The 57671-nt window shown below is 55.6% G+C and carries 37 protein-coding genes (1 of these 37 only partly in view); 26 read left to right on the plus strand and 11 right to left on the minus strand.

Translation table 11 applies throughout. The annotated features are described in order from the left end of the window. On the plus strand, positions 1-175 hold the 3' portion of the coding sequence (locus tag VNX88_22625) for a type II toxin-antitoxin system PemK/MazF family toxin (protein HWY71480.1). Its footprint begins 149 nt before the window's first position; only the last 175 of its 324 coding nucleotides appear in the window; its start codon lies off the left edge, out of view; the stop codon is at positions 173-175. Between the two features lie 374 nt (positions 176-549). Here the strand turns inward: VNX88_22625 and VNX88_22630 are convergent, their stop codons facing one another. Genes VNX88_22630 through VNX88_22640 form a run of 3 tightly spaced genes read right to left on the minus strand, consistent with a single transcriptional unit; the run spans position 550 to position 3512 of the window. Further along, the gene (locus tag VNX88_22630) at positions 550-792 is read right to left on the minus strand and encodes a ribbon-helix-helix protein, CopG family (GenBank protein ID HWY71481.1); all 243 of its coding nucleotides are present in this window, start codon (positions 790-792) and stop codon (positions 550-552) included. A gap of 48 nt (positions 793-840) precedes the next feature. Then, complete coding sequence (locus VNX88_22635; protein HWY71482.1) at positions 841-1587, minus strand: GvpL/GvpF family gas vesicle protein; 747 nt, start codon at positions 1585-1587, stop codon at positions 841-843. Beyond that, entirely contained in the window at positions 1572-3512 is a 1941-nt protein-coding gene (locus tag VNX88_22640) for an ArsA family ATPase (protein HWY71483.1), read from the minus strand. Before VNX88_22640 ends, VNX88_22635 begins: the two co-directional genes overlap by 16 nt. Positions 3513-3901: 389 nt before the next feature. Between VNX88_22640 and nadA the strand changes: the two genes are divergently transcribed. The 6 genes from nadA to VNX88_22670 all read left to right on the plus strand — a co-directional run bounded on the left by nadA (position 3902) and on the right by VNX88_22670 (position 12886). Next, the gene (gene nadA / locus VNX88_22645; GenBank protein ID HWY71484.1) at positions 3902-5023 is read left to right on the plus strand and encodes a quinolinate synthase NadA; all 1122 of its coding nucleotides are present in this window, start codon (positions 3902-3904) and stop codon (positions 5021-5023) included. 155 nt (positions 5024-5178) lie between these two features. After that, positions 5179-5616: a DUF2203 domain-containing protein gene (locus VNX88_22650; protein ID HWY71485.1), complete on the plus strand. Its 438-nt coding sequence runs from the start codon at positions 5179-5181 to the stop codon at positions 5614-5616. 214 nt (positions 5617-5830) lie between these two features. Continuing rightward, positions 5831-7018, plus strand: coding sequence for a hypothetical protein (locus tag VNX88_22655; protein ID HWY71486.1), 1188 nt, complete (start codon positions 5831-5833; stop codon positions 7016-7018). Positions 7019-7123: 105 nt separating this feature from the next. Continuing rightward, on the plus strand, positions 7124-7357 hold the full coding sequence (locus VNX88_22660) for a hypothetical protein (GenBank protein HWY71487.1): 234 nt from the start codon (positions 7124-7126) through the stop codon (positions 7355-7357). Between the two features lie 177 nt (positions 7358-7534). Continuing rightward, entirely contained in the window at positions 7535-9193 is a 1659-nt protein-coding gene (locus tag VNX88_22665; GenBank protein ID HWY71488.1) for a hypothetical protein, read from the plus strand. Positions 9194-9577: 384 nt separating this feature from the next. Next, entirely contained in the window at positions 9578-12886 is a 3309-nt protein-coding gene (locus VNX88_22670) for a carboxypeptidase regulatory-like domain-containing protein (protein HWY71489.1), read from the plus strand. Positions 12887-13095: 209 nt separating this feature from the next. On the opposite strand, the gene VNX88_22675 is transcribed toward VNX88_22670, so the two are convergent. Beyond that, the gene (locus VNX88_22675; protein ID HWY71490.1) at positions 13096-14274 is read right to left on the minus strand and encodes a DegT/DnrJ/EryC1/StrS family aminotransferase; all 1179 of its coding nucleotides are present in this window, start codon (positions 14272-14274) and stop codon (positions 13096-13098) included. A 364-nt stretch (positions 14275-14638) separates the two neighbouring features. Between VNX88_22675 and VNX88_22680 the strand changes: the two genes are divergently transcribed. Together VNX88_22680 and VNX88_22685 are read left to right on the plus strand one after the other, a co-directional pair. After that, the gene (locus tag VNX88_22680; protein HWY71491.1) at positions 14639-18061 is read left to right on the plus strand and encodes a carboxypeptidase-like regulatory domain-containing protein; all 3423 of its coding nucleotides are present in this window, start codon (positions 14639-14641) and stop codon (positions 18059-18061) included. A gap of 410 nt (positions 18062-18471) precedes the next feature. After that, entirely contained in the window at positions 18472-21999 is a 3528-nt protein-coding gene (locus tag VNX88_22685) for a TonB-dependent receptor (protein ID HWY71492.1), read from the plus strand. Between the two features lie 70 nt (positions 22000-22069). On the opposite strand, the gene VNX88_22690 is transcribed toward VNX88_22685, so the two are convergent. Both VNX88_22690 and VNX88_22695 read right to left on the minus strand, forming a co-directional pair. Continuing rightward, the gene (locus VNX88_22690) at positions 22070-22795 is read right to left on the minus strand and encodes a urate hydroxylase PuuD (GenBank protein HWY71493.1); all 726 of its coding nucleotides are present in this window, start codon (positions 22793-22795) and stop codon (positions 22070-22072) included. A gap of 9 nt (positions 22796-22804) precedes the next feature. Next, a complete protein-coding gene (locus VNX88_22695) occupies positions 22805-22939 on the minus strand; it encodes a hypothetical protein (protein HWY71494.1) in 135 nt (44 codons plus the stop codon). Between the two features lie 73 nt (positions 22940-23012). Between VNX88_22695 and VNX88_22700 the strand changes: the two genes are divergently transcribed. Beyond that, the gene (locus VNX88_22700; protein HWY71495.1) at positions 23013-23948 is read left to right on the plus strand and encodes a polysaccharide deacetylase family protein; all 936 of its coding nucleotides are present in this window, start codon (positions 23013-23015) and stop codon (positions 23946-23948) included. A 244-nt stretch (positions 23949-24192) separates the two neighbouring features. Further along, on the plus strand, positions 24193-26493 hold the full coding sequence (locus VNX88_22705) for a transferrin receptor-like dimerization domain-containing protein (protein HWY71496.1): 2301 nt from the start codon (positions 24193-24195) through the stop codon (positions 26491-26493). A 73-nt stretch (positions 26494-26566) separates the two neighbouring features. On the opposite strand, the gene VNX88_22710 is transcribed toward VNX88_22705, so the two are convergent. Continuing rightward, positions 26567-28879, minus strand: coding sequence for a glycoside hydrolase family 2 TIM barrel-domain containing protein (locus VNX88_22710; protein ID HWY71497.1), 2313 nt, complete (start codon positions 28877-28879; stop codon positions 26567-26569). 78 nt (positions 28880-28957) lie between these two features. Between VNX88_22710 and VNX88_22715 the strand changes: the two genes are divergently transcribed. From VNX88_22715 to VNX88_22725, 3 genes are all read left to right on the plus strand, one after another. Continuing rightward, on the plus strand, positions 28958-31135 hold the full coding sequence (locus VNX88_22715; GenBank protein HWY71498.1) for a glucan 1,4-alpha-glucosidase: 2178 nt from the start codon (positions 28958-28960) through the stop codon (positions 31133-31135). Between the two features lie 130 nt (positions 31136-31265). Then, a complete protein-coding gene (locus VNX88_22720; GenBank protein ID HWY71499.1) occupies positions 31266-31868 on the plus strand; it encodes a hypothetical protein in 603 nt (200 codons plus the stop codon). A gap of 279 nt (positions 31869-32147) precedes the next feature. Next, positions 32148-33107, plus strand: a complete 960-nt coding sequence (locus tag VNX88_22725; protein HWY71500.1) for a hypothetical protein — start codon at positions 32148-32150, stop codon at positions 33105-33107. Between the two features lie 14 nt (positions 33108-33121). Here the strand turns inward: VNX88_22725 and VNX88_22730 are convergent, their stop codons facing one another. After that, on the minus strand, positions 33122-34447 hold the full coding sequence (locus tag VNX88_22730) for an APC family permease (GenBank protein HWY71501.1): 1326 nt from the start codon (positions 34445-34447) through the stop codon (positions 33122-33124). A 224-nt stretch (positions 34448-34671) separates the two neighbouring features. On the opposite strand from VNX88_22730, the gene dnaK reads away from it, so the two are divergent. From dnaK to VNX88_22755, 5 genes are all read left to right on the plus strand, one after another. Then, on the plus strand, positions 34672-36600 hold the full coding sequence (gene dnaK / locus VNX88_22735; GenBank protein HWY71502.1) for a molecular chaperone DnaK: 1929 nt from the start codon (positions 34672-34674) through the stop codon (positions 36598-36600). A 150-nt stretch (positions 36601-36750) separates the two neighbouring features. After that, the gene (locus VNX88_22740; protein ID HWY71503.1) at positions 36751-36918 is read left to right on the plus strand and encodes a hypothetical protein; all 168 of its coding nucleotides are present in this window, start codon (positions 36751-36753) and stop codon (positions 36916-36918) included. Positions 36919-36934: 16 nt separating this feature from the next. Next, a complete protein-coding gene (locus tag VNX88_22745; GenBank protein HWY71504.1) occupies positions 36935-37453 on the plus strand; it encodes a nuclear transport factor 2 family protein in 519 nt (172 codons plus the stop codon). A 35-nt stretch (positions 37454-37488) separates the two neighbouring features. Further along, positions 37489-38718, plus strand: a complete 1230-nt coding sequence (locus VNX88_22750) for a J domain-containing protein (GenBank protein ID HWY71505.1) — start codon at positions 37489-37491, stop codon at positions 38716-38718. A gap of 63 nt (positions 38719-38781) precedes the next feature. Next, the gene (locus VNX88_22755) at positions 38782-39183 is read left to right on the plus strand and encodes a helix-turn-helix transcriptional regulator (protein HWY71506.1); all 402 of its coding nucleotides are present in this window, start codon (positions 38782-38784) and stop codon (positions 39181-39183) included. Between the two features lie 31 nt (positions 39184-39214). Here VNX88_22755 and VNX88_22760 read toward each other — a convergent pair whose 3' ends face one another. Beyond that, positions 39215-40231 carry a tetratricopeptide repeat protein gene (locus tag VNX88_22760; protein ID HWY71507.1) on the minus strand — a complete coding sequence of 339 codons (1017 nt, stop codon included), beginning with the start codon at positions 40229-40231 and terminating at the stop codon, positions 39215-39217. Between the two features lie 112 nt (positions 40232-40343). Then, positions 40344-41540, minus strand: a complete 1197-nt coding sequence (locus VNX88_22765; GenBank protein ID HWY71508.1) for a histidine kinase — start codon at positions 41538-41540, stop codon at positions 40344-40346. Between the two features lie 454 nt (positions 41541-41994). Here VNX88_22765 and VNX88_22770 point away from each other — a divergent pair, with 454 nt between their 5' ends. The 6 genes from VNX88_22770 to VNX88_22795 all read left to right on the plus strand — a co-directional run bounded on the left by VNX88_22770 (position 41995) and on the right by VNX88_22795 (position 55466). Beyond that, positions 41995-45504: a TonB-dependent receptor gene (locus VNX88_22770; protein ID HWY71509.1), complete on the plus strand. Its 3510-nt coding sequence runs from the start codon at positions 41995-41997 to the stop codon at positions 45502-45504. A 322-nt stretch (positions 45505-45826) separates the two neighbouring features. Further along, positions 45827-49312, plus strand: coding sequence for a TonB-dependent receptor (locus tag VNX88_22775; GenBank protein HWY71510.1), 3486 nt, complete (start codon positions 45827-45829; stop codon positions 49310-49312). A gap of 124 nt (positions 49313-49436) precedes the next feature. After that, the gene (locus tag VNX88_22780; GenBank protein ID HWY71511.1) at positions 49437-50684 is read left to right on the plus strand and encodes a heparan-alpha-glucosaminide N-acetyltransferase domain-containing protein; all 1248 of its coding nucleotides are present in this window, start codon (positions 49437-49439) and stop codon (positions 50682-50684) included. 370 nt (positions 50685-51054) lie between these two features. Next, on the plus strand, positions 51055-51861 hold the full coding sequence (locus VNX88_22785) for a LytTR family DNA-binding domain-containing protein (protein HWY71512.1): 807 nt from the start codon (positions 51055-51057) through the stop codon (positions 51859-51861). A gap of 664 nt (positions 51862-52525) precedes the next feature. Next, entirely contained in the window at positions 52526-53827 is a 1302-nt protein-coding gene (locus tag VNX88_22790) for a sorbosone dehydrogenase family protein (protein ID HWY71513.1), read from the plus strand. A gap of 133 nt (positions 53828-53960) precedes the next feature. Beyond that, on the plus strand, positions 53961-55466 hold the full coding sequence (locus tag VNX88_22795) for a sialidase family protein (GenBank protein HWY71514.1): 1506 nt from the start codon (positions 53961-53963) through the stop codon (positions 55464-55466). Between the two features lie 145 nt (positions 55467-55611). Here the strand turns inward: VNX88_22795 and VNX88_22800 are convergent, their stop codons facing one another. After that, positions 55612-56016, minus strand: coding sequence for a VOC family protein (locus tag VNX88_22800; protein HWY71515.1), 405 nt, complete (start codon positions 56014-56016; stop codon positions 55612-55614). A gap of 238 nt (positions 56017-56254) precedes the next feature. Between VNX88_22800 and VNX88_22805 the strand changes: the two genes are divergently transcribed. After that, complete coding sequence (locus VNX88_22805) at positions 56255-57424, plus strand: amidohydrolase family protein (GenBank protein ID HWY71516.1); 1170 nt, start codon at positions 56255-56257, stop codon at positions 57422-57424. The last annotated feature ends 247 nt before the right edge of the window (positions 57425-57671 follow it).

A 57671-nucleotide genomic window follows, 5' to 3' on the forward strand; every position in this document is an offset into this window, starting at 1 on the left:
GGCGACGCAGGTGAGTGTTGGTCCAGACGAAGGGCTGAAGCATCAGAGCTGGATCATGTGCGACAACCTGGTGAGCCTTCGCAAAGCAGACCTGACACAATACTTGGGATCGCTCTCAGCGACGAAGTCTTCCGAGCTCAATCGAGCCCTTAAGGTGGCACTGGATTTGGACTGAGGATTTCAGGCTTGTCTGAACGAACGGATACCAATGCATCTCCAATCGGTGCGGCTAAAGCGGGCAGCGTTCACGAAATCGGCAAGCGCGTCAAAAATTCTCGGGCCACTTCCGTGCGCCGTGAAGGACCGCCAGAATCTGAACCTTGTTGTGCTGAAGCCGGTAGGCAATCAGGAAAGGAGTGCGAAGGATGACTATCTCTCGGGTTCCAGGAATACGGCCGTGACGTCCTGCGTCAGGATATCTTTCCAATACTTCAACAGCTGAGAAAATGCGTTCCAGCATCCTGTTGCCGGCTTGAGGAGAGTGTTCTGTCGACCAATAGTCGTATGCAGCGTGCAGTTGCTGGGCAGCTCTGGACGTCCAGACTACTTTCACTTCCGGCGGCGCCACTTGGCAGCCATGGCTCGAACCTTCGCGTGTTCTACCAGCTTGCCGGCATCGGCTTCCGCAATGCCTGTTTTGATTTGTTCGAGCTGCCACCGCTGGACTTCGAGGTAGGCAGTCACTGCCTCATTGAGAAGGTAGGTGCGATCCCTGTCAGTGGCATCCGCCAGAGCATCGAGCTCCCCCAGTTTTTCGGAATCCAGGCGAAAGCTTATAGTTCCTTTGCCCATAAGCCCAAATCATACGGCGCGCTAGGATGTATTGCAATGCATGACAACTTACACAAACGAATACGGCGGCCAAGGTCCGGTACATTGAATTTCGCGGCGGTCGGCCCAGCGAGTGGCATAACGCTTCAGCATGTTGTCCCACTTTGGGCGATCCTTCTTTCGGACGAGGAAGGATGCTTGCCACTCCAGGTTGCTTTGCCCTGAGCTGACCTTGCCGGCAGGGGCTGAATCGGCGGCGATGGCCTGAAGCTCACGGGCAAACTCAACGACATCAGGATCGAGTTCCGTGCGCTTTTTTACCTGGACCATGGCCTTGGCTCGCAGGTAGTCGCGCCCTGAAGCGGTTTCGATCGGCGAAGCTGGAGGTGAGGGATTCAGGAAAAGCTTCACGCCCCACTCCTCAGTGCCTTCAATGCGGGTGAGTGTGGCCGAGAGTTTGTCTTTCTCAGCGCGCATATGTTGCAGCAAGGATTCTTCACTCTTGAATACTGTTCCAAAACGGGCTGGCAGTAGCGTAACCGTTTCGGAGATCTGGGAGACTGCGCGTTGATGACGCACGCTTGCGCCTGTGAGCCATTCCAGATTCTCCATGTTGGAGGCTAGCTTTTCGCCGAACTCGGTTTCGGGAACACGGCTGAACCAGGCTGTCAGCCCCGCATCTTCCAGACATTCGACGGCCGTGGTTCCGTGGATGGAGCTGCTGATTTTCACCCCCGGATTCTTTGCGCTGATGCCGTAGAGGTAAAGCAGGCCATTGGCGTTCGCTCGCGGCTTGGATTTCACTGTATTTGCCACAATTGTTTCGTTAGGCGTCTCAATCCGGCGGCGCCAGAGATTTGTCCGGCGAAATCGGGAACTGCATAGTGCGTCAGTTTGTCTGCGCACAAACGTGACAAAGTCGCAAGCTGCCAACTCCGCGCCAGGCCGCAGCGCGCGCAATTTCGCGATTCTTTCTCAGTAAGAATCCGGTTCACAAATACTGCTTGTGGCGCAAGCTTTAGGTGGCGCAAACTCTCGAGCAGGCGTCCAGTCTGCCGGTCCGGCAGCGGCTCGGGCAGCATCACCACAAATAGACTAGCGCTCTTGTTGTCCTTCAGCAGCGCAGCAAGTTCTCTCGCGCGCTGCGAAATGGACGCGACTTCGACCGCCAAGTCCTGCGCCAGCGGCAGTGTACGGTGCTCAGCGAGGCTTTTCAACAGCAGGCGCGTCCAAACCACCAGACGGTCAGGTGTGCGCAGCAATTCGAGCGCGTGGCCGGTGGGTGCCATGTCGATTACCAGCGCCAGCCTGCGTGACTCGATAAAGTCGAGCAGCTTGAAGACCGCGAAAATTTCGTCGACACCCGGAGGCACAATGTCGAGCAGTGCGGAGATCATTTCGTACTCGAACGACAACTCCACGTGCAGGCCACCTCGTTCCATGGCGAGAGACTGCGACATGATCCGCTTCACCTTGCGGCTCCATGCCAGGAATTCCGCCGTAGAATCGACTTCCACCGCAGCGAAGTGCTTGTCATTGAGGACCGGTTTTGGCGTCGGACCAACTTTCTGCCCAAACAAATCGTCCAGCGAAGGTGCAGGATCGGTGGAACAGATCAGCAGATTTTCGCGCGAATGTCGCTCACGGCGCGCATAGGCCAAGCCTCCGGAGATGGTGGTCTTTCCCACGCCTCCCTTTCCCACCGTGAGGGTGAGCTGCGTGTTCGTAACCGGCCATTCCGCTGCCTCAAACTCCACGGGTGCTGTGCGCTTTGGTCGAGGCAGTTTAAGACGGAGCGGCTTGTTATCGAAGACATGCTCGCCAAACCGCTGCAAATTTTCAGCGCCAATGATCGGTGCACCCGGGTCTTCTCCCGTCAGAATGTCCGCCTTTGGGAATCTGCGCTCCACAAACTTCAAGGCTTCCGCGTATTCGCGTGCCCGTTTCTGACAGCGTTTGCAACTTCCTCCGCGAATTACGACACGGTTCAGAACTACTTCTGCGATCTGCCCATCCGCTTCTTCCTTCAGCATGCGCGCGGTTCGTGACGCCTCTGCCAGCGAAAACTTCTCGGAGCTGGTGACCATCACGAGTTTCGACTGCCTTGACGACAGCGCAGCGCGAAGCGACGCCAGCACGGCATCCCATTGATCGAGGACGCGAGGACGCTTAACTGCCCTTCCACCAAAATGTTGAGCGAGGACCTCATCGCGTCTGCCTGAAAGCTCCAGGAATTCCAGGAAGCGCGCGAGCTGTGTTGGGATGCGAAAGAGCTGAAGCGTGTGTCCAATGGGTGCAGTATCGACCACGATCTCATGGAACTGGCCACTCTCCAAGAGGTCAGAGATCGTGAGAAGCGCGCTCACTTCTGCAAGTCCCGGCAGAGTGGTCTCGAGAAACGAATCGATTTCAGATTTCGAGAGAAACGTTCCTTGCTCCACGAGGTTGGTAATGGCGTCGCGATATTCGTCGAGGAACTCCCGAAATCTCGCTCCGGCATCTACTTGCCAGACCGAAAGCTTAGCTCGGCTTACACCATGCAGCATTTGCATTCCCGATTTGAGCTTCACATCGAGTACATCGGCGAGAGAATGTGCCGGATCAGTAGAGATTAAGACGACTTTGCTGCCGCGTTTTGCGCTCGCATGCAGCGCGTAGGCGGTGCTGACGGTTGTCTTGCCGACGCCTCCTTTGCCTAGGAAAAAGGTCAGCTTGGGCGAGTTTGAGGTTTTCTTTGGCACTCAGACGAGGGACGAGGCGAACACGAAGGTCACGAAGGCAAACGAAAAGATCACGGAGCTGCTAAAACCAGTGATTTTAGTGCCTCAACGCGTGCTTCGTGACCTCCTCAGTTCCCTTCATGACCTTCGTGTTCGCCTCTCCGGTGTTGCAAACCGCGCCCGAAAGTGCGAAACTCATTGTGCCTCAGCTACTTAGCTAGTCACATTTCTTGTGACTATTGAGCGGCTGAGACATCTTATAAATGTCGGCTTCAACAACCCCGTAGGTGGGGCGTGAAACTGCGCAGCGCACCTACTGGAGCCGGCGGATTGCTTTCAACATCCCCGTTTCGAGCAACGCCAAGGCAATTAGCCATGCAGTTGTGTCGAGACTGAAGGCGGAAAATTGAATGAGCGTAGCTGCCGAACGAGCCTTGTGCTCGCTGGATAATTATCTCGTCCTCCCCGATGACACGATGGATGACCGCATCGCCGAAGCTCGTCGCGAACTCGGACGCGATTGCGTGATCCTCGGACACCACTATCAGCGCGACGAAGTAATTCGTTTCGCCGATTACACCGGAGACTCCTACAAGCTTTCGAAGATATCTGCCGAGGCAGATGGACGTTACATCGTCTTTTGCGGCGTGCATTTCATGGCAGAAAGCGCCGACATTCTCGCGCGACGCGAGCAGCAGGTAATCCTGCCGGACCTGAATGCCGGATGTTCGATGGCCGACATGGCCGAGATCGGCCAGGTGGAAGACTGTTGGGAGCAGCTTGAGCGACTCGGAATTGTTGGGGAAGACGGCAGTGGCATCACTCCGCTCACCTATATGAACTCCACTGCGGCGATTAAAGCCTTTGTCGGCGAGCGCGGTGGTCTGGTTTGCACCTCCTCAAACGCAGGTGCAGCGTTTCGTTGGGCGTATGCAAAGTCTCCCAAAGTCTTGTTCCTTCCCGACCAGCATCTCGGACGAAATACAGCTTACAAGCTGGGAATTCCGCTTTCGGAGATGGTGGTGTGGGATCCGTACATGCTGAATGGTGGACTCACGCCAGATCGTCTGCGAGCTGCCAAAGTCATTTTGTGGAAAGGACACTGCTCAGTGCATCAGCGCTTTCTACCGGAGCACGTGGACAACGTGCGCGCGAAATATCCCGGGATTCAGGTGATCGTGCATCCTGAGTGCCGCTGGGAGGTTTGCCAGAAGGCTGATCAACTCGGCTCAACCGAGCGTTTGATAAAGATTATCGAGGATGCACCTGCGGGCACCATGTTCGCAGTTGGCACAGAAATTCATCTCGTGAACCGCATGGGCAAGCGCTTCGCCGAGCAGGGAAAGAAGGTTATTACCCTCGACGATTCTGGATGTCTGTGCACAACGATGTTCCGCATTTCGCCGCAACATCTTGCATGGGCGCTCGAAAATCTTGTGGACGGCAACGTGGTGAACCGCATTCGCGTCGCTGAGGACGTTAAGTATTGGTCCAGAGTGGCCCTGGATCGGATGTTGGAGATTGGGGCGTAAAGCGAGCACTCAGCATTCAGCACTCGGCATTCAGCCACGAAACATCTTGGGCGGAAAGAACTGAGCTCGGCGAACCATTAGGCAGTACGGCTGACTGCTGGTTACCGAATGCTGAGTGCTCAATCCCGCCATCGACTAAAATAGAACTATCCCATATGGCACAACGCACTTTTACTCTGCAGGAAGCGCAAGTCCTGCTGCCTGTCCTGAAGTCTCTGCTAAAGCAGGCGATCGACGGGAAGAAACTGATTGAGACTATCGACGCGGAGTTCCAGGCGCTCGGACAACGGATATTCCTGTCCGGAGGACTGCTGGTGGAAATCGGGAAGGCCGCTACGCGTCGAGCAGAGCGCGACAAGACCGTTCAGCGCATCAAAGACGTCGTGGCTGAGATCGACGCAACTGGCGTTCAGGTGAAAGACATCGACATGGGCCTGCTCGATTTTCCCTGCGTGGTCGGCGGCAACACGATTCTGCTTTGCTGGAAGATGGGCGAAGACAAGATTACCCATTGGCACGGAGTCGAGGAAGGCTATGCGGGACGCAAGCCAATTGACGAAACCATCACGAAGCTCAAGAAGAAACCAAACTAACCACGGAGACACGGAGGCACGGAGAAGTGCATAACGAGGTCTGGGTTGTTTCCGACTCCGGACCGTTCGAGTTCCGCATTACATCTCTCCCACGTTGCGTGTGAAATCCCCAGCTTCTCGACAATTCTCTCTTTCGATTCTCTCCTCGCTTTCAAGTCTGCGTGCCTCATTGTGTTCTCGCAGTTGTACTGCGTCTGGATTCTTCAAGCAGAGCGTGTCCGTTGGCATTTTTGGTCTCCTAATCGGGCTTTCCGCATGCGGAGTGGGCGGTGCGGGGAAGCAGGAAGATGTCCTATACGTGACCGCGACGCAGGCCTTCCTACGCGACCGGGTAGCTCCCGTGTATTCAAAGACCGGGACCGTACATAACGGCGATCGTGTTGTTGTCCTCGAGCGCGGCAAGCGTTGGGAGCGCGTGCGCAACGCAGCCGGCGAGGAAGGCTGGCTGCAGGATCGTTATCTCGTGGGCGAGAACGTATTCGCCGAGTTTCAGAAGATGTATCGCGAGTATCAGGACGACCCAGCCCAGGCTCACGGTGTGCTGCGCAGCGACTTCCGCTTGCACCTCTCGGCTGGGCGCAATACGGAGCGCCTCTTTCTGCTCAAAGAAGGCGACAAAGTCGCTCTGTTGCAGAGGATAACCGTAGCCAAGGCCGCCAGTTCCGCTCCACCGCCGCCTCAGCTCCAATCTGGATCGTCTCAAGAAAAACAGGATGCAAGCGATGCTGTTAAGGACGATGCGGCCAAGGAAGAGGAGAAGGAATACAAGGGTACGGAGAAGCCTGCAACGCCTCCGGTTTCGGCAAGGAAGGCGGCGCGTCAAGAGAAGCTCACCGTGAAAGAGAGGGCCAAGCACGACCAGATGGTCCCCGGTGCTTCTGCTGCGCTGATGGAAGACTGGTGGCTCGTGCGCAGCGCGCAGGGTCATTCGGGATGGATTCTCGCGCGCATGATCGACGTCGATGTGCCCCTGGAGATTGCGCAGTACGCCGAGGGTCAACGCATTGTTGCCTTCTTCCCCCTGACCACAGTTCACGACTCGGCACTCAAGAAGGACGTTCCTTACTACCTGGTGCTGATGACTGAATCGAAAGATGGTATGCCTTTCGACTACAACCAAATCCGGGTTTTCAGTTGGAACGATCGCAAGCACCGGTACGAAACGGCTTATCGGCAGCGCAATGTCTTCGGGCTCCTACCGGTATCAGTAGGCAAGGAAGCTTTTGAGAATCTGGGTGAGCAGCCTACGTTCACTATTCGCGTCAAGGACGAGAACGGTAGTCCCGCCGAGCAGAAATACCGGCTCGAAGGTGTGATCGTGAAACGTGTTCTCGCTCCCGGTGAGACTCCGGTAAAGACTGCGAAAGCTGCAAGTGGCAACAAGAAATCGGCTGCCCGCTGATTCCAGCTAGTCTGCAATTAGCGTCAAGGTGCGCGCGAATCGACAGGGGCATTCTTGCTCATCGGTAGGCATCAGGCCGTGACGTTCCCGAATCCAAGCAACCCTATGGCAGAAAAGGTGAAGAAGCTTGGGCTGAAGCGCGACTATACGAAATACCTGTATTTCCTGGACAAAGACGGCAACGCTTGCCACAAGCCCAAATCAGGCGAAGGCAAGACGGAAATCCTTGTAGACAAGGCTGTCGAGCGCGACAATCAGTACCTGTATTTCATCGACAAAGAGGGCGACGTGTCCCGGTCTCCCCGAGTATCGCGCGGTAGCAAGAAAGAAGCTGCTTAGCGGTGATTTCATGAAGTTCAACGCTTGTTTGGGGAAGGGCATCGGCTTTAGCCGTGCCGCTTAACGAGCATCAAGACTCTTCCGGCTTTAGCCACTGAGGTTTTCATCACGCCCCGGTCACCTCGGCAGCTAAAGCCGGATTGATTTGCGGCCCATTAACCGGCACGGCTGAAGCCGATGCCCCTCCCTACCGCTTGGAACCTTTTAGTCTTCCGTGATGGTCGACGTGTGCTTGATGGGCGCGATCTTCTGCGAACGCTCCAGCGAAAACTCGACGGCCTCTTGCAGATCTCCGATTTCCGTCTGCAATCGTCCCGCGAAGAGTTGATAGAAGCCCTCCTTCGCTCAGGAGAGCTGGAGTGCGCTTTAGCGGATTGCGATGCATGCGATGCGAGCACCGAAGCTTTGGTGCGGCTAACCGATCAGCTCGCATTCGCGCTGGCCGGGCAATCGGGTCCCAAGCTCTTCCCAGGGATGCTTGAGAGTATCGCTGCTGCCGAAGTTCCTGAACGGATCACAGCCTCAACCCCGGAAGGTTTTTGCTACTACGCGCTGCATCCGCTCGACTACGCAGATCTGCTAGACGAAAACGCAATCCATGCTCCTGCCGTGGCAGTCGTTGGAATTCGTTCGATCGGTACGACGCTCAGCGCAGTGGTACGAGCCTGGTTCGAGCTGCACGGCATTCCGGCAGAGCGGATCACGGTACGGCCGACCGGGCATCCGTTCGATCGTGTGCTTTCCCTAGGCCAAAAACATCGACAGTGGATTGCGAGGGGAATGCAGCGCGAAGCGTCATTTCTGGTCGTCGACGAAGGCCCAGGGCTGAGTGGATCGTCATTCCTTGCAGTGGCTGAAGCCCTGGCCAAGGCGGGTGTTTCCCAGAATCGAATCATTCTTCTGCCCAGTTCAAGCCCGAACCCTTCGTCACTATTTGCTCCCGATGCCGTCAATCGGTGGAGCTGCTTCCGGACAATTTCGCTCAAACCGACTCGCCGGATTCCTGCACAGGCAGCAGAGGATATCGGCTGGGGCGAGTGGCGGAAAGCCGTCTTCGCGAGTGAGCACGATTGGCCTGGTGTTTGGGCCTGGACCGAAAGGCGAAAATTTCTTTCCGCGGATAAGCGCAGCATGTTTCGCTTTGATGGACATGGACACTATGGCAGGGCGGTGCGTAGTCGGTCGCAACTGCTCGCCGAACATGGCTGGGGACCGGAGATCTCAGCTGCCGGAGAGGGATTCAGTGAGTGCCCATGGATCGAAGGAGTCAGGCCGAAGTGCGCTGATGGCGATACCGTACTGCGGTTAGCCCGATATTGCGCTTTTCGCGCAGCCCATTTTGAACATCCTTTCCCCTTGAGCGATGCGCTAGAGCAGATGACACAGGTGAACCTCGAACGCGCGCTTGGAGTTTCTCAGTCCGTTGTTCTGCCCATCGAGCGGCCCGTACTGGCGGACGCGCGCATGATGCCGCACGAGTGGATTGCGACGTCTGGCGGCCGTCTAATCAAAGTCGACGCGGCATCGCATGGCGACGATCACTTCTATCCTGGTCCCACCGATATAGCGTGGGATCTAGCTGGTGCAATTGCGGAATGGAAGCTCGATCACGAAGCCAGCGATCGGCTCGTTCGCGAATACCAGCGCATTTCCGGCGACGCAATTGAAGCCCGCTTGCCCGGCTATCTGATCGCCTATTGCGCCTTTCGCCTGGGATTTACCCTGAGCGCCGCCGGATCGGTTAGCGAAGCCAGCGAGAGTGGCCGACTGAAGCGCGAGGGGGGAACATACCGGCAAAGATTGGCGACCCTGTTGCCACGCGCTACCGCGGCGTGAAGTCAGTCAAACTTAGAGCCTAACGCTTCCACGTTGGGACGAATAACAGTGCTATCAACAGCGAAAATGCAGAGATTAACAGGGTTTTAGCACTGCTAAAGTGGCGGGTTTCGGTGAGTAGTGATTCCAAAAAATGTAAACAATCGCTGCACCTTCTATAAAAGCATATGAATGCTCCCGGGATGAATCGGACGGGTTCCCGGTAAGTACCTGATTTACATAACTTCACACAACTTCACAGCTTGGCCGCTGACCTGCTTAGGAATAGGTAGTCGTCTTCAGCCGGGGCTAAGCACGTATCCTCCTTTTCGTTTCCCCCAAGTCTGTTTAGAAGTTCCCAACGCGAGCGCCCAGCGAAGACCAACTCTTTCCGAGGAGAGAACGATGCGTCAACACTTCCTTCACAAGGCAATAGCAGGGCTGGGATTTGTATTGATGGCCCTGGCTGGAGTTATGGCCCAGGTTACGAGTAGGGGCACAGTAAGCGGCACAGTTACTGATCCAAGTGGCGCTCTGGTCGCCAACGCTGCCGTGGTTCTTACTGAACCTGCAACTGATGTGAGCCGGCGTTCGACGACTAACAGTGCCGGCATTTATCGTTTCGACGCGGTTGACCTCGGGACGTATGTCGTGGAAGTGCAAGCGCCCGGGTTCAGGACCGTTCGCAAAAGTGGTCTCGAGGTGCAGGCGGCGCGTCAACTCGAAGTCGATTTCACCTTGAACGTCGGCGGAGGCAGCGAGATTATCAACGTAGAGGCTTCCGCGGCGGAGGTTTCCCTCCAGACCTCCGAACAGGTGCGCAGCGAACACATCTCCTCACGCGCTGTCACCAATTTGCCGCTCATTGGTCTTGACTCTCTAACGCTTGCTATGACAGCGCCTGGTGTCGTAGTGTCGCCCAACGGCAACATCAACCAGAACGGGACGCTCGTCTTTACAGTGAACGGCCAGAGGCCGCGCGGCAACAACTTTTTGATAGATGGCGTCGAGAATAACGACATCTCTGTGACCGGCCCGGCGTACACGATCACGAATCCGGATGCTGTCGAAGAAGTCAACGTGCAAACCTCGAACTTCACCGCCGAGTTTGGACGCGCCGGAGGCGGGATCATCAATCAAATTACCAAATCGGGAACTAATTCCCTGCATGGAACTGCGGCGTACGCTTATACCGGCAACGTCTTCAAAGCACTGAATTACAACCAGAAAATTGGTGGTATCACGCGGCCCCCGCGAGACGTCCACAATATTCCGTGGTTCAGTATTGGTGGCCCGGTTGTGTTTCCCCATTTGTACAACGGAAAGAGCAAGACGTTTTTCTTCGCCGCCGCTCAATGGGACCGCGAGTTCGGCAAGGCCACAACCAACATCCGCATCCCCACCGATAACGGCGTTGCTGCGCTTACTCCTCTTGCCGCCACGTGCCCGAATGTAGCGCTTTATCTAAAAGCCCTGGGTTCGGTGCGCGGCGCTACATCGCTTTCCAACATCCTCATTCAGTCTCCCAGCGCCACCGGTTCCTGCAATGGCTCGGCTCGCACGGGCCAGTCAGTCGAAACTGGCCTGTTCGTTCGCGTGGCTTCCGCTGCCATTCCGGACAACAACCATCAGATTCGAGTCGACCACATAGCCTCAGACAGACAGTCGCTGAGCTTCCGCTGGCTCTACGACAGCAACACGAATGATCCTGGATTCAACACGAACGGTGTAGTCGGCGTGCTGCCAGGCTTTGACAACAGCTTCACCGGCAAGACGCTCGGCGGAACCTTCAGCGACACTTACACGTTTAGTCCGACCGTGACGAACGAATTTCGTTTCAACTACGGTCGCATAGGGTTCAATTTTCCTCCGGCCTCGACAGACGCTTTTCACAACACTCTGCAAAGCTATGCCATTAGCGGCATTGCCGGCTTCGGCCTCGCCACTAATATCCCGCAGTTCCGTTTCGCCAATAACTGGCAGTATGCCGACGCGGTAACCATGGTTCGCGGGAAGCACAGCTTCAAGGTTGGTGGCGACTTCCTCCGACAGCTCGCCCGCCAGCATCCACCGTTCAACGAACGCGGCTCGCTCACTTTCGGATCCAGCACCGGAGCCACGGCCTTCGCCAATTACATCGACGATTTCGGAGGCAGCAGCGGCAGCCTGAATCGGCTCTTTGGCAATTCCGTCTATTATCCCAACCTGTTTCGGCAGTCGTATTTCTTCCAGGACTCGTGGAAAGTAACCCAAGACCTGACTCTAAACCTGGGGCTGCGCTACGAGAACTACGGAACTCCGGCGAACATCTTCACGATCGCGGCGTTTACGAATTATGATCCGGTGAATTTTGCGACTCCTCACAAGGTGGATCCGGACAACAACAACTTTGCTCCGACCGTCGGTTTCGCCTGGAGCCCGAGTAACCGGTTGTTTGGAGAGCACAAAACCGTAATTCGTGGCGGCTTCCAGACGACTTACGATTCGCAGTTCAACAACCTGCTGTCAAACATCGCGGGATCAACGCCGAATGCGATTGGAGGAACGATCACTTCATCGACCACCGGTCGAGGAACTCCTAACTTCAGCGGTCTGTTCTCTGGCATTCAGCCAACACCGCTGACGAAAGCTACGGCTCAGTCCAATCTGTTCCCCCAAAAACTGGTGAACCCATATACCGATCGCTGGTCACTGGGCGTGCAGCGCGAGCTGCCGGCGGGCCTGATCCTGGACGTTTCCTACGTAGGATCGATCTCCAAAAAGCAGTACCGGACGATCGATGTGAACCCTGTAGTGAATACGGCCACGGGCGACCGCTTGCATCCGGAGTTGCAGATTACAGCTCCCACATCCGCAGCCAATATTGCTATCCGCCGAGGCGAAGGCATACGTACCATACGAGCCTCGTCGGCGAACGGCAATTACAACGGACTGCAGACCCAGGTGCGTCGTAACTTTTCTTCGACTCCGCTTGGCAACTTCCTGCTGAGTGCAAACTACACTTACGGTCATTCGCTCGACGAGATCAGCGACGTCTTCAATCAGCTGTCGAACGCGAGCTCGTTCCAGTCGGTCTCTGAAGTTCTGGGCGTGAGCCCGCGGATCGACTATGCCGACTCCGACTTCGACTTCCGCCACAGCTCAGTGATCAGTTGGGTATGGGATCTTCGCGGTCCGAAGACGGGCGTGCTCGGACAGATTCTCGGTGGCTGGACTCTCGCAGGTATTGAACGCTTCGAAAGCGGATTTCCCTACACGGTGCACAACGGTACTGATCGCAATAATGATGGTCAGGCTGGTCCCGACCGGCCAGACATCGGCAATTTGTCCGCTCCGCTCAACACGCGAGCGGTCATCAACGCCGCCTGCGCTACGGGCTATGCCAATCCTGATGCGGGCAACGCTTGCGTAGCAGCAAGCGCGGTGCACTTCATTGAGGGCCTCGGCCTACCCACGGGGAATACAGTTCGTCGCAATTCGGTGCACGGCAAGGGTCTTGACAGGCTCGACTTGAACATCCGTAAGGCATTCCCGATTACGGAGCGATTCAAGCTGCAGTATGCCGTCGAAATGCTCAATGCGATGAACACCGTGAACTTAACGAGCGTGCCAAACCGGACGGTGAACGGCTCCAGCGCAGGCACTTTCCTAGACGTTACGCAATTGAACTCCACTGGACGTTCCATGCGTATGTCGTTGAGGCTCGCCTGGTAGTCGCTTTATGTTTGAGGCCAGCCGGAAGCCGGCTGGCCTTCTTTTTGCTCATTCCACTTCCGTTGCAAAACAAGCGCCGCCAGGTAAGGAACGGAGCGCCGGGCGCCCTTGCCCGGCGAACTGCTTAGGACGCGAGTTCTCCAAGGTTTCGTTCCTTGCGGCACCACGCCGGGCGTGGGCGCCCGGCGCTCCGTTCTGTTGATCGCACTTCAGGAATAGAACTCGGCCACGGCGTTCACTACAGTCCGCAGTTCGTCATCTCTAAGCTCAGCGAACATCGGCAATGCGAGGACTTCGCGGGCGGCAGCCTCGGCAACCGGGAGTGAGCCTTCTCCATATCCGAGATAGTCAAAGCACTTCTGTCGGTGGAGAGGCACGGGATAGAAGACCTCCGAACCGATTCCGCGATCTATCAGAAACTTGCGAAGCTCGTCCCGGCGCTGCGCGCGGATTACGTACTGGTGATAAATGTGCGAGGAATTTGGATCGGTGCTGGGCAAGCGAACTGGTGAGTCAGTGCCAGCTAATCCTGCCTTTGAGAAGAATTTCGTGTAGGTTTCCGCATGCTGCTGCCGCTGCCTGTTCCATTTCTCCAAATGCTTCAGCTTCACTGAGAGAACCGCCGCCTGTAATGAATCCAGCCGACTGTTCCAGCCGATTTCTTCGTGGTAATAGCGTTGGCGACTTCCGTGCGCCCGCAACAAGCGAACCCTCGCGGCGAGATCTTCGTCGTTCGTCGTCACTGCCCCCGCATCGCCAAAGGCGCTCAGGTTCTTCGTTGGATAGAAACTGAAGCAAGCGAGTTCAGCGAGTGTTCCAGCGCGGCGACCACGCCATGTAGCGCCGAATGCTTGCGCAGCATCCTCGACGACGACCAGACCAAACTGTTTTGCAAGGTTGCCAAGCGCATCCATGTCGGCGCACTGTCCATAGAGATGCACCGGGAGGATCGCCTTCACACGAACGCGATGCTCGATCTGAGTCTGTACCGAATTGGGATCGAGGTTGTAGGTGTTGGGATCGATGTCGGCGAATACCGGACGCGCACCGATCCGCGTAATCGAGCTCGCCGTCGCGAAGAAGCTGAAGGGAGTAGTGACGACTTCGTCTCCCGGGCCGATACCCGCAGCGGCCAGGGCGAGAAAGATAGCATCGGTTCCTGAGGCGCACCCAATGCAAGAGTTCACTCCCAGAAACTGGGCCGCCCGAGCCTCAAAGTCGCTAACGGCCGGCCCAAGAATGTACTGCTGCGAATCACAAACGCCCTCGATGGCTGCCAGCACCTCGGTTCGAATGGCGGCGTATTGGCGCGACAGGTCGAGCAACGGAACGCCTTTGCGGCGTACCGAATCCGAAGCCCTCTCAACGGGAATTGCCTTTGTCTTCACAGCAACGCGCGATTCTACATCCTGCGATTTTCTCGCTGCCACCACTGTATGAATTCCACTCAAAAATTCCAAAAACCATTGTAAAGACAACTGTTGCTATGGAACTTGGAACTAGCTAATCCCAAGTATTCGACGTCTCGTCCCCACATCGCCGCGCGTGCCTTGGCGCGATTTTGCTCAGCTTGTCACAACTCCAACGCCCGTAAGGAGATAGATGCGATTGTTACGAATCTAGAACAGCGTGTTACGAGTAGCCATTTTTCGGCAAGGAGATTGCATTGTTTGGGTTCGTAGGTTTTCCCAAGGGATATACGGGAATATCTCTCTTCGTCCCATTATGGACATTCAGAACAGGAGAAGGCGAATGGCAACACGTAGATTCTGGAGGGCCCTTGTTGTCGGCTTCTTTTGCACTAGCTTGGCGTTACAGGTCTGGTCTGCTGAATTGACCGCTCGTATCCGAGGCACGGTTACAGACCCAACCGGCGCGGTGGTAGCGAATGCTACGGTCACCGCCACGAACATTGATACGGGAGTCGCTTACAACGCAAAAGCCCAAACTAGCGGAATCTACGAACTCCTGAACCTTCCGGTGGGTACCTATAATCTGGCTGCCACCGCTCCAGGCTTTCAGGCCTTCGCTGTCTCCGGTATCAAATTGAATATCGACCAGCAGTACGTGCAGGACATGAAGTTGAGTATTGGCAGCACGACGGAAAAGGTCGAAGTTCAGGCCAATGCCGTTCAGGTCGACACGACCAACATCCAACTCAGCAACGTGGTCGAAGCGAAGCAGATTGTGGATTTGCCGCTCATCGGGAGAAACTGGACCCAACTCGAACTCATTCAGCCAGGGGTACAAGCTGCCAGCGATCGATTCGGAACCTTCTCCGCGAATGGAAACCAAGCGCAGCAATCGAGCTACCTGATTAATGGCACAGACACGAACGATCTGCCGCTTAACACGGCGCTTTACATCCCCAGTCCGGATGCCCTTTCCCAGTTCAACTTAATCAGTAGCTCGCTGAATCCTGAATATGACCGGAACTCAGGAGCGATTGTCAGCGCTTCCATCAAGAATGGAACTAACCAATATCACGGCGGTGTCTTCGAGTTCTATCGCGACACCTTCCTGAATACGCATAACTTCTTTCAACTGACCGCTCCCAAGTTTCACCAGAATCTTTTCGGCGGAACTTTTGGAGGACCAATCTTCAAGGACAAGGCCTTTTTCTTCTTGTCGTATCAGGGGAATCGGGCAGTGCAGCCGCAGGCAGTCAACAACAACACCGTGTTTACACCAGCCCAACTCCTGGGACAATTTGGAGCGACCTTGAAAGCAAACAAGGTTCCCGGCACGCTTCTAGCGGCCACTGGTTGTGCAGCGGGTTCAACTTGGGCTTCATGTTTCCCTTCGGGCAATATACCCGCTTCGGCATTTAATCCGATATCCGTGGCTCTGACGAAGAAGTACGTGCCCCTTCCGAACGCGGCGAACAACCAATTTCTGTTTAACCCAACCCAACAGACGATTCAGGATCAGGGAATTGCTCGAGTTGACGGCAACGTCAATTCGAACAACCAGCTTTGGGGAGTACTCGTCTTTCAACACGCTCCGTCGAGTCGAGACCTTCCGTTTACCGGTGCCACACTGCCCGGTTTCGGCGATCAGAATAAGTCTGAGGTTCACCAGTACACAGGATCGTGGACCCACCTATTTAGTTCCGCGATGCTGAATGAGTTTCGCCTGGGCTATTCTCGCTTGAACTTCGATGCTGTTGAGCCGCAGCAGCCGGTTCTACCTTCCAGTGTCGGATTCCAGATCACCCCGCAAAACACCCAGTCCGCGGGCTTGCCTCTGATGTCAGTAACTGGGCTTTTCAGTCTTGGATTCAGCAGCAACGGTCCTCAGCCACGTATCGATCAGACTTATCAAGTCACCGACAATTTCTCAAAGATCGTCGGCAATCACTCATTGAAGTTTGGATACGAAGGTCGGCGCTTCAACGTAGACAATCCCTTCTTCGGCCGCAACAACGGTTCGTTTGCGTTCGGCGGAACGGGTCAATACTCGACCGGCAACGCCGGACTGGATTTCCTGCTTGGCAATCCTGACACTTATGGTCAAGGCGCGGGCGGCATTATTAACGCCAATGCCTATGAGCATTACATGTATGGTCAGGATCAATGGAAGGTCCGTGACAACCTTACCCTGACCTACGGTGCCGGATGGCAGATCGATACCCCCTTCCACAACCGTCAGTTCAAGGGGCTTGGTACTAACTGTTTCATTCCGGGACAAACATCAAAGGTATTCCCGACGGCACCGACAGGCCTAAATTATCCAGGGGATCCTGGATGCAACGACGCCAGCGGCGCCAATACAGCTTGGAAGGATGTTGGCCCACGTGTTGGATTTGCTTACGCTCCGAACCTGGGCTTCCTGTCAGGTGGGGAGTCACGCAAGCTCTCGATTCGGGGCGGCTACGGTCTCTACTTCAATCGCACCGAAGAAGAAACCTCGCTGCAGAACCTCGGCGCCCCGCCGTTTGGATTGAGTTCGGCTGGAGCCAATGACACAGGTCCCGCCACAACCGCTCCCGCCTTCGCGAATCCATATCAGGACATCAACAGCGGGACTGCCTTTCCCAACAAGTTTCCTTTCACTTTCCCGACCGCTGGGTCTGCGGTGGACTTCACTAAATTCGAACCAATTGGAATCAGCCTCTACAGCCCACATTTCCGCATTCCCTACTCGGAAAACTTCAACTTAACGATTGAGCGGCAGATGCCCACCAACATCGTGGCACGGATGAGCTATGTTGGCGCGCTTGGACGTCATGAGCAGATCACCTACGAAGGAAATCCGATCACTCAAGCTGGGCATGATGCCTGCCTGATTACTCCTGCGTGCGTTTCTGGTCGCAACAACCAGGTGGTCAATTTCCCCACGCATACTGCCTTTGCGCCAGGAAACCTGATTGCGAGCGCCGGCACTATCGATACCATCGGTGCCTCCAATTACCATTCGCTCCAATTAAGTGCAACCAAGGGCTATACGCATGGACTGCTGTTTCAAGCCAGCTACACCTGGTCTCACGCCATTGATAACGGGTCGAGCTTCGAGAATTCCGGCTTTGGTGGATCAAACCGTGGTTACAACCAATTCGTTCCCGGCTTGAATGTCGGCGACTCGCAGTTCGACGTGCGTCATCGGTTCGTCTTCAGTCCGGTGTATGACGTGCCAAACTGGAGGGCTCTGCCGGGAATGCACTGGCTGCCTGATGTAATCGGCAAGGGATGGGAAATCAGCGGAATTCTGACGTTCGCAACTGGCTTCCCGATCGATATCCGCACCAGCTCCGGCTCACTCTCGCTTTTCTGTTCCAGCAACTTCCAGTTTTATGCGTGCCCGGATGTTCCCAATCAGATCGCTCCAATCAAGGAACTCGATCCGCGCGTGGGTAAGAACTTCTGGTTCGATCCTACGAGCTTTGCGACTGAAGCCGTCGGTACATTTGGCAATACGCACCGCAATCCGCTGCATGGGCCTGGAATCAACAACACAGATGTTGCGATTTTCAAGAACATCTATTTCTGGCCGGGTAGCGAAAGCAAATACGTCCAGCTTCGATTGGAGAGCTACAACGCGTTCAATCACACGCAGTTCTACAACTCAGCTTCTCCGGCGAATATCACCACAACAATAACGAGCGCGAACTTTGGCCGCATCAGCTCAGCGGCTCCTGGTCGTGCGACGCAACTGGCTGCCAAGATCTACTTCTAGGCCGATGTAGAGGCTCCTAGGGCACCGCGATTGCGGTGCCCTTTTTCTTTGGATCCGCCATGGCGAATTCAGTGGCTCATGCGCGTCTGCGTATGCGCATCGCCTCACAGGCAACGATGTGGGACAAGTCGAGGCTGTGTGTACACAAAATGGAAGCTTTCAGGGATTGTTCCGCAAAAACATATCCACAGGTGGGACGAACTGGTGTTGATAAGGGATGTAAGTGGTTGATTTTCATAGCTTAACAAAATTTTACGACTTGGTAACCCGACTGCTCTACCGAAGGAGTCGTTTTCCCTTTTGGGAAGCAGGAGGCGCGAGTTCCCCTTGCTCGCACGGCCAACTCCCTCAGCCTTAAGCTTCGACGCCTTTCCAAACGGGTATTCCAACAAACTTCTCCAGGAGGCAGCATGCAAAGAGTTCGCTTCGTTAGCGGAAGCACTGTCCGGCGATTGGTGGCGCTTCTTAGTCTGGCGTTTTTGATCACAGCACCACTGTTCGCGCAGTCAGCGGCTCGTATTGAAGGTACTGTGCAGGATCCCAATGGCGCGGTGATTGCAAACGCCAAGATTTCTGCCGTAAACATAAAGACTCAGGCCCACTTTGAGGCCGCCACAAGCGATCACGGGCAATTTGTTCTTCCGTCCGTGCCACCTGGGATTTATTCGCTCACGATCGAATCCCCGGGCTTTCAGAAGCAGATTGTTGAAAACGTGGAAGTGAACGTCGGAGCAGTCGTCCCTGCGCTTATCCATCTCAAGGTTGGGCAGGCTCTTGACACAATTACGGTCGAAGCCAACGCGCTTACAGTCCAAACCACTTCTTCTGAAATCTCGCGTCAGATCACGATTCGTGACATCGACACCCTTCCGCAGCTCGGCAGAACTCCAATTACGCTTGCCGCCTTCCAACCCGGTGTTCAGCTCAATCCCGGCGATGTCACCTTTTCGCACGTGAACGGACAGAGGGGAGGGAGCAACAACTCCTCGCTCGATGGAATCGACGTGAACGATTCGCTGGTGCCGCGTCTTGGCCTCTCGCTCACCGCCAATAACACCGACTCTGTGGGTGAGTTCCGGATCGTTACTGAAGGCGGCAAGGCAGAATACGGCCGCAGTGCCGGAGCGCAAGTCGACTTGGTAACGCGCAGTGGAACCAACAACTATCACGGCGACGCTTTCGATTACCTGCGCAATACCGATCTGAACGCCAACGATTACTTCAGCAACCTGTCTGGTACACCTCGTCCAAAATTCATCCAGAACATCTTCGGCGGATCGTTTGGTGGCCCCATCCAGCACGACAAGACTTTTATCTTCGGCAACTATCAGGGACGCCGAACCAAGCAAGAAATTGTCCGCAACCGCCAGGTTCTGAGCACACTGGCACGGCAGGGAATTTTCCAGTGGAGAGACTCGAGTGGTCTCCACAGCTTCAATATTGCCGCTAACGATCCGCGCAAGATCGGAGTGGATCCCGCAATGGCGAAGCTGTTTGCCCTTGTACCTGCTCCGAACAACCTGGATACCGGCGATGGACTCAACACCGTGGGATTCCGCTTCAACAATCCCAACGACAGTATCGAGGATCAGTTCACCATCAGGGGCGACCACAACATCACCAACAACATCAAGGCATTTCTGCGGTGGAGCTGGCAGCGGAATTCCGCGATCGACAGCCTCAACAATGCCGATGCAACTTATCCTGGACAACCGCAAGGTACGCAGGGCGGACATCGCTGGGGCTTCGCTACTGGTGCGGATTGGACGATCAGCAATACCTTGATCAACGAATTCCGGGCGGGACACCAGAGCGCTTCAGTGACATTCGCGCGGCCAGCGCGACTCAAGGGTCCCACAGTTATTACCAATCTCTTTAACCCCGATCCCATCAACTCGGCCTACGCTCAAGGGCGAAACTCTCCCGTGAACGAGTTCACCGACAATATGACGAAGGTTCACGGCAATCACGCATTTCGTTGGGGCGGTAACATTCGCCGCACGCTGCAGACCGGCTTCAATGACAACGGTATCTATCAGAACGTGACTACGGCAGTGGCTAACGGCAATACACCGCCGGCATCTGCGGCACCTGCCGGACTCAGCAGCGCACAACTCTCGACCTTCCAGCAGCTCTATAACGATGCCCTGGGCCGCATGGACGCAGTAGCGGAAACGTTTTATAGCCGCGACCTATCTTCGTTCCAAGCCCCGGGTACCACTCGCCAACGTGACTACCTGCTCACAGAGATGGGCTATTACTTCCAGGATGATTGGAAGTTCTCGCCCAGACTGACCGTCAATGCTGGACTGCGCTGGGAATATTTCGGCATGCCGCATGAGAAGAACGGAATCCAGGCAACTGTCATCGGGGCGGATCAGGTTACACCCTTCAACACGAGCACGAATCTGACCGTTCAGCCCAGCGATGCTTTTTACAATAAAGACTGGAACAATTTCGCTCCCCGTGTTGGGTTCGCATGGGACGTAAAAGGTGACGGAAAAACAGCCGTCCGAGGCAACTACGGTATTTTTTATGACCGTAACATCGGAGCCGTTGTCAACACTGTGGATGGCAGTACCCCAGGCTTTTCGCAGGGTGTGACGGTATTTCCCAACACCTCAACAACAGATGTGCGCGTCAACGATGGTGTCCCGCTGCCCCCGCAACCGGCAGCACCGGTCTTAACGCTACCGGTTACCAATCGCACCAGCAGCATCGCACTTTTCAATCCGAACCTGCGAAGTGGCTATGTCCACCACTTTGCGCTAAGTATTCAGCGGGAAGTGCTTCACAACACCGTTCTCGAGGTTGGCTACGTGGGTACACGCGGAGTCAAACTGTTTATGGATCGCGATCTCAACCAGATGAAGGACGGCGGACAGTTTCTGTCGGACTTCAAGGAGATTCAGGCGTTCCAAGCAAACGGCACCGCACCCTCGGCCGGGAATCTGTTGGTGAAGATGTTCGGAACGCCGGCATCTGTGATCAGTTCGCTCGGCGCTTCCAACTTCACCTTGGGCAATATCGCTACGGCAGCCAATACCCTGGATCGTTCTTTCAACAGCAAGTACGCTGCCGCCGGTCTGCCACAAACCTTTATGCGCAACTACCCACAGTTCAACCAGGTAGTTTGGGGTTCGAACGATGGCAGGTCCTACTACGACGCATTGCAGGCCAGCCTGCGACGCACTACCGGACTGCTGAAGACTTCGGCGAACTACACCTACAGCAAGGCGATCGACAACATCTCGATCGAAGGCAACGGATTTGGCGCGGCTAACAATCCCGTTGACAACTTCAATCTCGCGTTGAATCGTGCCCGCGGCGATTTCGACCACAGGCACAGCTTCAACTCATCGGTCATCCTCACCCTCCCGTTCGGGAAAGGACAGCGTTTCGGAAGCAACATGCCGAAATGGCTCGACACGATCGCTGGCGGATGGGAAATTGGTACTCTCTTCGTTCTACAGGATGGAGCGCCGTTTACGGTGTATTCGAATCGCACCACTGGTGGTTTGACCGCTGCCAGTACTACGAGTGGAACGTGGGCAAACTTCGCAGGCACCGACAAGAACATCGGAACCCCGCATTACAATCCGGATGGCAGCATTACCTTCTTTACGCCGGATCAGGTGGCTTTGTTCAGCTTCCCGACCGCTGGTTCGGTCGGCAATTCTGGCCGAAACGCCTTCCGTGGTCCGCGCTTCTTCAACGTCGATTCATCATTGGTGAAGCGCTTCAAGGTCACGGAGAGTCAGGCTGTGACGTTCCGGGCGGAAGCTTACAACATGCTGAACAATCCCAACTTCGGCATTACAACCGGCAACCTCAACCTGAACAACCCCACGACACTGGGAAAGATTCAGTCAACTCTCGGCGGAGCTCAAGGTACCTCGTCACGCGTTATGCAGCTTGCTCTGCGTTACGACTTCTGAGACCTGGGGTTCATAACAGGATTCTCGATAGGCCAGCCGCAAGGCTGGCCTTATTTTTTTGTCTGCGAGTCTAAACGCCGAAGAGAGGGAAGTGGCTGGCCGCGGCCATGAAGAAGATGATCACTAACGTTAGGTCGAAGCTGAACCGCGAAGTGAGAGCGGCTTGCCGGGCGAGCGTGGCAGCTTCGGGCGGCATCGGCGATCCGTTCTTGCCGGCGGCCTCCATCCAGCGCAGGATCTTCTTGTTGGCGCGCCACACAATTCCCCAGACATTGAGCAGAAGGAAGAATCCCATTCCGCCGCCAATTCCGATGGCGAGGGAACGATTGCTCTCCCAGCCGTGCGAGTTGATGCGAAGGAAGAGCCAGCTTGCGGCTATCATCACTACTGCCGATCCGATGAAGAGCAGGGCAGCATTTCCGACACGCAGCAACGCGTAAAAGATGATCCAGACAACGATCCAGATCAGGATCCAACTGCCGAAGAATGCCCCGGCATTTCCGTGCCCGTTCTTGGCTTCGGCTCCTGCGATCTGGCCGAAATAGGCGAAGCCGCTTAGGACGGCCACAAGAGAAGCCCAGCGGAACCAATTCAGCGTCGGCCACATCAGCGGGGGCAGCACGCGCGTGCGCGTCGCAGGATCGAGTCCGGCAGAAAACTGAGTGCTGACGAGGTTGAAGAAATAAAGGAAGCCGATCCAGATAATAGAGCTCACGATGTGAAGCCAGCGCCAGAACAGCTCGACGTTGACGGTCATGCCCTGCGGCCAGTGAACGAGAGGTGCGGCGGGGGCCATTCGCGTGGTCTACCGCCAAACCAGGAAAGCGATGCCTGCTATCAGTACCGCAAGCGTAGCGGAGACGGCGGTGCAAAGCAGCAGCGTAATGCCAAACTCAAATGGATTTCCCGGAGTCTGGTTGTGCGGTTGGTAATCGCTCATGCGGACTAATGTATGACCTGCACGCCTGAGTATGCAACTCGGGCGAGATGGCTTACACTTTCGGTTTCAAAATATGCGGCCAACACTCCTGCTTGGGTTTCTGTTAGCTCTTCCGATTGCCGCGCAGCAACTGCCGCAAGCTGGCTCGGCAAAATCCGCGCCTACCGTGCAGGAGAAGCTTGGATATCCGGCAACCGCGCGGCTGCTCATTATTCATGCCGACGATTTTGGGATGTCGCATTCCGTGAATCGTGCAATCTCGCAGGCGTTAGAGAACGGTTGGGTGACGTCGGCTAGCATTCTCGTGCCATGTCCCTGGCTTCCGGAAGTCGCGCGGTGGGCGCAGTCGCACCAGCAAGCCGATTTGGGAATTCATCAGGCGCTCAACAGCGAGTGGCGGGATTTTCGGTGGGGGCCGGTAAGTTCGAAGGACAAAGTTCCGAGTCTGCTCGATGAGCAAGGATATCTTCCACTCCTCGAAAGTCAGGTTGTACCGCGAGCCAAGCCTGCTGAAGTAGAAACCGAGCTGCACGCGCAAATCGACCGAGCGCGCGGCATGGGCATTCCTCTAACCCACCTCGACACGCACATGGGTGCGCTTCTGGGATCGCCTGGGCTGATCCAGGTCTACCGCAAGGTCGCGCAAGACTATCACCTGCCGATTCCGCTGAAGCGAGCTAAGAACAGCGACCAGCTCACGTTGGCGCCATCGGAAGGGCTGGTTGATGAAGTTCTGCAGATCACTCCCGGCGTGCCGCCCGAGCAGTGGTGGAAGACCTACGAGAACATGCTCCAACCGCTCGGGCCGGGTGTGTATGAATTAATCGTTCACCTTGCGTATGACGATGATGAAATGCGCGGCGCGACTTGGAATCATCCTGACTGGGGCGCGGCATGGCGTCAGCATGACTTTGACATGGTGAAGAGTTCGGAGTTCCGGCAGTTTTTGAAGGACCAAGGATTCGTGCTCGTCGGCTGGAAGGATTTGGCACGTGCTTGGGCAAAGTAAGTTTGTATTTCCCGCAGCACGAAAAGAAACGGAAACCATGAATACCGTCGTCCCTCGCGCGGTTGTTTCGCGCGGGGGATCTGCTTCTCTCTTGGTCCATTCAACAAGAACGGGACAGCAGATCCCCCGCTCCGCAGCTAAGTTTCTCGCCCTGGAAGCTACATCGCTGCGGAGCGAGGGATGACAGTTCTAAATGAGAACTGCAGTGTGAGTCGTACGAAGAGCCATCACTTAGGAGGAAGCATTGTCATCATTCAGATCGTTGCTTGCCTGGATTCTCATCCTTACTTTTGTTCCATTCAGTTCAGCACAGCAGACGCCTTCCGCAAATAATTCACCGAAAACTTTGATCGGATACACAACCGACTCCTCGCGCGCAGAGCGGGAGTGGGAGCAGAAGTTCCGCGAGATTCCCGCGCCCGATCAGCTGCGCGAGAACATGCGTCGGCTGAGTGCATTCCCGCATCACGTCGGCTCGGCGTACGACAAGGACAATGCTGAGTGGATGCTAGCGAAGTTCAAATCATGGGGCTTCGATGCCCAGATTGAGAGTTTCGACGTTCTCTTTCCCACTCCGAAAGAGCGGGTGGTTGAACTGATCGCGCCGACAAAGTATCGCGCCAAACTGGAGGAGCCCCCGGTTGCGGGCGATCCAACGTCGAGCCAGACACAACAGCAACTGCCAACGTACAACGCTTACTCGGCTGACGGCGATGTGACCGGTCCTCTGGTCTACGTGAACTATGGAATGCGCGACGACTATGACCAGCTCGATCGCATGGGCATTTCGGTAAAAGGCGCGATTGTGATCGCGCGTTACGGCGGCGGATGGCGGGGTATCAAGCCGAAGGTTGCGTATGAGCATGGCGCAAAGGGCTGCATCATCTACTCCGATCCCGCTGACGATGGCTATGCTCCGGGCGATGTTTATCCCAAGGGCGCATACCGTCCGAAAGAAGGCGTGCAGCGCGGAAGCGTGGAAGACACGGATTATCCCGGCGATCCGCTCACTCCCGGTGTTGGCGCTACCAAAGACGCGAAGCGACTGGCGATCAGTGAGAGCAAGGTCATTCAGAAAATTCCCGTGCTGCCCATCTCGTACGAAGACGCGCAGCCGCTGCTGGCTGCGATGGGCGGCGAAGTGGTGCCGGAGAAGTGGGCGGGCGGACTGCCGATTACCTATCACATGGGGCCCGGACCGGCGCAAGTGCACCTCGTCGTGAAGTCGAATTGGGACATCAAGCCTCTTTACGACGTTATAGCGCGAGTCCCTGGATCGACTTATCCGGATGAATGGGTGATCCGCGGCAATCATCACGATGCCTGGGTGAACGGCGCGGATGATCCCATTTCGGGAGCGTCGGCCGTCCTTGAGGAAGGGCGTGCGCTGGGAGAACTTCTCAAGCAGGGCTGGAAGCCCAAACGCACCATCATTTACTGCCTGTGGGACGGGGAAGAGCCCGGTTTGCTCGGGTCCACCGAGTGGGTCGAGACTCACTTACCGGAGCTGCGCCAACACGCAGTAATGTATGTGAACTCTGACAGCAATGGTCGTGGCTTCTGGCGCGCATCGGGCGATCATCGTCTCGAACGCTTCATCAACGACGTTGGACGCGACATTCAAGATCCGGAAAAGCCGCAGCTTACGGTTTGGCAGCGCGCGCGGTTACAACGCATCGCACGTGCGAGCGGAGCCGAGGACCGTGGTGATTTGCGCCGAGCGCCACAGCTCCGAATCGGGGCGTTAGGCGACGGCTCCGATTACGCTCCGTTTCTCGATCACGCAGGCGTGGCTGCGTTGAACCTTGGATTCGGTGGCGAAGGAGGAGGCGGGGTCTATCACTCGATCTACGACGACTTCTATTGGTACACGCATTTTGCCGACACCAAGTTTGTCTACGGTCGTGCGCTTGCCCAGCTCGCCGGCACGGCCGTCATGCGAATGGCCGATGCGGAGATGCTTCCGCTGAGCTTCGGCGATTCCGCAGACACAATTGCCCGCTATGTGAAAGAACTTGAAACCCTGCTCAAGACCGAACAGGACAAGCAGAAGGAAGTCAATCAGCAACTGGATGAGGGCGTGTACGAGGCGACCTCTGATCCTGAGCATCCAACTGTTGCTCCAAAACGGGAAGAGTTGCCGCCGTTCATCAATTTCGCTCCACTGGAAAACGGTAGCGCAGCAATGAAGCGCAGCGCCGACCATTTTGAGAAAGCACTGGCAAAGGCGCAGGAGCATGGCGGGTCGGCTTACTCGAGCAATGCGCTTCAGAAGCTCAATCATAAGCTCATTGAAGCACAGCGCGCGTTTCTCGATGAGAACGGTCTACCAGAGCGGCCGTGGTTCAAGAACCAGATCTACGCCCCTGGCGCCTACACGGGGTATGGAGTGAAGACCATTCCTGCCGTTCGCGAAGCTATCGAACAGAAGAAGTGGTCGCAGGCGGAGCAGGGGACGCAGACGGTCGGCAGGGTGCTGCAGGCCGAGGCAGACTTGATCGAAGACGCTGCCAAACAGTTGGAGGCTTTGGATCAGGCAAAGTAGCTCCCTCGTTGCTAACGACTGTCATCCTGAGGCCAATATCGGGGCCTCAGGATGACAGACGTGAGAGGTATCATCAGACCCGCTCCGGCTCCGCCGCTTCGAGAGCGATGCGAACTTCCTTGGTTCCCAGAACGGTATGCCTTGCCTTCAATACAACGTTGCCGGGTTCGTGCTTAGCACGAACCCACACAGCGCCACAGCCACCGAAGAGGCTGAACGGGTTCTCACCGATAAGCTCCGCTGGGCCCTCCAGGCTCAGTGCAATTGCTCCTGTGGAGTAGCGCCGCAGATTACCGTGTTCGTCGGTAACGCGCATGACGACGCGCGTACTGTCGGCGCCATCAGCGACCAGTTTTGCATCATCAGCTGACAGCAAGAATTGCCGGTCGATTCCGGCGTGTGCGTAATGTTTTTCTACGACCTTCTTCCCAGCCACGTATCCTTCGATCCTGAGAGGCGCGTTCCTCGGTCCCTTATGTAGGTTCACCGTATAAGGTGGATGGGGCAGGTTGCCGAAGGCCGCGCGATCGGGATCGGCCTCTGCCGCCAGCCGGTCACCGACGTAGAACTTCAGATGGTCGCAATTGGAGCAGACCACTGCAGTCTCCATCACCTGGCTCCAATCGTCCGCCGCGGACCACTGAAAAGCTGGTTCCAACACAATCTCTTCGGAGGGATCGCATTGTGACTGGTAGAAAAATGCCGCGGGCTTGGGCAACCGAAATATGTCGCTCACCCCGTGGTAACAGATGCGATCACCGGATCCGAATTCCTCGTGCGTGTCGTAGTCGAAGGCGCACCAACCTAAGCCTCCAGCGTATTGCGGGCTGCTTGCGATTGTGTTGTGCACTCGCGCGTGCCGCCGGATATGCTCGGCGAGCCGTTCGCCGCTGTCGTTCATTTTCGTCGGATAAGTGTGACCACAGAATTCAGTGTTCAGATAGGCCGGATGGTTGGGCGGCTTCAGCGGGAAGCCGAAGTCGTTCATGGTGAAAACATTTTCCAGGAACTCCGATTCCTGGAAATAGCGAACGCCGCCAGTTTGTCGTGTGGAGTCGAGCTCGTGCGCCACGGCGTTGGTTTTGACGTAGAAGTCATGGTGGTCGCGTGACTCGTTGATGCGCACACCCCAGAGAATGATCGACGGATGATTCCAGTCGCGACGCACCATGCGGCGAACGTTATCGATCGAGATCTCCTGCCACTTCTCATCGCCAACGTGCTGCCAGCCGGGGATCTCCTCGAAAACCAGGAGGCCGAGTTCGTCACAGGCATCGAGAAAATCCGGGGATTGCGGGTAGTGCGATGTCCTCACGATATTGCACTTGAGTTCCCTTTTCAGGATGTAAGCGTCGCGTCGCTGACCACGCGCGGCCATCGCCTGACCAACGAACGGAAATGTTTGATGGCGGTCGAGTCCGCGCAGCTTAACCTCCTGCCCGTTGACTTCGAAACCATGATCGGTGAAGCGGGCGTTGCGAAAGCCGAAGCGACGGCGGTCTTCGTCGATCGTGGTCTCGTTTTGCTTGAGTCGAACCACCATGGTGTACAAGTTGGGATTCTCCAGGTCCCACTTGCGAACCGAGCCAAACCCGCTGAGCGTGACGTCATAGGCCACCGGATCGACTGCCGCCGCCGCTGGAACCGTTTGGTGAGCTGTAGCCACGACGCGATCCTTATCACGAAGTTCCACTTCCAAAGTGAGCGGGCTTGGTTGGGCGTCGAGCCGCCCGATGAAACAGGAAGCAGCCACGGTCGGCCGGTCCGAGAGAACATTGCCGGGCCTAACAAAGATGTTTTCGATGTACGTGGACTGCACAAGACGTAGACGCACGTCGCGATAGATTCCACCGAACGTCAGGTAATCGATCTCGCCGCCAAACGGAGGAACATCGGGGCGTTCCGTGGAATCGAGCTCCACGGCAAGAAGGTTGTCGGCGTTCCAATTGATGTGTGGCGTCAGGTCAAAGGAGAAAGGCGTGTATCCACCCTTGTATTCGCCGAGACGCTGACCGTTAATCCACACAGTCGAGGCAGTCATGGCTCCCTCGAAGTCCGCGAAGATATGCCGACCGCGGGCTTCGGGCGGGAGCCGGAATTTGCGGCGATAGATGGAGACGAACTGATAAGACTTTTCGTCGAAGCTATGCCACGGAAGCATCTTGTTGGTGTGCGGAATTGTCACCTGGTCGAATTTGGAATCGTCGAAATCGGTAGCAGTATCGTTCTGAGCCCGCTGCGCGCTGAATCGCCAATTCCGGTTGAGAGGAAAAACGAGTCGCCCAGAAGGCGAGCTGTTCGGTGTTGGAAGCGTGAGCGCGTCTGATTGAAACGCCAGAGTGGCAAGCGTTGCCGACCCAGTCTTCACAAAGTCTCTTCGATTCATTTTGTAGGTTGATCCAGTGAGATTGCGAGCGGGACAGTGTTTCAGAAACAGGTTCTCTCTGCAATGGCATTGTCGTCGATGGCTCGCTCTCTCCCGACAGCCAGCGCCGTGCACTCGTATAAAATCGGCAGCATGCGCCGTTTCAACGTGCTTTCTTTTCTTTTCCTTGTCTTGTCCATCGTATCTGTCCATGCGCAGCTCGCTCCCGGAGCTCCTGGCCAGATGGCACATTGGACCAGCGGTAATAAGCAGGGTGTAGGTACTTCGAATTCGTTAGGTTCTCACGTTTGGTTTACGCTCGGCCCGGATGGCGTTCTCAACGAGGTCTACTATCCCACCGTCGATAAAGCGAATACGCGCACGTTGGAGTTCGTCGTCACCGATGGCAAAAGTTGGGTAGAGCGGGAGTCCGAAGATACTACGCATCAAATCGAGGTTCCGGATACCGAGGTGCTCAGCTTCCGCGAGGTGAACACCTCCAAAGCAGGCCGCTACCGCATCACGAAGACATACATTACCGACCCAGAACGGGACACTTTGCTGATTCAGATACGTTTTCAGCGTCTGAAATCCGGTCAAGTGCAGCTCTATGTACTGTACGATCCCTCCATCAACAACAGCGGAATGCACGACACCGGTTATAGCGTCGATGAGACGCTGGTTGCCTCTGACAACGGGGTTGCCTCCGCACTTGCCAGCAGTCTTCCGTTTACTAAGACCACTAGCGGGTATTTAGGAACAAGCGACGGTCTCGTGGAGCTCAGAAAGTCATTCGCGCTCAAGAATACTTATGCGCGAGCGCAGGATGGCAACGTTGTGCAAACGGCTGAGCTTCCCTCGGCGGCGACTCGCGATGTGAACTTCACCATCGCTCTCGCGTTCGGACCCGAAGGCGAAGTGGCGATAGAGACTGCCAGAAAATCTCTGCAAAAAGGCTACGAGCACGCATATACGGAGTACGCGAAAGGATGGAGGGATTGGATCGCTACGCTGAAGCAAGTCGATCCAAAGTATCGCGATCAATATCAGATTGCCGCGATGGTGATGAAGGCGCACGAGGACAAAACATATCGCGGTGCCGGTGCCGCCTCGCTCACAATCCCATGGGGAGAGGAGACCGACGCCGATCAGCCTTCAGTCGGCGGCTATCACTTAGTGTGGTCGCGGGATTTGTACGAGGTGGCGACCGCTTTTTATGCCATGGGAGATAAGGAAGCTGCGGATCGGGCGCTGAACTATCTCTTTAGTGTGCAGCAGAAGCCAGATGGCTCCTTCCCGCAGAATTCATGGCTTGATGGGCGCCCATTTTGGGGTTCGCTTCAGATGGACGAAGTCTCGTATCCGCTGATTCTCGCCTGGCAGTTCGGACGAACGGATTCGCAGACCTACGAGAAGCACGTGAAGCCTGCGGCGAACTTTATTGTAAAGAATGGCCCCGCTTCGCCTCAGGAGCGATGGGAGGAGCAGTCGGGATATTCTCCTTCCACGATCGCTGCCGAGATCGCGGGATTGGTCTGTGCCGCGCGAATCGCGCAGATGAATCATGATGATGATGCGGGTGTACAGTGGTTGAACACTGCCAATGACTGGGCTAATAAGCTCGAGACTTGGACTGTAACCCAAAATGGGAAGTATGCAGACCATTATTTTCTTCGTTTAAGCCAACATGGACAACCGAACTCGGGGGAGATCATCAACATCGCCAACAAAGGTGGTACGTGGGACGAGCGTGAAATTGTCGATGCGGGATTTCTCGAGCTAGTGCGTCTCGGAATTCGACCTGCCGGTGATCCACTCATCGAGAAATCCCTTGGAGTGATTGATTCCGTCATCAAGGTCGACAGTCCAAATGGTCCGGTTTGGTATCGCTATAACCACGACGGCTATGGCGAACAGGCGGATGGCCATGGTTACAACGAAGTAGGCATTGGCCGGTTGTGGGTTTTGCTCGCGGGAGAACGCGGCGAATATGCGGTCGCGTCGGGAAAGGATCCCGCACCTTATCTAGATGCCATGCAGAAGATGGCCAATGCCGGCCATATGCTTGGCGAACAGGTCTGGGACAGAAAGGAGTCTCCAGATCCGAACCGCTTCCAATTTGGAGAAGCGACGGGTTCTGCGACACCGCTTAATTGGACCTGCGCGCAATTTGTTCGACTGGCTGTCGCTGCTGAAGATAAAAAGCTGCCAGAGACGCCGGCAATCGTAACCGAGCATTTTGCTCAGCGAAAGCCTCAAACAGGCTCTCTTCGCTAAATGCAACAGCATCTTCAACTTTCCATACCACCTGTACGACAAGTAGTGCCAAAGTGGGAGCGCGTACCGTAAACCCTCCTTGCTTGGCCATATAATCTTCGCAGCGGAAAACTTCTGCTGTGAGGTTATTTTGAAGAAGACGCTTGTAACGATCGCTTGCGCGGTGTTCATGTCTGGGTTTGGGTTTGCGCAAAAGGCAGATTTCGCCGTTCTGGTCGGCGGCATATTCACAACGGACAAGACTCCTAGTTCCGGCACTGGAACGTGCCCGACCGGCAATCCATTCTGCGGACAGACGATTCACACGCCAGCGAAGATCTCGTTTGAAGGAGCGTTGGGCGTGAGAATGCTCAACGCGCATATTGTGTCGCTCCACTTAGACCTCCCGGTGGTTGGAACGCCTACGCGGACAGTGATTCAAGGTGGATTTCGACAAGACTATTCGACCGTCTTTTTCACTCCGGGGGCCCGCTTGAAGCTTGCGGTCCCATTCTTTTCGCCATTTGGCGTTGTGGGTGGAGGTTTCGCTCACGTCTCGCCTGACTCCACCGGAACTTCGAATCCTGGCAGCAGCACGGTTGGAGCATTTCAAATAGGTGGTGGATTCGATCTCACGCCATTACCTCTGATAGGGCTTCGATTCGAGGCACGTGTATTCCATACTGGGACTCCAAATTTTAATATTGGAGAAAACCAGGTCTTCGCCGGAGCGGGACTCGTTCTGCGGTTCTGATTTTGGCAATCGCTATTGCACCTAAGTTCTGAACTGGCCCTCAACGGGGCATGTGATTTTCAAGTCCCATTGGTCGCATGTCCCTCTGTCAGTGACGTTACTGAAGAATCCCTTTTAAGCAGCAATTGCCTTGGAGTGAGCTGCGAATCGAGTTAAAACGCACCCATTATGGGTGCAAGTTACCTGACCGAACTGTCACTCCGCGCGGGACTTCAGTGTTTCCCGAAACTATCCACGTTCAAAACCGATACTCAATCCAGCAAAGCCACTGGATTAGGCATGCGCGGAGGATTCGCTATTGCCGTTGGGCTGGTTACCGTCCACAACACCAGCAGTGTCGCGGCAATGGTTTGCTTCCGAAAGCAGGGTGATGTTCGCCAGCTCGAAGCTGCACTGAAGGACCTGCCGGAGTTCAAAGGTTTTGCGGTCAGGAAGACGATTAAAGTTCAGAACGATCAGGCCGTCTTCTCCTGGCCTTACACCCTGAAGAAGCCAAGTTCCGAAACGGTTGTCGCGCTCCTCGACAGTGTTATTGGCGTGATCAAACAGTTTGTTCCTGCTCACGATGGAAAGTGCGATGACTGCCAGATTGCAACTGTGAGCAACGTGACGTTAGTTAACAACATTCCGGGATTCCATTGCACGGGCTGCCAGACACGCCTTTCTGAAGCGAAGGAAAGAGAAGCTGCAGAGTACGCGAGTAGAAGCGCGCGATTTCCTCAGGGAATTCTGTTCGGCGCCGCAGCCGCAGCAGCTTTTGCTCTGGCATGGACCGTGTTGCTTGGCTGGATTGAGCTCGGATCCAACACCTGGTATCCGAAGCTGCATATTGCAGTAAGTCTCTTGGCTAGCATGTTCGTGGCATGGGCATTCTTCAAAGGGGCTGGAAAGGTAAACCGAACTGGTCAGCTGCTTGCCGTTGTTCTGACTCTGCTCGGAAAATTTGGGGGAGATGCGATTTTTTATGCACGAGTTTTGGCGGATCAGTGGCATATCCCCTTGAGTTCGCATGTCATCGCCTTTGCGATTACTCATTTTTGGGCACTGAAGCTCACCTTTTACGGAGGTTGGAGCATCGTCCTGCTGCTCTCTGATCTAGGCTTTGCGGCAGCGATTCCCTGGATGCCTTGGGGCAAGATCCCGAAGTTCCAGCCTACGTTTGTAGCCGTGCAGGGAGATAAGCTGGTTCCACTTCAAGTGGGAACGATGAAGGCTGCAAGCGCGGCAGGACTGAGCTAACCAGTAGGCTCGAGCTACGCTGCTGTGGACCTAATGCGCACGCGGTTCCAGAAACACACTCCGTAAGCTCCAGCTCCGGCAAACATTACCAGCAAGCTGAACCACAGCGCGTTCATGCCCGCGATGGTATCACCGCGACTGTGAAGTCCCGCGATGACGATGAGCGTTGTTGGAACCACTCCCAACAGAGCGCAAGCCAAAACTCCACCAGGAACACGGAATGGACGGGTCAGTTCAGGCTCGCGGATCCTGAGTAATACCAGCGCGACGAACTCCAGCACCATGCTTGCGCCCCACAGGATGATGTCGAGCGTCACGAGTCGCTCGAAGCCTAAGCCAAGGCAAGCTCCCCAGAGAATCGCGCACGTGACAATTGCGAGCCACGGCGCATGCGTGTTCTTCGTCGTGAGAGCGAAGGCTCCTGGCAGCAGTCCGTCCTCCGCCATTGCCATAGGAAGCCGCGAATAGCTCATCAGCAGTGAGTTGAATGTCGCCAAAGATGCGACCATGCCGCCTACGATGATCGCGATTTCAAGCCAACGTCCTGCGATGAGGCCAGCTACGGTCGCCCAGGCACCGGTCGTCCACACCTGTGTAGCAATGCCAGTTCGGGACATAGCGGCTATAGGAATGATGTAGCCCACGGCTATGAGGACGGTGGTCAAGATCATTGCCAGTGGGTACACGCGCTGTGGGTTCTCAACTTCGCCTCCCACATTCGAGGCGTTGTCGAACCCCATGTAGTTCCACATGCAGACCATGAGCCCTGCGACAAATCCGAACGGCTGCGCCGCGACTGTCGAAGTTGTTCCGGTACCTTTCGAGTGCACGAGAGCAACGATCGTGAGCAGAACAAACGGTCCAAGCATTACGAACAGCATTGCCAGCGCGCTGTCACCCACCGCTTTACCGCCAGCAAGGTTCCAGATCACGCATACACCGATGACAGCAGCTCCGATTGCGATACCATGCCAGCCCGTGTCAGATCCGGGGAACAGGCGGGAGACGTAAGCCACGAACAGAGTCGGATAGATGGCCATATCAAAGATGCTCGCGGCCAATGAGAGCCATGCCTCCTGGAACCCCCAGAAAGGCCCGGCAGCACGACGTACCCAGACGTAATAACCGCCCTCAGCTGGGATCGCGCTCGATAACTCCCCGATCATCAGCGCGGTAGGTAGACTCCAAATCAAAGGAGTGACTAGGAGCAGCAGGATTGCTCCTCCATACCCGGCTCCCCTGACCACGTCTTCGAAGCCATATGGGCCACCTGACACCATGAAGTAGGTGGCCGCAATGAGAGGCCAGAGCGTAATGCCTTTCTTCGGGTTAGCGTTCAAGAGCAGCTGTTTATCCTCCGAGACGCAAAGATTCGGATTCTAGCACCCAGCAGTTATCCTGTTGAAACTAAAAGTGAGAAACAGGAATCCTGAGGGCAGTCCCAGGCATCTACATCCGAGTTGACAATAAGTCACTCAACTCTCATACTACGTCTGTTATAAAACTGGGTTCTTACTATTTTTCAGCAAGATAGGCGCTAAGCGAGAAGTTAGGAGAAGGCAATATGGCGAAGATTATCGGCATTGACTTGGGTACGACCAACTCGGTCGTAGCCGTCATGGAAGGCGGCGAGCCCAAGGTGATTGCAAACGAGGAAGGCGGCCGGACTACGCCTTCGGTGGTCGCATTTACCAAATCGGGTGAGCGACTGGTTGGCCAAGTCGCTAAGCGGCAGGCCATCACCAATCCGGAAAACACAATTTATTCGATTAAGCGCTTTATGGGCCGTCGTTTTGACGAAGTGAACGACGAAATGAAGATGGTGCCCTACAAGGTGGTCCGCCAGGGAGACCATGTAGCAGTGGTCGCTCAGGGGAAGGAATACACGCCTCCCCAGATATCGGCCATGATTCTTCAGAAATTGAAGAAGGCTGCTGAGGATTACCTCGGTGCAACCGTCACAGAAGCGGTCATCACGGTTCCCGCGTATTTCAACGACGCCCAACGTCAGGCAACGAAGGATGCAGGTAAGATCGCCGGTCTCGATGTAAAGCGCATCGTGAACGAGCCCACGGCAGCGGCGCTCGCCTATGGTCTCGACAAGAAGAAGGATGAAACCATCGCCGTGTACGACTTCGGTGGCGGGACCTTTGATATTTCCATTCTTGAAGTCGGGGAAGGCGTCATTGAGGTGAAGTCCACCAACGGTGACACGCACCTTGGCGGTGACAACATCGACCAGCGCATCGTGGATTGGCTTGTGGAGGAGTTCAAGAAAGAAGAAGGACTCGATCTCCGCGCTAAGGGAAACGAGATGGCCTTGCAGCGCCTGCGTGATGCGGCGGAGAAGGCGAAGATCGAACTCTCTACTGCCATGGAGAGCGAGATCAACCTACCGTTCATTACAGCAGATTCTTCTGGCCCGAAGCACCTGGTCAAGAAGCTTACGCGTTCCAAACTGGAACAGCTGGTGGAAGACATCATCCAGCGCTCAGTTGGACCTTGCAAGCAGGCGATGAAGGACGCGGGCGTGGACGCCAGCAAGATCGATGAGGTCGTGCTGGTTGGCGGCCAGACGCGCATGCCGCGTATCCAAGCGCTGGTGAAGGATCTCTTTGGCAAGGAGCCTCACAAGGGCGTAAATCCTGACGAAGTGGTTGCGATCGGTGCGGCGGTACAAGCCGGCGTCCTTGGCGGCGAGGTGAAGGACCTGCTGCTGCTCGACGTGACTCCGCTCACGCTCTCGATCGAGACGCTCGGTGGCGTGTCTACGACGATGATTCCGCGCAACACGACGATCCCGACCAAGAAGACGGAGACGTTTTCGACGGCTGCGGATAGTCAGACTTCAGTTGAAGTCCACGTGTTGCAGGGTGAGAGGCCAATGTCGGCGCAGAATCGTACGCTGGGCAAATTTCATCTAACCGGCATTCCGCCAGCTCCGCGTGGTGTGCCGCAGATCGAAGTCACGTTTGACATCGATGCGAACGGCATCCTTAATGTCACGGCGAAAGACGTTGCGACAGGCAAGGATCAGAAGATCACGATTACGTCCTCTTCTGGCCTGAGCAAAGAGGAAGTCGAGCGCATGGCGAAAGACGCCGAGGCGCACGCTTCGGAAGACAAGGCCAAGCGCGATGAGGTGGAAGCTCGCAATCAGCTCGACTCGATGGTGTACCAGATCGAGAAGATGCTGAAGGAGCATGGAGACAAGATCTCCGGCAGCGAGCGCAGCGATGTGGAATCGGCGTTGGTCGATGCCAAGAAGGCACTGGAAGGCACCGACGCAGCGGCGATGAACTCGGCGCGCGAGCGGCTCACGCAGGCTTCGCACAAGTTGGCTGAGGCGATGTACAAATCGGCCCCGCCTAGTGGCGGCGCACAAGCCGGCGGAGCAGCTCCGGGCGGCGATGCTGCTCAGGCTGAACAGAAGAAAGACGAAGGCGTGATTGACGCTGAGTACGTCGACGTGGAGCCGAAGAAGGCTGGATAACAATGGCTCATGGTAGAGACGTCCGCCGCGGCGGACGTTTCTACTGGGACGAACAAAACATGGGCTTTATAGCCGCAAAACATTCGCGGAGTTTGGTGTTAATAGCAGTAGAAGGGAACCAGGAGCACAACACGCTCCGTATCAGGGGACATGAAACAATATTTGGTGGTGAAAATCGCGCAGCAGTTGGGATCGTTGATTGAGATGATCCCGGTCGCTGGACTTTTTCCGCTCGATGCCGCCGAACAGTTCGTACGCAACGCAGTGGCCAACGAGCCGGAATCATTATTTCTCATTCAGCAGGTTGGGAACGCATAAATCGAACGGAGCTCGGGTGAGCCTGGCAGACAAGGTTGTACGAAGAACGATCCCGCTGTGCGGGATCGTTCTCATTTTGGGAAGTATTGGTTGTGGAAGAATGTCGTTCTATACCTACACGACGAGCCCGGTTGCACACGCGCAAAGCGATGCAGCCCCCTCAAAAGAGGAGCTGATCTCACTAGTCAAGGCGTTTCTCAAGGACGTTCCAAACAACGACCAGGCTACGTTCGATCGCTTCTTTGCCGATGATGTTGTTTATACCCGAGGATCGGGACTTCTGATCACCAAAAAGGACATTCTTGCAGATACGGGCAAGACCACAGTACCGCGAGCGAACGCGACGTTCAGCGGGACGGAATTTACAGTCCATCAATATGGCGACACTGCGGTGGTCAACTTCCGTCTAGTTATGCACGCCACGGAGAATGACAAGCCAGTAACGCGCGAATTTCGCAATACTGGAACATTCATGAAACGCAACGGAAGATGGCAGGCAGTTGCCTGGCAAGCGACGCCGATTGCGCAAAAGTGAAAACGCGCTGCGGAGACTCGCAGCCTCGAAGCTAAATGGCTACTCAGACTAAAGACTATTACGCGACGCTAGGCGTCAAGAAGACCGCCTCAGCGGATGATATCCGTAAGGCTTTCCGTAAACTTGCGCGCAAATATCATCCCGACGTCAATCCTGGCGACAAGAAAGCGGAAGAGCGGTTCAAGGAGATGTCTGAGGCGAACGACGTTCTCAGCGATCCGAAGAAGCGCAAGATCTACGATCAGGTCGGCTTCTATTCCGACAACATCGATCCTGCAACGGCGGAGGCCTATGCTCGGGCTGGTGGCGCCGCCGGCGCTGGCGGATTCCCGGGAGGAACAGGGGCATACACGCGCAGCTCCGGAACCGCTGGGCAAGGTGTCCCATTCGATTTTGGTGGTTTTGACTTTTCCGATTTCGCAAGCGACAGCACCGGAAGTCAGCAATCGAGCGGCGGATTCCGCGATATCTTTTCCAACATCTTCTCGCGTGGTGGAAGGCCTGAACCACAGGGTCCCGAACCGGGAACTGATCTTGAGTATCAGGTAAACGTTGGATTTTGGCAGGCGATTCGTGGCACCGTTCTGCGTTTGAACATTACGCGCCAGGACGTCTGTCCAGTTTGCAAGGGAACCGCCACGGTTGGGTCTGGGCAAACCTGTCCTGAATGTAAAGGAACCGGGCAGGTTACGCAGACGAGCGGTCGCATGAAGTTCAACATGCCCTGCCCAAGGTGTCATGGAACCGGGCAGATCCAGAATGAATGTCCTAACTGCCATGGTCAGGGACTGGTAGCGGTTACCGAGCCGCTTGAAGTCCGTATCAAACCGGGAACGCGAGATGGTCAAAGGATTCGCATTCCTGGAAAAGGGAATGCCGGCCATGGCGGCGGTCCGCCAGGCGATCTGTACATCATCGTTCGCGTAGATCAGCATCCAGTGTTTCGCCGCGAAGGCGACGACATACACGTGACTGTGCCCGTCTCGATCAGCGAAGCGGCTCTTGGAGCAAAGATCGAGGTGCCGACCATTGATGGACGCGCTCAACTCAAGATTCCACCGGGCACACAGAGCGGGCAGAAACTACGGATGCGTGAGAAGGGTGTACCCTCCGCGACGAAAGAGGGAGTCCGAGGAGATGAGATCGTCGAAGTGAAAACTGTAGTTCCGCAGTTGCGCGATGAACGATCGAAAGAGCTTATGCGTGAGTTGGCGAAGTTGAATGTAGAGGATCCCCGTGCGGAGTTGTGGGCAAATGCAAGCTAACAGGCAGCTTCCTGGCTCCTAAGCGGCTGACCTTAGCAGCTCAGAAACTTAGCAGCTTCTTTTATGAAACGACGCAAACAAGGCGCCTACATGATCTCGGCAGTTGCCGAGATGTACGGCATTCATCCGCAGACGCTTCGTCTATACGAGCGTGAGGGATTGCTTAAGCCTTCGCGGACTGAGGGCAACACTCGCCTTTATACCGATCAAGATATTGAGCGGCTCGAATTCATTCTCAGCCTCGCTCGAGATTTAGGCGTCAATATCTCCGGTATTGCCATCATTCTGAACATGCGCGAACGCATGGAAGAGATGCAGCGGCAGATGCAGGACTTCGTCAAGTTTGTTCAAAGCGAGGTCTTCACCCGTGCTGCCGCGGCCCACTCCGATGCTACCAAGGGTGCCCTCGTGCCCACGCGTCGCACTATACCGATGGGTGGTAGCAGTCGAGAGCGCAAGTCATAAGCGCAAGCCATAGCATGACAGTCCGAAATTCCTAGCGCATAACCAGAGAATTCATTGGGATTTGTGAAGGCTGTTGCGATGAAGGCTGTTGCGAGGCAACCGACGTCAACTCGCTGATTCTCTGCGCAGCCCGTTCTCGCATCGGCTGCTGGTTGCACTCCTGAATGAATTGTCTGTACTCAGATACCGCAAAGTCCGGCTGGTGCAATGCCTCGTAGGAGGCCGCGGCGATGACGTGTACGCTCGCCCAGTTAGGATGCGGTAGTACATGAGCCGCCTTTGCCTCTCGGATGGCCTCGTTGTACCTGCCAAGTTTTAGAAGAGTTTCAGCTTCCATTGCATGAACGTCGGCGATGTCTGGAGTCCCAATTCGGTATCGCTCAAGAATCCCGAGCGCATCGTCGAATCGTCGTTCCACGATCGAGAGCTTCGCAAGATTCATTAGAGCAGGTCTGCTGCGAGGATTCAGCTCCAATGCTCTTTCAAAGTATTGCCGACCGCTGACCGTATCTCCCTGCTGATTGGAAATTACACCCAGGATGTTGTATGCACGCGAGAGCTTAGGAGCGACATTTGTTACCTGGATGAAGGACTCCTTCGCCTTTTGCAGTTCACCGTGCTCGAATTGGGTGAAGGCGTTCTGAAATAACGAGCGCACGGCAGCAGAGATTCGGAGGTCCTCAACCTCCACGTCGTCTTCCGTCAGATTGTTGTGCGCGTCAGTTCGACCAACGATCGTGAAGCCGAGTTCACAGGGTCCTGAAGCTGGGACGTGTAGAGGTCCAGCCGTGAGGAAGTTCGCATCCGTGCCACCGCTTTGGATTCGATAGTCCCCAGGCGCAAGATCCGGAATGGTGATGGAGCCCGTTTCAGGAACTCGAGCCTCATGAATTCGCTTCCCACCGTTGAAAACCTGCAGTTTTAGCTTTGCGGGAATCGCGCCGCTAGACATGACCACCTGGACATGGCAAGTGCGCTGTGAGTCGGAAGCAAGGGAGAAGATCGATGGGCATACGAGTAACAGAGCCGAAACCAAACTGCGTTGCATAACGGGCCTCGTGCAAATGACGGGGACCGCGTTGCTCGGATAGTTAGGTTGTGATTAGTAGTATGAGAAGAGTGATGTTCAATGCCCATCAAGGTTTGGTAGTCGCCGGCATTTACATGATGGTGGCTGAATGTGCCGGCGTTCTGGGAACAACAGGATCTACCATCTCGATGGTGGTTGAAGTTTTTACGAGCGGAACGCGAACCACGAGCCGGACGCCATCGCGAAAATTCCCGAGTTCCAACATCGAGCTTTCTTTGTAGAGGAGTGAGAGGCGCTCTATCGTATTCCTCAGCCCAATGCCACTGTGCGTTTTCCAATCGGGACGAACCGGTGGCCCGTCGTTATAGATCGAGATAACAAGATTTCCGCTTTCTGCCTTTGCGCGAACTTCCAGCCGACAGTCGCCCCGAGTGCGAGCAACCCCGTGCACGCATGCATTCTCAACCAGCGGTTGCAACAGCATATTAGGAACGCGAGCATCTAAAACATCGTCGTCGATATCGATCTCCAGCTTCATTCTGGACCCAAACCGGATCTTCTGGATTTCCAGGTATTCCTCGGCGAGCTCCACTTCTTCCAGTAAGCCCACCTCCCGGCTGTCGTCACGAGCCAGTGTGAGCCGAAGCAGGTTCGCGACGCGCGAAAGCATCTGATCGGCGGCAGCAGCGTCGCGATGAAGCAGGCAGGATACAGAGTTCATCGCATTAAAAAGGAAGTGGGGATTCAATTGTGCCCGCAAGGTTTGCAGCTTCGATTCTGTTAGGGCGTGTTGTAGTTGAGTCGTTTCTCGCTGCCCGTCGCGATAGCGCCGGTAATATTCGACTGAGGCAAGAATCGCGAGGATCGTCAGATACTCGATCATGTTAGGAATGAATTCGGCGCGGAGATTCCACCGCAGGCGCGATTCGAGAGACATGTCTTCTTTGCCGAGCCTACTGAGAGCCAATCCACCTATATAAAGAAAAGTAGCTACCGGCGCCGTCACCATTGCGATTCCCAGGTGGGCTGCTAGGTCCCGCTTCCATTTTGGGCCTTGGAGCGAAAAGAAACGCATCCACTGCCAGATGGCGAGCGCTACAAAGCACCACACATAGCAATCGATAAGCTGATTGGCAGCCTCTAAAGTGAAGTAATTCCGCGGCTTATGCCATTGCTTCAGAACCTGATACGCTTGCCACCCCATCACCAGGCCAAGCGTTGTCATGATGGCGAAGAGGTAGGTGACGGGAATTACGAAGGCACGGCGCCCGTGCTCGCGTCGATGGCTCGGCTGGTGGCTTTCCCGGTTCTGACGCAATTTAATCATCGTGCATTTCGCAGCGGCTCCAAACCACCTTAGACTCTGCCAATCCTTCCATGTGAGTTGCAGAATTGTAATCTTAGTCTCCGCCTCTGTCCGAAGAACGAAGCTTTCCCGGCTCTAGTCCCCAGAATCCCGGTATTCGTCCCTATTGCATTCCGCCCGCTTCCCGAACTGAGGGAACTCCGGTCGCTAAATCTCGGGCTCTCCGAGCCGAGGAAGCCATCGGCGCGGACATAATCCCTCTTTCTGGATGCACGGTGACTCAAGTATTCCAGATTCTGTATTTGGCCCGCCCGGTCAAGTCGTTGGTTACTCAGCTCGAACCAACTTCCTCCATCCAACCCGGAACAACTCGTTATCTCCGGATGCAACTTCGTACCAAAACACCATACGAATGCGTTGGCTGGCGTGCGGCATGCACAACAGACAACGAACGCACTTGCGTTCTGGAGGAGAGATGCACCGCAAAATTACAGGCCTACTTGCAATACTGCTCTTGGGGTGCGCATGGCTCGCTGCACAAGTTCAAACTGGGAATGTCACAGGCACTGTGCGCGACAGCTCGGGAGCTGTAGTCCCGAATGCAACAGTCACTGTAGTGAGTTTAGGGACGCAGGCACGTAGAACCGTTCAAAGCGGGTCCGCTGGCACATATACAGTTACCGGTTTACAGCCGGGACAGTATGAAGTGACCATCATCAGCGGGAACTTCGCGCCTTTTAAACAAGACATCACTGTTGCTGTCGGTGGCAATTCAACATTGGATGCAACTCTGGGAGTATCTGCGTCCACAACGGTTGAAGTCGTAGCTCAAAATCCATCAATTGAGGTAAACACGCAAACCCAGGAACTTTCGCAGGTAATCAGTTCGCAGCAACTGTCACAATTGCCAAGTCTCACGCGAAATCCATATGACTTCGTGATGCTCTCTGGAAACGTAAGCGCCGGCGATCGCACCGGTGTAGGAACCGTTCAAGCGGGGCAGAACTCCGGGCAGAGCATGACTGACCGTGGTGTTGGATACGCGATCAATGGACAGCGTTCCTCGGGCACGGAAATATTGCTCGACGGCGTCGAGAACGGCGACCTGTTTGCAACCGGCGCAGCTCAGATCGTCCCGCAGGATGCAGTTCAGGAATACCGAATTGTGACCAGTAACTTCGATGCGCAATATGGTCGCGCCTCTGGCGGCGTGGTCAACTTGACCACAAAGGCTGGTACTAACTCGTTTCATGGTTCAGCGTGGGAGTTCAATCGAGTATCGGCGCTCACGGCCCGCACGTATGACAACGCTGCGAACAACCTGGCGTCCATCGCGAGCGGAAACGGTTCAATTCCAAAAGGAAGCTACACGCGCAACCAGTTTGGCTACGTTGTGACTGGTCCAGTAATCAAGAACAAGTTGTTCTTCTCTCAAATCACGGAATGGGTTCGCGTTCGCAGCGCTGCCAGCCTGAACGCATTGGTCCCAACTCCGCAGCTCATTTCTTTCACCGCGCCTAACGTGCAGCAGTATTTCCAGGGAGCGGGGAAGAGTGTTCGTCCATTTGGAGCCACGCTGAGTGCAGCGCAAGTCGTGGCTGCAACCGGTGATACCGGCGCCTTCGCGCAACAGGTACCAGCGAACACTCCCGCATTCGGATCAGTGAACTACAGCGCACCCGCAGATGCTGGAGGTGGTGCTCCACAAAATACGAAGGACATCATTGGCAGGCTGGACTTCAACGCAACAGAAGCCACGCAAATGTTCTTCCGTTTTGCGCTATACGACGAGAACGATTTTCGCGGCTTCATCTTCAACAGTCCGTACACGGACTACAATGTTGGACAAGCAACATTCGCAAATTCGGCTCTTTATTCCATCAACCACACCTTTTCTCCTTCGGTGCTCTCGAGCAGCAAGATCAGTTACGCTCGCGAACGCTTGAACCAAAGCTTCGACAACGCATTTGCGAATATTCCGACGCTATACCTGAACGGAGCTCCGACAATCGCAAATCAGCCGGTCAACATGCCGGGATTCTTCAGCCTGACGCCCGGCGCCGGAGGCTTGCCTTTCGGCGGTCCACAAAATGTGATTCAGGCGAATGAAGACCTCTCGTGGGTAAAGGGAAATCACACTCTACGCTTCGGCGGACAGTTCAGTTATCAGCAAGTGAACCGCGCGTTCGGTGCATTTGCCCAAGCCACTGAAGTACTCGGAGCGAACGCTCCACAAGGACTCGACAACTTGATCACCGGCAACCTAGTGCAATACACCAAGGCAGTATTTCCGCAGGGCAAGTTCCCGTGCGTGCGCGATCGCAATACGAACGCATTGGTTGTGACTCCCGCCTGCACTCTAGTTCCGCCACTCACCCAACCTAACTTTGCTCGCAGTTTCCGCTATAAGGACTTCGCGGTGTACGCTCAGGACAGCTTTAAGTGGAGTCCGCGACTCACACTGAACTACGGCTTGCGCTACGAGTACTTTGGAGTACAGCACAACAATCATCCAGAGCTCGACTCCAATTTCTACCGGGGAAGCGGATCCAGCTTCTTTGAGAAGGTAGCCAACGGCGCTGTCTTTACGGTTCCGAACAGTCCAATTGGTGCTTTGTGGAATCCAAGTTACGGAACAGTCGCGCCTCGTGTTGGATTTGCGTGGGACGTTTTCGGAACCGGCACAACCAGCCTGCGCGGCGGCTACGGTATCACCTATGAACGGAATTTCGGGAACGTAACGTTCAACGTGATCCAAAATCCGCCGAACAATTCGACGATCAATCTGCAGGCAGGGGGAGGCATTCCGCTGTTTGTGAGTCTAGATCCTCTCGGTCCTGTGTCCGGCGGCGGAGGAGCCACTATTGCACTGCCGCCGGCCAGCCTGAGAAATGTGGATGAAGACATTCACACTGCTCAGACGCAGTTCTACAGCATGGCGGTAGAGCGTAGAGTGGGAGCGAGTTCCATAGTGGCACTGGAGTATAGCGGTGCACGCGGAATCCACTTATATGACATAAAGAACATCAACATGCTTGGCTCGGGACAGGCGTACCTTGGGCAGCCGTTCAATGGCACGTTCTACACTCGCGTGAACCAGCAATACACGGGGATCAACAACCGTGGCAGTAATGGAGACTCTTATTACCACGGGCTCAACCTGCGATTCCAGACTCAAGACATCTGGAAGTCGGGGCTGAGCATGATCGCCAACTATACCTTTGCGCACTCAATCGATGATCTGAGCTCCACCTTTTCCGATAACCTCCAAGGCGCCTCGGGTGGAATCGGCAATTTGGGATATCTAGATCCACGGAATCCTGGGTTGGATCGCGGAAATTCCGATTTCGACATCCGTCATCGCCTGGTTGTTTCGCCGATTTTTGAAACACCATGGTTCAAGCAATCGAATGGATTGACTCATTACCTGCTCGGTGGCTATACCTTCACGAGCATCTTTACCGCTCGTACTGGCACACCGTTCGGCGTGTTCGACAGCACGAATTCTGTGAATGCCGGCGGTGGCTTCGGATGGCCTCGTTACGTTCCCGGCTCCGCAATCAGCGATTACTCAACCGGAACTCCAGTGAATGTTGGGGTCAATAGCTTCAATGTGCTCAACCTGCCAGTCGCAAATACAACAGTGTTCAACCCAGCACTCGCACTGTCTGACTTCGGTCCGTTTCCTGCGACCATGACTCACCGAAACGCATTTCTTGGTCCCGGTGCTTGGTCACTGGATCTCTCAGCGGCCAAGAGCTTCCGGATTCGCGAAGGCATGAATCTGGAGTTTCGAGCCGAGGGATTCAACATTCTCAACCATCACAATTTCTTCGTGAACGGCGCCAATCTCGATGTACCCAATTTTGGAGCCGGAGCACCAATCCAAGTGCTCGCGAAGAAGGGTGGATTGGGGACGTTAGCCACCGGCGGCAATCACGACGAACGCCGCTTTGGGCAGTTCGCTCTGAGGTTGCACTTCTAGGGAGATAGTCACTGTTGTTTCGGACAGGGAGCCGTCTGGCTCCCTGTTCTTTTTTGCCCTGCTGATTGCCTTCAGGCAGGTTCTCCGCGAATTGGTAGCGCCTTGGTCTTAGTCCTCCTGAAATTCATATTGCTCCCGGTTATTTGATACCAAGTCTGTTTGCTGCGGTTTCTGCGTTCGTGACTTCGTTATCAGAATCGGTGCGCTCGTCACTCTGACCACGCTTTCCGTCATCTTGTACCCGACTAGTACCGTTTTAGGAAGCCCACGTGCACCAACCCTACTCGGATTAAATCGCAAAGTATCAGGAGACGCGATCAACATGAGTTCCCGATTGCTCAGAGTGCTTCCACTTCGCATAGCTACATTCTCGCTGCTCACAGTTTCTCTGCTGCTTGTCCCGCAACTTCTGGGGCAAGGCATTACGACAGGCTCGATTACGGGTACCGTGGAGGACCCGCAGCAGAGCGTAATTAGCGGAGCGACAGTCAGCGCAGTAAACACCGGAACCAACGTCGCTTACAGCGCCACAACTAATTCGGTCGGCTATTTTGAGATGCGGGGTTTGCCGGTCGGAAGTTACACGGTGACGATTGATGCTGCTGGCTTCAGCAAGACGCGGTTGAGCAATGTTGCCGTGAGTACGGGCGTACCAACCAGTGTGGGCTTGCGGCAACTCGCAGTGCAAAGCGCCGCAACGGAAGTGACGGTTGAGGCGACCGCGCCTATCATCCAGACTGACTCCGTTCAAACCGGCGAAAGCTTTGAATCAAAGAAGTTAATGGACCTGCCCATTGGAAACGGTCCGGATCTCGTCGCGTTGTTTACTCCTGGTGTTGTGCCGACGGGCGATGCCAACTTTGCAAATACCAACGGAGCTTCATTTTCCAGCAACGGTCAGCGCGGTCGCGACAACAATTTCCAGATCGACGGCCAGGCAAACAACGATTCTCTAATTGGTGGGCCATCGCTCTTTATCGGTAATCAGGATGCGATCGAAGAAGTCCAGGTGCTCACGAACTACAGCGCTGAATATGGCCGGAACAGCGGCACGATTGTGAATTACATCACCAAGGGTGGCACGAACACCTTTCACGGTACGGCCTTCGAAATCTACAACGGGAACTGGGGCGATTCTCTAGCTAGTCAAGAACGGACGCCGCTCAATGGTTTCTGTCCCCCGGGCGTGGCGGTCGGCACGGCAGTACAGCCATTTACCGATTCTTGCACGCATCCGGTAGTGCCAAGATATGTCGACAACCGATATGGCGGGACTGTGGGCGGACCTATCGTCAAGGACAAGCTATGGTTCTTCGCAGGTACAAACATCGAGGCGCAAAGGGTTGGCTCGGCTCCGGCATCTTCAGGATCGCTGGTTACTCCGACAGCAAACGGGCTAAAGCAATTGCAGGCAGCATTTCCTGGAAACGCCTCGGTTGCGGCTTTGGGCGCGATCGGACCGCTGGCAGTCACCCAAGGCACACCAACTTTTTCCAACGTTCGGAACATTCCCGTTGTGGGTGTTCCAATCGAGTTCGGCTCGATTACGCGCAGTCTCCCGAGCATCTTCAATGATCATGAGGCAAGCGGCCGCATCGATTACCAGGTTTCCCAGAATGATCGACTCTTTGGCCGGTACTTGTTCCAGCAGCAGATAAACACCAACGTTTCCTTTGCCGGTGCTTCAGCAGTAGCTTTCGGCGACTTTGTCGATGTGCCAGCGCGCGTTCAGGAAGCAGCCATTGACTACTCGCATACTTTTTCGCAGAACGTGCTTGACCAAACTCGCTTCAGTTATTCACGCCTCAATGTCGGATTCGAAGGAGGAGCGTTCCCAAAATGCTTGCGGTCCAGCTTCAGCTCGTGCCCGACGAGCATTAACTTTACAGACGGCACATCGCTGAACATGGGCCCGGATGCGGGCTTTCCTCAGGGACGATTCGTAATCGACTACCAGGTGCAAAACAACGCGTCTTGGCGCGTTGGCAACCACTCCTTCAAGTTTGGCGGCGAGTTTGATCGCCAGAGTCAGCCGAATTCTGGCTTGGCGAACGTGAACGGTTCTTTCTTCTTCAGCAGCTTTGACAACTTCATTCAGAACCAGGCCACTCGCCTGAGCTTGACTGACGGTCCGCCGAACATTGACTTCAAGGAGAATCAGGGTGCTCTTTACTTCCAGGATGACTGGAGAGTGAAGGACAACCTGACCCTGACGCTTGGAACCCGATACGAACTCAACGGTCAAGCAATCAACATACTTCACGATCTAACCGTGAAGCGCGAAACCAATGCTGCAACGGCATTTTGGGATACAACTCTGCCTTTGAGCTTGCGAACAGTACCCAAGCTCGCTCTAGACAAGAACAACTTCGGCCCAGTAGTAGGTTTCTCATGGTCGCCGCGGTTAGCAGAGTCAATATTTGGCAGAAGTCAAACGGTGATTCGCGGCGGATTCCGCATCGCGTATAACCCCGAGTTCTACAACTTGTTCACAAACGTTGCGGCTTCAACACCGATGGTAAATGCTGGACGCGTTACGCCTTGCACGAACTGTTTGCCGGCCTCGGGAATTGCCGGAGATGTGCAATCTGCAAATCTTCCCAAAGTTGCGCGCGGCGTAAACCCGGGAATCAGAACCCAGTCAATCGTCGATCCGAATTTGCATAATCCCTATTCGGAACAGTGGAACCTCGGAATCCAAAGACAGTTTGGCAGCAAGATGGTCGCTGAAGTGCGCTACGTGGGCGATCACGGAGTTGGACAGTATCAAACCATCAACGCGAATCCCGCCCTGCGGCCACTCATCACTGCCGGTTTTGCAAACGTGATCCCGGCGGGCCTGACTCCATGCGCCACCACCGGGGCTCCGGGATTTGCACAGGGTTACGTTGACTGCAATCGCACGAATGTGTTGTCGCGCGGAAACTATGCCTTCTCGATCTATCACGGTTTACAAAATCGTTTCCAAATCCAGAACTGGCACGGCATCACTGCTGGGGCGACGTATACCTGGAGCAAAACAATCGACAATACCAGCGAGGTCTTCAGCACAACTGGTGGCGGCAACACGCAGTCGTATGCGCAGAATCCGTTCAACACAAACACAGCGGAGCGCGGTACTAGCGGTTTAGACTATCCCAACGTTGCCACCGTTTACATGCTCTACGATGTGCCCTTCTTCCGCGATGAGCGCGGACTGAAGGGAATGCTGCTGGGCGGATATCAGATCAATCCAACTTGGCGTTACACCAGCGGCCAGCCCTATACAGTGATCGAACTCCAGAACCCCACTACCAACCTTTGCGATCCCACCTCAGCGCTTAGTACCTCCGTCGCTGCGTGCCATCCCATCCTGGCGAATCCACGGGCGCCGCTAGATACGGTCGGACAGTACACGGCCGCGGGTACGCTCGTGAACTTCTACACAGGCGATCCTGTGACCAAGAATGACATTCACTGGATTGCGAATGACCGCACCGCAGCAGGCATATTGGGGACACCATTTGCCGGCGCCGGTCGTAACCTGCAGCGCGGAGACACGATCAACGCTGTGAATCTCGCACTTCTGAAGAATGTGAAGCTCACGGAGCGGTTCACCGTGCAACTTCGCGGAATCGCTTATAACGTCATCAACCGCGATTATCGTGGAGTGACTGCGACTCCATTCATCGACGCAGGCAACTTCAGAGATGCCCAGGGTGGTTTCGCGAATACGTTCTTCAATTCCACCGGAAACTTCCAGAGCAATTCCGTTTTTTCGGGAATTGATCGTCGCAGGATTGAAGTTGGAGCGAAGATAATCTTCTGAAGATCGAACGGTCGATTGTTGGCGGTGAGGAAAGTCCTCACCGCCTCTTTTTTGTGGCGCGTATGTCTGAACCGGAGTATTCATTGTCCGGTTCTAGCTAAGTTTCTCAATCGAGGTGCCTGGCATGGCCGAGATTGTCAGACCAATTCCACAACTTACGGTCAAGCCGATCTTCGCTCCGGAAGCATCCCCATCATCACGCATCTGGTCAGTAGATGTGCTGCGTGGACTGGTGATGGTCGTCATGGCGCTCGACCATACGCGTGATTACCTAACTTATTTGCGGTTTCAGCCCGAAGACCTTACGCGAAGTTATCCAGCGCTGTTCTTCACACGCTGGATTACACACTTTTGTGCGCCGCTTTTCTTCTTCCTTGCGGGAACAGGCGCTTATCTCCTGCGTTCTAAGTCAGGAACTACGGGAAAAGTTGCGAAGTTTCTTTGGACTCGCGGACTGTGGCTGATTGTTCTCGAGTTCACCGTAATCGAGTATGCGTGGACATTCGTGCCGTGGTACTTCGGTGGCGTGATCTGGTCTCTGGGATGCGCGATGATCACTCTGGGCGTGCTCGTCTGGCTGCCGGAGTGGGCAATTTTAGTGCTCGGGCTGCTGGTTGTCGGAGCGCATGATTTGACCGACGGAATCAAACTGCAGACGCTCGGTGCTTTCGCTCCGATCTGGTCACTGCTGCATCGGACCGGAACGGTGCCACTTACTCAATTCTTCGTGCTGTTCCCAATTCTGCCCTGGGCTGCAGTCATGGCCCTCGGCTACGTGTTCGGAAGGGTTTTGCTGCGATCGCGCGAGGAGCGCCAGCGCTTCACTTTGCGTTTGGGGCTTCTGGCAACGTTGTTATTCGTCTGTTTGCGTGCCTTCAATGCATACGGCAATCCAAGCGCGGATATTGCGTTTAACAGCGCAGGAGCGTGGCATCCACAAGGCTCCTGGGCAATGACCGTTGTCGCATTCCTGGATGTCGAGAAGTATCCAGCGTCACTCCAATTCCTGCTCATGACCCTCGGTCCGTCATTGATTCTCTTGTCCTATCTTGACCGGGTGCAATCGGGCTCGATCATCGAGAAGATTCTTCATCCTCTGCTGATCTTTGGCCGAGTGCCTTTGTTCTTCTACGTGTTACACCTCTATCTCATCCACGTACTTGCAGTGATCCTGGCACTTGCGTTCCATCAGCCTGTGCAGTGGTTGCTGCACGGTGCCTTCTGGATGAACCGACTGCCGGCAGGATACGGCCATGGACTGCCGATGATCTACGCGATGTGGGTCCTTGCGGCTGTCATCCTCTACTTCCCGTGCGCGTGGTTCGCAGGTCTCAAGCAGCGCAGACGAAGTTCGTGGCTAAGCTATCTGTAAAGCTGAAGCCCATTGATCGAGTTCAAAGCGTGGCTCGCATGAAGAGGTGTCGCTGTTCACTTCTGAACATTTGGAATCCGGGGACGAACGCGGCCCATCCACGAACCGCTAAATCTCCGGGAGCACATATCCCGTCATATCAATGAGCTGAGGATACCTTGGACACTTTTCGTCCAGACATACTGCCAGTTGTCACTCAGCTGTGATTGTTGTACCTAATTCACGACAACTTGTCCCAGCCTAGGGACGAAACCTGTCCTGCTCCGTCCAAGGCTTAGCTCCAGCTACGTAAGAGGCGTGACAGTTGCACTGAAGCAATAACAGTGATGATTGCCGGTGTGCCACCGGCCCGAGGGAGGCTTTCGTGGGGATGCCAAGTACAGCGGAGGGCCAGATCAATATGATTCTAGCCCCCAAAATGCGAGCCGTCATTGCAGACGATGAACCCTTATCGCGCGAGAAGCTGCGCTTTCTGCTAGACCGAGAGTCGGACGTGCAAATTGTCGCCGAGTGCGCCGGCGTGGAAGATACGCTGAACGCGGTGCGAAGCCATCATCCGGATCTGCTGTTGCTCGATATTGAGCTGGAAGGCGGCAACGGCTTCGATATTGTTCGCAGCATCCCGGGCGAGATGCCGATCGTCATCTTCACTACGGCATACGATAGCTACGCCCTCCAGGCTTTCGAGGCACAAGCGCTCGACTATCTCCTTAAGCCATTCGATCAGGAGCGCCTCCACCGCGCGCTGGAACGCGCCAAGACGGAGATGACGAAGTCGGCGAAAGGCGCGCTGAATGACAATCTCGCCAATCTACTATCGGCAGCGCGGAAGCCGCGTGCTGAGAATCGGCTGATCATTAAGTCCGGCGGTCGCGTGGTCTTCATTCAGATGGATGAAATCGACTGGATCGAAGCAGCCGCGAACTACGTTCGTCTGCATGTCGCAGGAAAGAACGCGTATCTGTTCCGCGAATCCATCGGCCGGATGGCCGATAAGCTCGATGCCTCGCAGTTCATCCGCATCCACCGGTCTTTTATTGTGAATGTCAGCAAGATAAAAGAGCTGCAGCCCTGCAACAACGGCGAGTTCATGGTCTCCCTGCGCAACGGCAAAGAGCTTCCATGCAGCCGTTTTTACCGGCATGCGCTGGAATCGCTCTGGAAGGGAACGCAGTAGTTCCGATCCCAAGCGAAAAGAACAGGGACAATAGCAGGGCGTTTTTTGAATTCGGTCTCGAAATCGTGGATTTCTGCCCAAAATCCGCAAAATTTTCTTCGAGGCAGGGAAATTAACAGGGATTTCTGTGGATTTCCTCGTAAGCGATTTCCCATCATGCACTTAGCTTGGTTTTCTGCCGGATGCAAAAAATTAACAGCGATTGCGCAGGGAATTTTTGTCCCATTTCGGGACCTGGTCCAGCAGTCGTCAGACATTTCATAATGGATTAGATCCGCGCTATAGTCGTACCGTGGATTCTGCAAATCCCCCAACCGACGCTCCTCCTGCGAAGCAAGAGGATTTCAACGCTGCCGCTTACTGTCCGAACTGTTCGTCTCGCCTGAAGGACTCACGCTGCAAGATGGTGTGCCAGAATTGCGGCTTCTTCCTAAGCTGTTCAGACTTCTACTGATTTTTCCGCCAACACATGCCAGCTCTGGAGTGCGGGTAATCGCGCCTCAAGATAGAGCGCCCCACCCATCGGGACTGAATTCTCCTCCACTCTTCTGCACAACTTGCCTTCTTCAGCACGCCCCGCGGTATTGCTCGGGGCCATTTTTCTTAGTGAAACGCCGGCCGTGCGCTTCTCGCCCATCCTGCTATCGTTAACGGGGATGAAGCTATGAAAAAGCCGAAACTCCTGACGATCTTTGCCTCCTTCGCCGTCGTGTTCACGATCACGCACCTCTTCCGCGCGCAAACGCAGAAGCCGACCACGTACAGCGACTACCGCACCCAGGCCCCCGGCGTCGCGCACAAGATCACCGTCGCCGATCTGCCGGAGCCCTATGCAAGCAAGGCAGTGGACAACGGCCCGCGCCTCGTTCCCCGCCCGAAGGACGCATGGCCGAAAGCTCCCGCGGGATTCAAAGTCGATCTCTATGCCAGCGGCCTCGAGAATCCGCGCGAGATCCGCACCGCACCGAACGGCGACCTCTTTCTGGCCGAGAGCGATCCGGGAATCATCAAGGTCTTTCGCGGCGTGACAAAGGACGGCAAAGCCGAGCGCAGCGAGAACTTCGCTACCGGCCTCAACAAGCCTTTCGGAATCGCCTTTTATCCCGTCGGACCGAATCCGCAGTGGATCTACATCGGCAACACCGGTTCGGTCGTTCGCTTTCCCTACAGCAACGGCGACCTGAAGGCTCGCGGCCAAAGCGAGAAGATTGCCGATCTTCCAGGTGGCGGCCGCTTGCGTGGCGGCGGACACTGGACCCGCGACATCGCGTTCTCCAACGACGGCAAGAAGATGTACGTCTCCGTCGGCTCACATTCCAATGTCGACGACACCGACAACAATCCCGTGGAGTTCGAGCGCGCCGACGTGCTCGAGTTCAATCCTGACGGCTCCGGACGCCGCGTCTTCGCCTCCGGCATTCGCAATTGCGTCGGAATTGCCGTCAATCCCAAAACGGGCGAGCCGTGGTGTTCAGTCAACGAGCGCGACAACATCGGCGACGACCTACCGCCGGAGTACATCACTCATGTCCAAGATGGAGGCTTCTACGGATGGCCCTGGTATTACATCGGCGGGCACCAGGATCCGCGCCATAAAGGGAAGCATCCCGAGCTGAAGGACAAGGTGATCGTCCCCGACGTCCTCGTGCAACCGCACAACGCCTCGCTCGAGATGCTCTTCTACGATGGAAAACAATTTCCAGCGAAATACGAGGGTGACATCTTTGCCTCCGAGCACGGCTCCTGGAACCGCAAGCTACGCACCGGTTACGAAGTGATCCGCGTGCCCTTGCACCAGACCGGCCACGCCAGCGGCGAATACGAAGACTTCCTAACCGGCTTTGTAACTCCCGACGGCGACGTCTGGGGACGCCCAGTCGGAGTCGCAGTCGCCCCAGACGGATCATTGCTGGTAAGCGACGACGGATCAGAGTCAATCTGGCGCGTCAGCTACACCGGCAACTAGAACCAAGTCGGCGACCGCCGGCGTTACCCAGTGCGACATCATAGGCGCGTCTGGTGGGCGCGAGCACGCTTGCGCACCTAAGCCCAGTTGTGGTCAGATGCTGCCCCCGGATTCTTCGATCCAAGGAGTATTTATGCGTGCATTGAACCGGCAGACAGTCCTGGCTTGCTTTCTCTTGTTTGCCCTCGCGGCCATGGGCCAAACCAATACGCCCGATAATCCGACCTGGTGGAACAAATACCAGTATCTCTCGACGCATTCCCCGAACGGGAACGCTGGACAAAGCAATTCCGCTCCGGTCGGCCCTAACGTAGACGTTTCCAACGAGTGCGGACCCCAAAGCGAGACCTTCATTACCGTGAACACCAGCAAGCCGACGAACCTCGCCGGCGGATCGAACGAGATTTTCCGTCTTCCCATGCGCGCGTACGCCACCTTCGACGGCGGCTCAACCTGGACCGGCGCCGATGCGCCTCTCCCGCCCGCCAAAGGCGCCAATGGCTTCGACTTCGGCTCCGATCCCAGCTTGGTATTCGACACCCAGGGAAATCTCTTCTACAGCTACATCGTTGTTTTTTTCGGAAACGGCAACGGCATCAACGGCACAGAGATGGCGGTGGCGAAATCGACCGACGGAGGCAAGAGCTTCCCTGCCGCAACCTTCTTTAGTTTTTCCGGCGGCAGCGATCATTTCAACGACAAGCCGATGATCACCGCCGACCGCAATCCCCGCAGCCCATTTCGGGATAATGTTTATGTCGCCTGGGATGCAGCCAGCGGCGGATCCGGTGGGGGTGGAATTCGAGTCGCAACCTCTTCCGATCGCGGCGCCAGCTTCAGCATTGCGCGTGCGGACGATCCCCACGGGCCGGGCCGCTCCATCGGCGCAGTGCCATTTGTCGGTCCCGGCGGCGAGCTCTACGTAGCCTGGAACGATTACCTCGCACACTCCATCGTCTTCAACCGCTCCTTCGACGCAGGCGCGAGCTGGGGCACGCCGGTCACCATCTCCACGAACAACCTTGCCTTCGACATCGCCATTCCGTCGATCTCGTTCCGCGGCGCCCTGCTGTATCCCGCCTGCGACAGCGATCGCAGCGGCGGCAGTCACAACGGCCGCAGTCACAACGGCCGCCTCTATTGCGCATGGATGGACCTCACGTCGCTAGGCGTAACCGATATCTTCGTCTCTTTCTCAGACGACAACGGAGCGACGTGGTCTCAGCGCGCAGCAGTGACCGATCCGCTGGGATTCGGCGTCGATCGTTTCTACCCGTGGATCTCTGTCGATCCAACCAACGGCGCCGTGAATATCTCGTTTTACGACACCCGCAACGACATCACCGGCGCCCGCTTCATGACCGACGTTTACTTCACCCAATCCAGCGATGGAGGAGCCACGTGGCGGCTGCCGAATACCCGCGTTTCGTCAGCCAGTTCGAACGAGCATGACTGCAACGGCGTCTTCCCATGTTCGGCGATCGATTACGGAAACCAGTACGGCGATTACACCGGCCTGGTCTCCTACAACGGCGTATCTCATCCGATCTGGACCGACAGCCGCAACAATCAGCAGCGCTCGACAGGTTGCCGGACGAACCTGGTGATGGAGGAGGTCTTCACCGCCGCAGTGAAGTAACAGAACCGCCGGCGGTAGCCGGTGGGTGACGGTAGCCGGGGCTGAGTGCAGGGCGGGCGCGTGTACGTCAGCCAATCGTGCCGCGAAGTATTACCTGGCAGCTTCGGCTGCCCACACACCCATCGGCTACCGCCGACGGTTCCGACTATGGTTGCTTATTTTTCTCATCCCAAGTTTTCGGTTCCCAAAGTTCAACCTTGTTACCGTCGGGATCAAGAATCCAGGCAAATTTTCCGTTTTCGTGGGATTCCGGACCTTGTTGAATGGCAATGCCACCGGCACGGATCTGCTTGAGCATTTCATCCATGTTGTCCACTCGGTAGTTGATCATGAAGTTTGATTCACTTGGGCTGAACCACTTGGTTTTTGGTCCAGCGACGTGCCAGGCCGTGACGCCGTGATCCTCGCCTCCATCCTCCGGCCATCTCAGAACGGCGCCGCCAAAATCTTTAAGCTCAAGCCCAAGATGCTTCTTGTACCACTCCGCTAATACTCGATCGTTCTCTTTGGCTTTGAAAAATACGCCGCCGATACCCGTGATTCTCGCCATGTGTTCCGCCCCCAGTGGACGGGCATTATAGAACGTCACGCTGTTGCCGGGGACTTCCAGGAAGTGGGTACCGTCCTTCCCATCCCAGCAAAAAAATCTTGCTGGTGACCCGGTCTTCGCGCCGTTCGAAGCGCGGGTTACGAAGAGGATAGGCGATGCGCTTTTCCCAAGTGTAGATAATGGAAGCGTGTGTAAACGGAAGTGTCAGAAGACCGAAAATGACACTGCTGCGAGCCTTATGATGAACCGTAACTTTGCCCTTGCAGTCCTGTGCCTTGCCCTGGGTATCTCGCTCCATGCCCAAACGCAAACGCCCGGCCAGATCCGTCCTCGTCCTGCCGAAGGACGCCAGCCGGAATTCCCGCTGCCGAATATCCGCGAGTACAAGCCGCGTTCGACGCTGGTCGTGCCGCAGCATCCTGTACCGCGCGCTAAGTTTCCCGTGATTGACATCCATAGCCACCATCCAACGCCGATCTCGCCAGAGCAATATGCGGAAGTGGTAAAGGCGATGGACCAGCTCAACATCCGGCTCATCGTGAATCTGAGCGGGAGCTGGGGCGACAATCTCCGACGCGGACTCGCGGTCATCAAAAACAGCCCTTACCCCGATCGCATGGTGCTATTCGCCAATGTTGACTTCAGCGACGTTGGTCCCGGGTTTGGCCAACGCGCAGCCAGGCAGCTGGAAGAGGACATCAAAGCCGGCGCCGTAGGTCTGAAGATATTCAAGGATCTCGGGCTGCATGTCCATAAGAATGATGGCTCGCGCCTCAAGGTTGACGATCCGGAACTCGATCCGATCTGGGAAAAATGTGCAGAACTCAATGTGCCGGTGCTCATTCATATTGCGGACCCACAGGAGTTCTTTGAGCCCATCGACTACCACAACGAACGCTGGCTGGAACTGGCGCTTTATCCGGGCCGACGGTATCAGGACCGCAGTAAGTTTCCGTCTTTCGAAGAGTTGATCACTGAGCGCAACAGTATGTTCGCGCGCCATCCGCGCACCAAGTTCATCGCAGCGCACTTTGGCTGGCACGCCAACGACCTCGCACGGCTCTCGCAGTTGCTTGACCGTCTTCCCAATGTCTATCTTGACGTTGCCGCCGTGCTCTATGACTTCGGTCGCCAGCCGCGGGCAGCACGCGCATTCTTCGTCAAGTACCAGGACCGAATCCTTTTTGGGAAAGACAGCTTCCAACCCGACGAGTACCCGTATTACTGGCGAACGTTCGAAACCGCAGATGAGTACTTCGATTACTACAGGGACTACCACGCCTTTTGGAAGCTGTACGGTCTCGATCTGCCCGACGAGGTTCTCAAAAAGCTCTATTACGAGAACGCATTGAAAATAACGCCTGGCCTGTCACGTCCATTCGCCAATCAGCAGAACCGCCGGCGGTAGCCGGTGGGTGGGCGGATCGGAACCGGCAGCGGTAGGGTCCCCGGCAAGCGCTTTGTCGTCCTGAGCGAAGCCGAAGGATCTTGGGTTTGGTTTTGGCTGCTTGCGGTTGCTGGGGTGAGGGTAGCCGCTGGGTCAGCCGGTATTTCGATAACAGCCGTCGAGTCATCGGATTCGGGTGGGAGCCCCCTGCTTCAGCAGGGGGAAGTTGCCCTTGAGGGCAGCGGAAGCGAGCTCTCGCTATTTTCCT

This window comes from Terriglobales bacterium (assembly GCA_035567895.1).
Classification (GTDB): Bacteria; Acidobacteriota; Terriglobia; order Terriglobales; family Acidobacteriaceae; genus Gp1-AA112.

Bases quoted from the DNA above. Each gene is read 5' to 3' on its own strand.
- VNX88_22630 (HWY71481.1), bottom strand. From the start codon at position 792: ATGGGCAAAGGAACTATAAGCTTTCGCCTGGATTCCGAAAAACTGGGG.
- nadA (HWY71484.1), top strand. From the start codon at position 3,902: ATGAGCGTAGCTGCCGAACGAGCCTTGTGCTCGCTGGATAATTATCTC.
- VNX88_22650 (HWY71485.1), top strand. From the start codon at position 5,179: ATGGCACAACGCACTTTTACTCTGCAGGAAGCGCAAGTCCTGCTGCCT.
- VNX88_22660 (HWY71487.1), top strand. From the start codon at position 7,124: ATGGCAGAAAAGGTGAAGAAGCTTGGGCTGAAGCGCGACTATACGAAA.
- VNX88_22665 (HWY71488.1), top strand. From the start codon at position 7,535: ATGCCCCTCCCTACCGCTTGGAACCTTTTAGTCTTCCGTGATGGTCGA.
- VNX88_22670 (HWY71489.1), top strand. From the start codon at position 9,578: ATGCGTCAACACTTCCTTCACAAGGCAATAGCAGGGCTGGGATTTGTA.
- VNX88_22680 (HWY71491.1), top strand. From the start codon at position 14,639: ATGGCAACACGTAGATTCTGGAGGGCCCTTGTTGTCGGCTTCTTTTGC.
- VNX88_22685 (HWY71492.1), top strand. From the start codon at position 18,472: ATGCAAAGAGTTCGCTTCGTTAGCGGAAGCACTGTCCGGCGATTGGTG.
- VNX88_22690 (HWY71493.1), bottom strand. From the start codon at position 22,795: ATGGCCCCCGCCGCACCTCTCGTTCACTGGCCGCAGGGCATGACCGTC.
- VNX88_22695 (HWY71494.1), bottom strand. From the start codon at position 22,939: ATGAGCGATTACCAACCGCACAACCAGACTCCGGGAAATCCATTTGAG.
- VNX88_22700 (HWY71495.1), top strand. From the start codon at position 23,013: ATGCGGCCAACACTCCTGCTTGGGTTTCTGTTAGCTCTTCCGATTGCC.
- VNX88_22710 (HWY71497.1), bottom strand. From the start codon at position 28,879: ATGAATCGAAGAGACTTTGTGAAGACTGGGTCGGCAACGCTTGCCACT.
- VNX88_22715 (HWY71498.1), top strand. From the start codon at position 28,958: ATGGCTCGCTCTCTCCCGACAGCCAGCGCCGTGCACTCGTATAAAATC.
- VNX88_22725 (HWY71500.1), top strand. From the start codon at position 32,148: ATGCGCGGAGGATTCGCTATTGCCGTTGGGCTGGTTACCGTCCACAAC.
- dnaK (HWY71502.1), top strand. From the start codon at position 34,672: ATGGCGAAGATTATCGGCATTGACTTGGGTACGACCAACTCGGTCGTA.
- VNX88_22740 (HWY71503.1), top strand. From the start codon at position 36,751: ATGAAACAATATTTGGTGGTGAAAATCGCGCAGCAGTTGGGATCGTTG.
- VNX88_22750 (HWY71505.1), top strand. From the start codon at position 37,489: ATGGCTACTCAGACTAAAGACTATTACGCGACGCTAGGCGTCAAGAAG.
- VNX88_22755 (HWY71506.1), top strand. From the start codon at position 38,782: ATGAAACGACGCAAACAAGGCGCCTACATGATCTCGGCAGTTGCCGAG.
- VNX88_22760 (HWY71507.1), bottom strand. From the start codon at position 40,231: ATGCAACGCAGTTTGGTTTCGGCTCTGTTACTCGTATGCCCATCGATC.
- VNX88_22765 (HWY71508.1), bottom strand. From the start codon at position 41,540: ATGATTAAATTGCGTCAGAACCGGGAAAGCCACCAGCCGAGCCATCGA.
- VNX88_22770 (HWY71509.1), top strand. From the start codon at position 41,995: ATGCACCGCAAAATTACAGGCCTACTTGCAATACTGCTCTTGGGGTGC.
- VNX88_22775 (HWY71510.1), top strand. From the start codon at position 45,827: ATGAGTTCCCGATTGCTCAGAGTGCTTCCACTTCGCATAGCTACATTC.
- VNX88_22780 (HWY71511.1), top strand. From the start codon at position 49,437: ATGGCCGAGATTGTCAGACCAATTCCACAACTTACGGTCAAGCCGATC.
- VNX88_22785 (HWY71512.1), top strand. From the start codon at position 51,055: ATGCCAAGTACAGCGGAGGGCCAGATCAATATGATTCTAGCCCCCAAA.
- VNX88_22790 (HWY71513.1), top strand. From the start codon at position 52,526: ATGAAAAAGCCGAAACTCCTGACGATCTTTGCCTCCTTCGCCGTCGTG.
- VNX88_22795 (HWY71514.1), top strand. From the start codon at position 53,961: ATGCGTGCATTGAACCGGCAGACAGTCCTGGCTTGCTTTCTCTTGTTT.
- VNX88_22800 (HWY71515.1), bottom strand. From the start codon at position 56,016: ATGGCGAGAATCACGGGTATCGGCGGCGTATTTTTCAAAGCCAAAGAG.
- VNX88_22805 (HWY71516.1), top strand. From the start codon at position 56,255: ATGATGAACCGTAACTTTGCCCTTGCAGTCCTGTGCCTTGCCCTGGGT.